Below are 55987 nucleotides of genomic sequence, written 5' to 3' on the forward strand. Positions count from 1 at the left end.
CGTTCTAAGCTGACGGTATGTCAGACAAAGAGTCGTACGAACTGCTCGGCTTCGACAACGTGCTGCTGCCCGTCGGGGACCTCGGCGAGGCCGTCGGGTTCTACGAGCGGGCCGGATTCGCCGTCGGATTCCGGTTCGACGAGGCCGGGATCGCACTGCTGAAGGTCGGCGGCGAGACCCCCGGGATTCTGCTGCGCGTCGAGGACGGGCTGGGGCACCGGACGCCGCTCTGGCCCTCGCCGCGCCTGTGGCTGGAGGTGCCGGACGCGCGGGCCGCGGCGCGGGAGCTGGCCGCCGCCGGAATCCCGCCGCTGGACGAGGTGTTCTCGGTGGCCACCGGCTGGACCGTCGAGATCGCCGACCCCTGGGGGAACGTCCTCGGCTTCACCGACTACACCAAGCGGCGGACCCTGGGCCGCAGAGGCTGAGACGAGGGTCTCCTACCGCCCCCACCCATTGAGTTGAACATGTTCAAAAGCAGGGCTACAGTCACGCCTGTCAGCGTTTTGAACGCGTTCAAGAAGGGGTGGGGCGCATGGACCGCATCGTCATCGCCTATGTCATCTACCTGGTCGTCAGCATCTCGCTGACCGTCTGGGTGGCCCGCACGCTGAGCCACAACGGCCGGGTCTTCCTCGCCGACGTGCTGCACGGCAACGAGAAGCTCGCCGACGCCGTCAACCACCTCCTGGTGGTCGGCTTCTATCTCGTCAACCTCGGCTTCGTGGCCCTGTTCCTGACCGACAACAGCGACGTCAGCGACACCCGGGCCATCTTCGAGGTGCTGTCGGTCAAGCTCGGCGTGGTGCTGCTGGTGCTCGGCGCGATGCACCTGGGCAACGTGTACGTGCTCAACAAGATCCGGCGGCGCGGGATCATGGAGCGCGAGCAGCAGCCTCCGGTGCAGCCGCAGGGCTGGATGCCGCCGACGGTCGGGGCGTGACGGCCATGACGGCCACGGGTGACCGGGACGCCACGGGCGTCCCGGTCCGCCGGCTCACCGTCCTGTACGACGCCGAGTGCGCCCTGTGCACCCATCTGCGCGACTGGCTGGTACGGCAGCCGCAGCTGGTGCCGCTGGAGCTGGTGCCGGCCGGATCCGCCGAGGCCCGCAGGCGCTACCCGGGGCTCGACCACTCCGCCACCCTCGACGAGATCACCGTGATCGGCGACTCCGGCCAGGTCTACCAGGCCTCCCGGGCCTGGATCGTCGTCCTGTGGGCCCTGCGCGAACACCGCCCGCTCGCCCACAAGCTGAGCACCCCGGCCGGGGCCAAGCTGGCCCGGGGTGCGGCGCTGGCGGCCGCGAAGTGGCGGGGTGCGCTGTGGGGCGGTACGCAGCGGGGCGGTGCGCAGTGGGGTGGGCAGTCGTACCGACGCGCGGACGGGTGGGCGTACCACCCGGGCACGGGCTGGAGTTACAACCCGCCGTCCTGTTCAGACGGTGCCTGCCCGACTGGTTAGGCTCCTCCCGTGCCCGCGAAGAACGACGGCCCCGAAGCCGGATCCCCGACCAAGTCCGAGCAGACCCGCGCCCTGATCCTGGAGACCGCCATGCGGATGTTCCAGGAGCGGGGCTACGACAAGACGACCATGCGGGCCATCGCCAAGGAGGCCGGGGTCTCCGTAGGCAACGCCTACTACTACTTCGCGGGCAAGGAGCACCTGATCCAGGGCTTCTACGACCGGATCGCCGCCGAGCACCAGGTGGCGGTCCGGGAGGTCCTGGACCGGGAGACCGACCTGGAGGCGCGGCTCGCGGGCGTGCTGACCGCATGGCTGGACATCGCCAAGCCGTACCACGAGTTCGCGGTGCAGTTCTTCAAGAACGCCGCCGACCCCGACAGCCCGCTCAGCCCGTTCTCACCGGAGAGCGAGCACGCTCGTGAGCAGGCCATCAGCGTCCACCGTGAGGTGCTGGCCGGATCCAAGTCCAAGGTCGCGCCCGAACTCCGGGACGTGCTCCCGGAGTTGATGTGGCTCTCCCAGATGGGCCTCGTCCTGTACTGGGTGTTCGACCGCACCGAGGGACGTGAGCGCAGCTACCGGCTGGCCCGCCGGGGCGCGCGGCTGACCGCCCGCGGGGTCGCCCTGGCCCGCTTCCGGGTGCTGCGCCCCCTGGTGCTCGAAGTCCACGAACTGTTCACGGACTTCCTGCCGGGGATGACGAAGGCACTGCCGGACCCGGGGGCCAGGGCTCGCCGCGACGAGACGGGCTGATCAGATCCACTGCAGACGCCACAGGCGGAAGACGCCCGTGCCGTCCGTGAGGTACTGGCCGCCGCCGACGTCCTCGGTGCTGACCACGTACTCCTTGCGCTGCCACAGCGGGATCAGTGGCACGTCGGTCGCCACGGCCGCCTGGATGTCATGGAAGTCGTTCGCGGCCCGCGGGCGGTCGGCGTACTGCTGGCTGTCCAGGATGAGGTGGTCGACGACCTTGTTGCTGTAACCGGTGGCCATGGTGGAGCCGGTGGCGACGAGCGGGGAGCCGAAGGTGTCCGGGTCGGGGTAGTCGGCCACCCAGCCGACCGCCCACGCGTCCATCTTCCCGGCGGCCCAGCGCTTCTGGAAGTCGGTCCACTCGTAGCCCCGGACGTCCACCTTGAACAGGCCGCCCGCCTCCAGCTGCTTCTTCAGCTCGGCGGCCTCCTTCTCGCCCGCGCCCCGGTTCTTGCCGTAGCCGAAGGTGAAGTGCACCGGCAGGGTCACGCCGGCCTGGGTGAGCAGGTCCCGCGCCTTCTGGGTGCTCTGTGTCGGGTAGTCGTCGAAGAAGGCGGTGGTGTGGCCGGTGATGCCGGTCGGGATCAGCGAGTACAGCGGGTCGACCGTGCCCTCGTACACCTTGGCGGCCAGCTTCTCGCGGTTGACCAGCCAGGCCAGGGCACGGCGCACGCGCACGTCGTGCAGCGGCGAGGCGGCGCGGGTGTTGAGGTAGAGGTTGCGGGTCTCGGCGCTGTCGGACTCGGTGACGCGGTTGTCCGGGTCGCTCGGGTTCAGCCGGGACAGCACGCTCGGCGGCAGCGTCCGGGTGGCGACGTCGACCTGCTTGTCCTGCCAGGCGCTGTTGAGCTGGTCGGAGTCGGTGTAGTAGCGCAGCTCGATCGGGCGGCCGGTGCCGCTCAGATAGCCCTTGTAGTTCCCGTACGGGTCGAGGTCGGCCTTCTCGTCCTTCGTGTACGAGGTCAGCGTGTACGGGCCGGTGCCGTCGACGCCGTCGTCCTTGCGCAGGGCGGTGGCCGGGTACTTGTCCTTGTCGACGATGGCACCTGCGCCCGTGGCGACCTTCAGCGGGAAGGTGGCGTCCGGGGACGACAGATGGAAGGTGACCGTCGTCGCGCTGTCGGCAGTCACCGTGCCGAGCGTGGAGAACAGCGACGCCGGGCCGACGGGGGCGTCGATCTTCTTCACCCGCTCGAAGGAGTACCGGACGTCGTCGGCGGTCATCTTGCGCCCGCTCGGGAAAGTGATGTCGTCACGCAGCCGGCACTGGTACGTCTTCAGCCCGCTGCCCACGAAGTCGCAGCTCTTCGCGGCGTCCGGGACCGGCTCGACACCGCCCGGCTCGAAGGTGAGCAGCGTCTGGAAGACGTTGCTGAACAGGGCCCAGGAACCGGCGTCGTACGCGCCCGCGGGGTCCAGTGAAGTGACGGCGTCGGTCGTACCGACCCTGATCGTCTTGTTCTTGTCCGTTTGCGACGGCAGCAACTGCCAGCCGCCGATTCCCACGACAGCGAGTACGAGCAGCGTCACGAGAATGCGCATGCGAACAGATCGCATGGTGGTGCCCTCCCCAGGCCCTCCAGGGCCCTACCCCTGGCCAGCACATTTTCGCCACTCCCCTAAGCGGCGCGGCTCACCTAATCACAGGACTTTCACCTGGGGGAAGGGCTTTCTGACCAGATGTGCAAGAACTTACCGAGACGTTGTTTCCGCTGGGTTTCACAGCGTCTTCACAGGGGTGGGGTGAGTTTTGGTCACGCTCGCGTCGCGGCGAGTTCGATCACTGTCACGTCCGACGGCGCCCCCACACGCGTCGGCGGACCCCACGCGCCCGCGCCCCGGCTGACGTACAGCTGTGTGTCGCCGTACCGGTCGAGACCGGCCACGGTCGGGTTGGCCGCGGCGGCGATGAGGTTACCGGGCCAGAGCTGGCCGCCGTGGGTGTGGCCGGAGAGCTGGAGGTCGACGTCGTACCGGACGGCCTCGTGGATCTGCACCGGCTGGTGGGCGAGGAGCACGCAGGCGCGGGCCGGGTCCCGGTCCCCGAGCGCCTTGTGGAAGTCCGGGCCCTGGCCCTCGCTCTCGCCCTGGAGGTCGTTCACGCCGGCCAGGTCGAAGTACGGCAGCTCGGTGCGCGCGTTCTCCAGCGGGTGCAGGCCGAGCGTGCGCACCTCGGCGACCCACTGTTCGGCGCCGGAGAAGTACTCGTGGTTGCCGGTCACGAAGAACGCGCCGTGCCGGGCGGTGAGCTGGGCGAGGGGTGCGGCGGCCGGGCCGAGGTCCTTGACGCTGCCGTCCACCAGATCGCCGACGACCGCGATCAGGTCGGGCTGGGTGGCGTTGACGGTGTCGACGACCCGCTGCGCGAAGCCACGGCCCAGGACGGGGCCGAGGTGGATGTCGCTGACGACGGCGATCCGGAAGCCGTGTGCGGCGCGCGGGAGTTTGGCGAGCGGGACGGTGACCCGCTTCACCCGGGGCCCGCGCAGAACGCCGTAGGTGCCGTAGCCGACGGTACCCACGGCTGCGGCGGCTGCGGCTCCGCCGATGACGCGGGAGACGACCAGGCGGCGGGTGGGGTTCTGTGCCGTGGGTTCCTGGGCCGGTTCCGGTGCCGCAGCGGGCGTACTTGGGGGCTCCGCCCCCGCGACCGCCGGGCCGTGCACGCCCGTCGCCAGAAGCTGTCGGCCGGGAAGTGGCTCCACGGGGTGCCGCCGGTCCAGGACGCGTCTCAGCATCGGTCGTACCGTCTCTCCCGCCACCACCGCCAGCAGCAGGTACAGCGCCAGCGCCATCCACAGGAAGCCGGGCCAGGCGAGGGTGCGCTGGAGCCAGAAGGGGGCGCCCGAGCGATCGGCGACCAGGGCCGTGATCATCAGGAGCGGGCCTGCGACGAAGACCACCGTGCCGGCGCGGCGGGCGCGGCCCGGGCCGCGGGTCGTGTCGCGGACCAGACGGCGCCACACGTACCAGTGCCCCAGCACCAGGACGGCCAACGCGACAAGGACGAAGACGATGACCACGCTGCCGAGTTCCCCCGCTATGACATCCGGCGCAGTGCGCGCAGTCCGCGCAACCCGATGACCCCGATGACCGTCCCCAATACGAAGGAGACGACCGCCAGCAGCAGGTGCACCCAGAAGTACGCGGTCGGGTGACCGTCGTCGAAGGCGAGACCGCTGGCGTCCTTGACCAGGTTCTTGACGAAAGTGACCCAGATGACCCAGCTCCACACCCCGAAGGCGAGCAGGAACCAGGAGACCGGGCGGCTGAGCTTCATGACATCAGTATCGCCGTTCGATGTGCGGTTCCGTGTCCGGGGTGGGGTGGGCGACGGGACTTCGCGGCCCGTGCCGGGTACGTTCAGGGCCGTGCCCGCACCGAAGAAGACCGTCAGGCGATCCCTGCTGGTCACCACCGCCACGCTGCTGTCCCTGTCCGTCACCGTGCCCGCCGCGCTCGCGGCCCCGACCCCGTCGACGAGCCCGACGGCCACGCCCCCGGCGCAGATGTCGCAGGTCGGCGGAGCCCGGCTCGGGCTGCCCGGGACGCAGGTGAACCTCGCCGCCGGCGTGCCCGTGCTCCCCAAGGACCTCACCGCCCGCTCCTGGGTCGTCTCCGACGCCGAGTCCGGCGATGTCCTCGCCGCACACAACGCGCACTGGCGGCTGCCCCCGGCGAGCACCCTGAAGATGCTGTTCGCCGACACCGTGCTGCCGAGGTTCCCGAAGACGACCGAGCACAAGGTGGTGCCGAACGACCTGGCCGGCATGGGCGTCGGCTCCAGCGTGGTCGGGATAAAGGAGGGCCACACCTACACCGTCCACGACCTGTGGCTCGGCGTCTTCCTGCGCTCGGGCAACGACGCCGTGCACGTGCTGTCCGCGATGAACGGCGGCATCGCGCGGACCGTCAAGGACATGCAGGACCACGCCGACGAACTGCAGGCCCTGGACACGCACGTGGTCAGCCCGGACGGCTACGACGCGCCGCGGCAGATGTCGTCGGCGTACGACCTGACGCTGTTCGCCCGCTCCGGGCTGCAGAAGAAGGACTTCCGCGACTACTGCTCGACGGTGCGGGCGAAATTCGGGGACGGCGAGATCCAGAACACCAACCGGCTGCTGAGCGGCGACACCGACGTGCCCGTGTACCAGGGCATCGCCGGGGTGAAGAACGGCAACACCACCAACGCGGGCGCCACCTTCACCGGTGTCGCCGAGCGGAACGGCAGGGTGCTGCTGGTCACGGTGATGAACCCGGAGAAGCACGAGCACAACGAGGTCTACAAGGAGACGGCGAAGCTGCTCGACTGGGGCTTCAAGGCGGCGGGCAAGGTCAGCCCGGTGGGCGAGCTGGTCCCGCCGAAGAGCGCCGCGCAGTCCACCCCGAGTCCCGGCGCCACCGCCTCCGCCGGGGCGGCGGGGAAGACCGGCGGGTCCGGCTCGAAGCCGGTGGCGAGCGCCACCGCCACGGGCGGCTCCAGCGGCGTCGGGATCGCCCTGGCCGTCGCCGGCGGGCTGCTGGTGCTGCTCGGCGGCGGGGTGTTCCTGGTCAACCGCCGTTGGCCGCTGCCTGACCTGATGCGCCGTCGGACGCGGTCCTGACGTCCTCGCGTTCGCTCTCCTCGTTCTCCTTGCTCGGCGTCGCCGTCCAGGCGGCGCTGAACAGGAGGAGTTTCGCAGTGAAGTTGATCCACAGCAGCAGCGCCACGGGGACGCCGAACGCGCCGTACATGCTCTTCGCGGCGACCCCCTGGATGTAGCCGCTGAGCAGGAGCTTCAGCAGTTCGAAACCAACCGCCCCGATGAGCGCCGCCACCAGCAGGCGGCTGCGCGGTGGCTCGACGCCGGGCAGCAGGGTCAGGACGTAGAGCAGGACCAGGAAGTCGGCGAGCACGGCGACCGAGAACGCGATGATCCGCAGCAGGATGCCACCCCAGCTCGCCCGGTCGAGGCCGGCCTGGTCGGTGATCCAGCCCACCAGCGCGGAGGCTACGGTGGAGATGGCGAGCGTGGCGACGACGGCTCCGCCGAGACCGACCAGGATGCCCGCGTCCTTGGCCTTGGCCAGGACCAGGTTCTCCTCGCTGTCGGGCAGTTCCCACACCGCGCGCAGGCAGTCGCGCATCTGGCTGACCCAGCCCATCCCGGTGAACAGCAGCACGACACCGGCGATGATTCCGACGGTGCCGGCGTTCTGGACCAGGGCGCCGATGTTCAGCTGGTCGGAGAGGCCGGGGACCTGGTCGGCGATCTTGTTCTGCAGGTCCTTCTGCTGAGACTCGCTGAGCGTGGCGGCGGCGATCGCGGCGGCCAGCGTCAGCAGCGGGAACAGTGACACGAAGCTGATGAAGGTCATCGCGGCGGCCAGCCGCGTCCACTTCACCCGGTCAAGACGCTCGTATGACCGCCATGCGTGCGTGGACATCACCCAGGTGACGACCGGCCCGATACCAGGGAGCTTCTTCAGCCACTCCATGATCGGACTGTGCCCGTTCTGGGTGGCGTCAACACCGCGTTTCTTCAGCAAGACAGACATATGCGGACGATACGGTCGGCTGTCATGAAGGACGCCACCGCTCTGCCCCAGTCCCTGCTCGTCCTCGGCGGCACGTCCGAGATCGCGCTGGCCACCGCCCGCCGGCTGATCGCCCGCCGCGCCCGCACCGTCTGGCTGGCCGGCCGGCCCTCGCCCGCCCTGGACCAGGCCGCCGAGCAGCTGCATGCCCTGGGCGCCGAGGTCCGCACCGTCGCCTTCGACGCCCTCGACCCCGAGTCCCACGAGGAGGTCCTCGGCAAGGTCTTCGCCGAGGGCGACATCGACCTGGTGCTGCTCGCGTTCGGCATCCTCGGCGACCAGGCCCACGACGAGCGGGAGCCCCTGCGCGCGGTCCGGGTCGCCCAGACCAACTACACCGGAGCCGTGTCGGCGGGCCTGACCGCGGCCCGCGCCCTGCAGACCCAGGGCCACGGCTCCCTGGTGGTCCTCTCCGCCGCCGCCGGCGAACGGGCCCGCCGCGCCGACTTCATCTACGGCTCCAGCAAGGCCGGCCTCGACGCCTTCGCCCAGGGCCTCGGCGACGCGCTCTACGGCACCGGCGTGCACGTCATGGTCGTACGCCCCGGATTCGTCCGTACCCGCATGACGGCGGACCTGCCCGCGGCCCCGCTCGCCACCACCCCCGAGGCCGTCGCCACGGCCGTCGAACTGGGCCTGCGCCGCGGCTCGGAGACGGTGTGGGTGCCGGGCGCGCTCAGGCTGGTGATGACGGCTCTGCGGCACACGCCGCGGGCACTGTTCCGACGGCTGCCGATCTAGCGCCCTGGTCCGGCGCCCCAAAGGGGCGCGGGGCCGCATCACATATGCGGCTCCGCCGCGTGGGCGCGACCAGCCACAACGATGCCGCAGACGAGTGACGGCACATCGCGGCACTACCCGCGGAGCGCCCCGCGCTCGACGTCCGCGTGGCACCCCTGCGGAGGCACCACGGATCCGCCGAACGTGTACTCCCGCAGCTTGCGCCACACGTCGTCGGCGCCCTGCTCGTACAGCGCGAACCCGGTGCACGGCCACTCGGCCTCGAAGCCGGCCAGCTCGGCGAAGGCGCGGTCCATCGACTCCTCGTCGATGCCGTGCGCGACCGTGACATGCGGGTGGTACGGGAACTGCAGCTCGCGCGCCACCGGACCCGAGGCGTCCCGCACCCGCTGCTGCAGCCAGGCGCAGGCCTCGGCACCCTGCGCGACACGCACATAGACGACCGGCGACAGGGGCCGGAAGGTGCCGGTCCCGCACAGCCGCATCGGGAACGGCCGGCCGGCCGCCGCGACCTGCGTGAGGTGCGCCTCGACCGCCGAAAGGTCGGTCGCGTCCACCTCGGTCGGCGGCAGCAGGGTGACATGCGTGGGGATGCCGTGAGCCGCGGCGTCGCCGAAGCCCGCGCGCAGCTCCTGGAGCAGGCTGCCGTGAGGCTCCGGGACCGCGATCGACACGCCGATCGTTACGGTCCCCACGTCGTCTCCTGTCGTCGCGTGATGTCTTCCGGCCGTCTTCGCCGCCGTCTTCGTCGCGTCTTCGTCCGGGCCGTCGGCTATCGACTGTACGGCCACGGGTGTCCTGTGGGCAGGCGCAGTGGAAGTGATGTGCAGCGCTCTGCCCGCTCGGAGGTGTGTACGGTCGTGCGCCTCAGCGCCGGTTCGTGCTTCTCAGTGCTTCGCCGGCAGGAAACCCACCCGGTCGTACGCCTGCGCAAGTGTCTCCGCGGCAACCGCGCGCGCCTTCTCCGCACCCTTGGCGAGGATCGAGTCGAGCGTCTCGGAGTCGTCCAGGTACTGCTGGGTGCGCTCCCGGAACGGCGTCACGAACTCGACCATGACGTCGGCGAGGTCCGTCTTGAGCGCGCCGTACATCTTGCCCTCGTAGTCCTGCTCCAGCTCGGCGATCGACTTGCCGGTGAGCGTGGAGTAGATGGTGAGGAGGTTCGACACGCCCGGCTTGTTCTCCGCGTCGTAGCGGATCACGGTGTCGGTGTCGGTGACGGCGCTCTTGACCTTCTTGGCCGTCGCCTTCGGCTCGTCGAGCAGGTTGATCAGGCCCTTCGGCGTGGACGCCGACTTGCTCATCTTGATCGACGGGTCCTGAAGGTCGTAGATCTTCGCCGTCTCCTTGAGGATGTACGGCGACGGGATCGTGAACGTGTCGCCGAACCGGCCGTTGAAACGCTCGGCGAGGTCGCGGGTCAGCTCGATGTGCTGGCGCTGGTCCTCGCCGACCGGCACCTCGTTGGCCTGGTACAGCAGGATGTCCGCGACCTGCAGGATCGGGTACGTGAACAGGCCGACGGAGGCCCGCTCGGCGCCCTGCTTGGCGGACTTGTCCTTGAACTGGGTCATCCGGCTGGCCTCGCCGAAGCCGGTGAGGCAGTTCATGATCCAGGCGAGCTGGGCGTGCTCGGGCACGTGGCTCTGCACGAAGAGGGTGCAGCGGTCGGGGTCCAGACCGGCGGCCAGCAGCTGGGCCGCGGCCAGGCGGGTGTTGGCGCGCAGGTCCTTCGGGTCCTGCGGGACCGTGATCGCGTGCAGGTCGACGACCATGTAGAAGGCGTCGTGGGACTCCTGCAGGGCCACCCACTGGCGGACGGCGCCGAGGTAGTTGCCGAGGTGGAACGAGCCGGCGGTGGGCTGGATGCCGGAGAGCACGCGAGGTTGGTCAGCGGAAGCCATGTTTTTTATTGTCGCAGAGGGATCGGGGGGTTCGGTGCGTGGGGAACTGCGGACCGTGGTGGCTGGTCGCGCCCGCGCGGCGGAGCCGCATATTTGATGCGGCCCCGCGCCCCTGGGGCGTCGCCCCTCAGGGAGTGATCAGCCCAGGTCGACTTCCGGGTACAGCGGGAAGCCTGCCACCAGGTCCGTTGCCCTCTGTGCGATTTCCTGGGACACCTTGTCGTCCAGGACGTGGGCCGCCTTGGACGGGGCTCCCGACTTGGTGGTGCCCGGCTCCGTCGTCGTGAGGACCCTGTCGATCAGGCCCGCGACCTCGTCCATCTCCGCCGTGCCCAGGCCCCGCGTAGTGAGGGCCGGGGTGCCGATGCGGATGCCGGAGGTGTACCAGGCGCCGTTCGGGTCGGCCGGGATGGCGTTGCGGTTGGTGACGATGCCCGAGTCGAGGAGGGCTGTCTCCGCCTGGCGGCCCGTGAGGCCGTACGACGTCTCCACGTCGATCAGGTTGAGGTGGTTGTCCGTGCCGCCGGTGACCAGGGTGGCGCCGCGCTTCATCAGGCCCTCGGCGAGGGCGCGCGAGTTGTCGACGATGCGCTGGGCGTAGTCCTGGAACGAGGGCTGACGGGCCTCGGCGAGGGCGACGGCCTTCGCGGCCATGACGTGCGGGAGCGGGCCGCCGAGCACCATCGGGCAGCCGCGGTCGACCTGGTCCTTCAGGGAGTCGTCGCACAGGACCATGCCGCCGCGCGGGCCGCGCAGGGACTTGTGGGTGGTCGTGGTGACGATCTGGGCGTGCGGGACCGGGTCGAAGTCGCCGGTCAGGACCTTGCCGGCGACCAGACCGGCGAAGTGGGCCATGTCGACCATGAGGGTCGCGCCGACCTCGTCGGCGATCTCGCGCATGATGCGGAAGTTCACCAGACGGGGGTAGGCGGAGTAGCCCGCGACGATGATCAGCGGCTTGAAGTCGCGGGCCTGGGCGCGCAGCGCCTCGTAGTCGATCAGGCCCGTGGCCGGGTCGGTGCCGTAGGAGCGCTGGTCGAACATCTTGCCGGAGATGTTCGGGCGGAAGCCGTGGGTGAGGTGGCCGCCGGCGTCCAGGGACATGCCGAGCATGCGCTGGTTGCCGAAGGCCTGGCGCAGCTCGGCCCAGTCGGCCTCGGAGAGGTCGTTGACCTGGCGGGCGCCGGTCTTCTCCAGGAACGGGGCCTCCACGCGGTCCGCGAGCACGGCCCAGAAGGCGACGAGGTTGGCGTCGATGCCGGAGTGCGGCTGGACGTAGGCGTGCCGGGCGCCGAAGAGCGCCTTGGCGTGCTCGGCGGCCAGGGACTCCACGGTGTCGACGTTGCGGCAGCCGGCGTAGAAGCGGCGGCCGATGGTGCCCTCGGCGTACTTGTCGCTGAACCAGTTGCCCATCGCCAGCAGGGTGGCCGGGGAGGCGTAGTTCTCGGAGGCGATCAGCTTCAGCATCTCGCGCTGGTCGGCCACCTCCTGGCCGATGGCGTCGGCGACGCCCGGCTCGACGGCACGGATGACGTCGAGGGCGGCGCGGAAGGCGGTGGACTCGGTGGAGAGGTGCTGCTTCGGCATGGGGACCTCCGGACGGTGTGCGTACAGCGTTCACGTTCGGCCCAGGCGCACGGCACTGTTTTCCCGCTCGGGCCGCTCCCCGATGGTCCGTCCCATCCCTAGCGCGCCAGTCACGGCCCGCTGATCAGCCTACCGGGCGCGCCGGATCGCGCAGGTCCCGCGTCCACCATGCGAGCGAGGATAAGAAGGGGGTGCATCCGACTCTCTGGCCCTTTGGAGTTCCCGTGAACGCTACGGAGACGCTCATCGCCGCCGCCGACGCCCACAGTGCGCACAACTACCACCCGCTGCCGGTGGTCGTCGCCACCGCGGAGGGGGCCTGGATGACGGATGTCGAGGGGCGGCGCTACCTCGACCTGCTGGCCGGGTACTCGGCATTGAACTTCGGCCACGGCCACCCGCGGCTGGTGGCGGCGGCCCGGGCGCAGCTGGAGCGGGTGACGCTGACGTCGCGGGCGTTCCACCACGACCGGTTCGCCGCGTTCTGCACCGAGCTGGCCGCGCTGTGCGGCATGCAGATGGTGCTGCCGGTGAACACCGGCGTCGAGGCGGTGGAGACCGCGGTGAAGACCGCCCGGAAGTGGGGGTACCGGATCAAGGGGGTGCCCGCCGAGATGGCGAAGATCGTGGTCGCGAGCGGCAACTTCCATGGCCGTACGACGACGGTCATCAGCTTCTCCACCGACCCCGAGGCGCGGGCGGACTTCGGGCCGTACACGCCGGGCTTCCAGATCGTGCCGTACGGCGACCTGACCGCGATGCGGGAGGCGCTCACCGAGAACACGGTCGCGGTGCTGCTCGAACCGATCCAGGGCGAGTCGGGGGTGATCGTCCCGCCGGCCGGCTATCTGCCGGCGGTGCGGGAGCTGACCCGGCAGCGGGACGTGTTGTTCATCGCCGACGAGGTCCAGTCGGGTCTTGGCAGGACCGGGCGGACCTTCGCGTGCGAGAACGAGGGGGTCGCACCGGATGTGTACGTGCTGGGGAAGGCGCTGGGCGGCGGGATCCTGCCGGTGTCGGCGGTGGTGTCGAGCACCGAGGTGCTCGGGGTGTTCGGGCCGGGTGAGCACGGATCGACGTTCGGCGGGAACCCCCTGGCGTGTGCGGTGGCGCTGGAGGTGATCAGGATGCTGCGGACGGGCGAGTACCAGGCGCGGTCCGCCGAGCTCGGCGAGCATCTGCACCGGGAGCTGGGCGCCCTGCTCGGCACCGGCAAGGTGACGGCGGTGCGCGGGCGGGGGCTGTGGGCCGGGGTCGACATCGCGCCGAGCGTCGGGACGGGCCGGCAGGTGTCCGAGCGGCTGATGGACCGGGGTGTCCTGGTGAAGGACACCCACGGTGCGACGATCCGGATCGCGCCGCCGCTGGTGATCAGCAAGGAGGACCTGGACTGGGGTCTCGCCCAGCTGCGGGAGGTCCTGGCGGCCTAGAGGATCACGTGCGGCAGGAAGCGGGCGTACTCGTCGGTGATCAGGCCCGAGGACTCGCGCAGGCCGAGGCCGGCCGGCTCGTCCCGGACGACCCAGGCGCCGAGGACGAGGTGGTTGCCGTCGAAGGCGGGCAGCGGGGCGAGCTGCTGGTAGCAGCAGGGCTCGTCGCGTACGACGGGTTCGGCGCCGGGCTCGTGCACGGTCACGCCCGCGCCTTCCCGTCCGAGCAGCGGCTTGGCGACATAGCCCGTCGGCCCGGCCAGCTCGCGCGGGCCGTCCAGGTAGGCGGGCAGCAGGTTCGGGTGGCCGGGGTACAGCTCCCAGAGGATCGCCAGCAGGGCCTTGTTGCTCAGGAGCATCTTCCAGGCGGGTTCGATCCACAGGGTGCTGCCGGTGCCGCCGCCGTTGTCCAGGGTGTCGAGGACATGCCCTGCGAAGGCGTCGGTGGTGAGCCACTCCCACGGATAGAGCTTGAAGATGCTGCGGATGAAGCGGAGCCCGTTGTCCACGAAGCGGCCGGAGAGGGTGTCCCAGCCGATCTCCTCCATGGAGATCCAGTCGGTGGCGAGGCCGGCCTGTTCGGCGGTCTCCTTCAGGTAGGCGACCGTCATCAGGTCCTCGCCGAGTTCGTCGGCGGAGGAGTGCGCGAAGTGCAGCGGGCTGCCCGGCGGGAGCAGCGCGGCCTGCTCGCGCCAGGCGTCGACCAGGCGTTCGTGCAGGGAGTTCCACTGGTCGGCGCCGGGGAAGCGCTCCTCCATCCAGAACCACTGGGGGGAGGCGGCCTCGACCAGCGAGGTCGGGGTGTCCGCGTTGTACTCAAGCAGCTTGGCCGGGCCCGTGCCGTCGTACCGCAGGTCGAACCGGCCGTAGACGGAGGGGAGTTCGGCGCGGCGCCGCCAGGCCTCGGTGACGGCCTCGGCGACGCGCGGGTCGGTGATGCCGAGGTCGGCGAGGCGGCCCTCGGCCACGATGTGCTCGGCGGCCGCGAGGCACATGCGGTGCAGTTCCTCGACGGTCTCCTCCAGTGCCTCGACCTCGTCCAGGGTGAAGACGTAGTAGGCGCTCTCGTCCCAGTAGGGGCGCAGTGAGCCGTCGGGGTGGCGGGTCAGGGGGTAGACGAGCCCCTGCTCCTCGACGGTCTGCTGCCAGCCGGGGCGGGGGGTGGTCGTACGGCGTTCCATGGGGCGTTTCCTCGTCAGCCGCCGGAGCTGCCGTGGCCGCCGCCGAAGCCGCCACGGTGGACGCCGCCGTGCGAGCCGCCCGAGCTGGAATGCGAGCCGGAGCCCTTGCTCGGCTTGGTGAAGGAGCCGCCGCTCACCCAGGAGCCCTTCTTCTTGCCGCCGTAGTACCAGGCGCCGTTGACGAAGGCCTTGGTGGACTTGCAGTTCTTGTCGGAGACGACCTTGTAGCCCTTGGCGAGCCGGTAGCTGTCGCGGTCGACGCAGCGCTTGTCCGGGGCGGAGGAGCAGGCGGTCAGGGCGGTGGCGAGCAGGCCCATGCCGCCGAGCAGAACGGTTCCTGAGCGAAGGCGTCGTCGTGCGGTGTCCATGCTGGTGTCTCCCCGTTGGCCGGCCTGCCCGTTGGCTGGCCTGTTTTCGGCGGTCAGCCTAGAGAACGGTGAGAGCGGCCTTCGAGGCGGGTTACCGGTTCACCCCTCGCCTAGAGTCACTTCGTGCTCTTTGGAATGGTGTGTGCCCTGGCCGCGGCGGTCTGCTTCGGTACGGCGACGGTGTTGCAGGCGATCGCGGCGCGGGAGGCCGGAACTGGCGGGGGCGGCGAGGCGGCACTGCTGCTGCGGGCGCTCAGGCAGTGGCGGTACTTGGCGGGCCTTGCGCTGGACGGTCTTGGCTTCCTGTTCCAGATCGCCGCGCTGCGCTCGATTCCCATCTACGCGGTCAGCGCGGCACTGGCGTCGAGTCTGGCGGTGACCGCGGTGGTCGCGGCGCGCCTGCTGCGGGTGCGGTTGAGCGGTATGGAGTGGGGCGCGGTGGGCGTGGTCTGCGTCGGGCTCGCGATGCTGGGGGTGGCGTCCGGGCCGGAGGGCGAGCAGGAGGGTTCGGACGTCCTGAAGTGGGCGATGCTCGCGACGGCGGTCGGCATGCTGGTCCTCGCTCTGCTGGGCGGGCGGCTGTCCGGGCGGCTGCGGGCGCTGGTGCTGGGGCTGGGAGCGGGTTTCGGATTCGGGGTCGTGGAGGTGTCGGTCCGCCTGATCGACTCGCTGCGGTTGGCCGATCTGCTCACCAACCCGGCGGCCTACGCCCTCCTGATCGGCGGCGCCGCCGCCTTCATCCTGCTGACCTCCGCCCTGCAGCGCGGCGCGGTGACGACGGCGACGGCCGGCCTGGTGATCGGCGAGACGATCGGCCCGGCGGCGATCGGCGTGATCTGGCTCGGCGACCGGACGCGGGAGGGCTTCACCTGGCTGGCTGTGCTGGGGTTCGCGGTGGCGGTGGCGGGGGCGTTGGCGCTGGCGCGGTTCGGGGAGGCGCCGGTGGCGGAAGAAGCCTGAAGCCGCCTCATCGAACACGCCACTCGCTGGGTGCCCAGGACGAGCCCTGGGCACCAGGGGCAGCATGCTTCTACACCGTCACTCCCCGTCCGCCGCAGGGTCGTTCGTGGTCGACCCCTGCCGCCCTCCCCTGCAACCCCCTGGCCCAGGGCGTCAGGGATTGAGGTCCAGTACGCGGACCGGCTCGCCGATCCAACGGTCGGGGGAGGTCGTAGCGATGATCGCCCCGTCAGGCCGGTCCGGGGTCGGTTGCATCGCGTCGCTCACCGGGCAGCCGCCTGTGCCAGCCGCCGGTCCAGCTCGCTGTCGAGGTCCCGTTCCTCAGCGGGAGTCGGCGCATAGCCGGTCCACTCCTTCAAGGCAGCGCGGGCCTGCTCGGCCCGCCCGGCCCGCTCGGCGGGGGTGAGCAGGGTTTCGGCGAGCCGGGCCAGGTAGGCACGCAGCGACATGCCTTCGCCTGCCGCTATGGCGGCGAGCCGGTCCCGTGCTTCCTCAGGGATACGGACGTTGGCGTCAGGCACCTTCGGGCTCCTCTCCACCCTCCAAGCTACGGGTACGTACCGTAGCCGGTTGCAGCGCTGGCCGGCCGGACTCACCTCAGTCACCCTCAAGGCAACACCCTGCACAACGCCTCCAACGCCCCCGCCCACGCACTGTCCGGCGGCGTCCCGTACCCCACCACCAGCGCGTCCAGCGGCTCGGAGACGGCCTCCGGATGCCGGTGGAAGGCGAGCCCGTGCAGGGCCAGGCCCTGCCAGGTCGCTGCCTGGATCACCGACTGCTCGGTGCCGGGAGGCAGCCGCAGCACGGCGTGCAGGCCGGCCGCGATCCCGGTGACCCGGACGTCCGGCGCGCGATCGGCAACGGCGGCGGCCAACGCATCACGGCGGCGCCGGTAGCGCAGGCGGGAGGAGCGGACGTGGCGGTCGTACGCACCGGACACCATGAACTCGGCCAGCGTCAGCTGGTCCAGCGCTCCGCAGGTGTCGATGCGGCCCTTGGCCGCGGCCGCCTCCTCCACCAGGGACGGCGGCAGCGCCATCCAGCCGAGGCGCAGGCCGGGGGCGAGGGACTTGCTGGCGGTGCCGAGGTAGACGACCCGGTCGGGGTCGAGGCCCTGGAGGGCGCCGACGGGCTGGCGGTCGTAGCGGAACTCGCCGTCGTAGTCGTCCTCCAGGACCAGCCCGCCGGTCCGCCGCGCCCACTCCACGACGGCGGTCCGCCGGTCGGGGTGCAGGGGCATGCCCATCGGGAACTGGTGGGCGGGGGTGACGAGTACGGCACCCTCGTCGCTCAACGCGCCCGGGTCGGTGCCCAGTTCGTCGTAGGGCAGCGCGGGTGTCGCAAGGCCCGCGCTCCTCAGCAGCCCCCAGTGGACGTCGAGCCCGTACGACTCCACCGCGACGGTCCGCACCCCGCGCGCCCGCAGCAGCGCCCCGAGGATGCGCAGGGCGTGCGAGAAGCCCGCGGTGATCATGATCGTGTCGGGGTCGGTGCGGACGCCGCGGGCGCGGGCGAGGTAGCCGGCGAGGGCGGTGCGCAGTTCGGGGCGGCCGCGCGGGTCGCCGTAGCCGAGGGCGTCGAAGGGGGCGGCGGCGAGCGCGCGGCGGGCGGCCTTGAGCCACTCGGTGCGCGGGAAGGCGGCGAGGTCGGGGCTGCCGGGGATGAGGCTGCAGGCGGGGCGGCCGGGTGCGCGGCGCCGGGGTGCGGCAGTGTCGGCCGGCGGGGCGACGGCCCGCTCCGCCACCCTCGTGCCGGAGCCCTGGCGAGCGGTGAGCCAGCCCTCGGCGACCAGGTCGGCGTAGGCCTCGGCGACGGTGTTGCGGGCGATGCCCAGGTCTGCGGCGAGGCTGCGGGAGGACGGCAGCCGGGTGCCGGGGGCGAGGCGGCCGGTGCGGACGGCGTCCCGCAGTGCGTCGGTCAGACCGCGGCGCAGCCCGCTGGAACCGGCCGGTTCCAGGTGCAGGTCGACTCCCAGAGTGGCCCATGAATTCGCCATGGAAATGGACCATACCCCTGGGCATCCTCGCTCCTAGGGTCGAAGACATGAGCACTGCAGAGGAAACCGTCAAGTACGCCACCGAACAGACCCCACGGCTCAGCTGGGCCGAGCACGCGCCCGAGGTCTACAAGGCGATGATCCGCCTGGACACGGCCGCGAAGCAGGGCCTCGACCCGGCGCTGTACGAGCTGGTGAAGATCCGCGCCTCGCAGCTCAACCACTGCGCGTTCTGCCTCGACATGCACACCAAGGACGCGCTCGCCGCCGGCGAGAGCGTGGAGCGGATCGTGCAGCTCAGCGCGTGGGAGGAGTCGCGGCACTTCTACACCGAGAAGGAGCTGGCGGCGCTGGAGCTGACCGAGGCGGTCACCGTCCTGACCGACGGCTTCGTGCCGGACGAGGTGTACGACCGGGTCGCCGCACACTTCGAGGAGGCGGAGCTGGCCCGGCTGATCGCCGCGATCACGGTGATCAACGCGTGGAACCGGTTCGGCGTGACCACCCGGATGACCCCGGGCCACTACCAGCCGGGGCAGTACAGGTGAGCCGTACCCAGCTGCTGGACCGCGAGGTCGGCCTGGCCATGTCGGCGCTGAGCGCGGCCGCCAAGCAGGGGCTCGGCGATCCCGTCCTCGCCGAGCTGGTCATGATCCGAGCCTCACAGATCAACCACTGCGCGTTCTGCCTCGACATGCACCTCCGGGTGGCCCGGAAGGGCGGCGAGTCCGAGGACCGCATCCAGCTGCTGAACGCCTGGGAGGAGGCCGAGGACCAGTACAGCGAGCGGGAGCGGGCCGCGCTGGCGCTGACCGAGGCAGTCACCGTCCTCACCGACGGCTTCGTGCCGGACAAGGTGTACGACACCGCCGCCAAGCACTTCAGTGAGGCCGAACTCGCCCATCTCATCGGCCTGATCACCGTCATCAACGGCTGGAACCGTCTCATGGTCAGCCGCCGTGTTCCGCCAGGGGGCTACCAGCCATGAGCAAGGTGGATGTGTTCCGCAGCCTGCACCGCAAGCGTGCCCAGGGCGATCCGCTGGTCCTGCCCGGCCCCTGGGACGCGGCGAGCGCCCGGGTGTGTGTCGAGGCCGGGTTCCCGGCGCTGGCCACGCCGAGCGCGGGGGTGGCCGCCTCCCTCGGGTACGAGGACGGGGCGACCCCGGCCGACGAGATGTTCGCGGCGGTGGCCCGGATCGTGCGGGCGGTGGACGTGCCGGTCTCGGCGGACGTCGAGGGCGGGTACGGGCTCGCACCGAAGGAGCTGGTCGAGCGGCTGCTGGAGGCGGGCGTCGTCGGGTGCAACCTTGAGGACTCCAACGGGGGTGTCCTCAAGGACCCGCACGAGCACGCCGAGTACCTCGCCGAGGTACGCTCGGCCGCCGCCGACCGGCTCTTCGTCAACGCCCGCGTCGACACCTTCCTCCACGGCGACGGCGATCCCGACCGGGCCATCGAGCGGGCCGCGGCCTACGTGGCCGCGGGTGCGGACTGCGTGTATCCGATCCTCGCTCCGGTGGACGTGCTGCCCCTGCTGCGAGCCGGGATCCAGGGCCCGCTCAACATGTTCGCCCGGCTGGACGGCGAGGGCCCCTCGCCCGCCGTGCTCGGCGAACTCGGGGCCACCCGCGTCACGTTCGGGCCGGGGCTCCAGCGGCGCGCCACCCAGGCGCTCCGCGAGATCGCCGACGGCCTCACGCAGTAGGCCGGGTCAGGACAGCCACTTCTTCCACACGGAGGGATGGCTGTCCACCCACTTCTTCGCCGCCTCCTCGGGCGAGAGCTTCTGGTCGGCGATCATCAGGGAGACCTGGTTCTGGTCCTCGGTCGTCCACCGGAACTTCTTCAGGAAGGCCGCCGCCTCGCCGCCGGACTTGGCGAAGTCCGCGTTGAGGTACTTCTGCAGCGGGGTGTGCGGGTAGGCGCAGGCGACCTTGGCCGCGTCCGCGTCGCAGCCCTCCTTGTACGGCGGCAGCTTCACCTCCGTCATGGGGACCTTCTTGAACAGCCACTGGGGTGCGTACCAGTAGCTCAGGAAGGGCTTCTTCTCCTTGGCGAACTGCTTCATCTGGGTGATCTGGGCCGCCTCGGAACCGGCGAAGACGACCTGGTAGTCCAGCTTCAGGTTGTTCACCAGGGCCTTGTCGTTGGTGACGTAGGACGGGGAGCCGTCCATCAGCTGGCCCTTGCCGCCGCTCTCCGCGGTGCGGAAGAGCGGGGCGTACTTGTTCAGGTTCTTCCAGTCGGTGATGTCCGGGTGCTGCTCGGCCAGGTACGTCGGGACGAACCAGCCGATGTGCCCGGTCACCCCGAGGTCGCCGCCGCGGGCGATCGTCTTCTTGTCGGTGACGTACCGCTTCTCCTGGTCCGGGTGGCCCCAGTCCTCCAGGATGGCGTCGACCCGGCCCTGGCTGAGCGCGTCCCACGCGGGCACCTCGTCCACCTGGACGGTGTCGACGCGGTAGCCCAGCTTGTGTTCGAGGAGGTACTGGGCGACGGCCACGTTGGACTGCGCGCCCACCCAGGACTGCACGGACAGGGTGACCGTCTTCGCGCCCTGGGCGTTCGCGAACGGCGACGCCTGCTTGGTCATGTCGGCGGCGCCGCAGCCGGTGGTCAGTCCCAGAACGGCGACGGCGACGGCGACAGGGACACCGACGGGGACAGTCTTACGGAATCGCATGTCACGCTCCCTTCTTCGCACGGCGTTCGGTCGGCTGGGTCACCCGGTCGAGCATCAGGCCCAGGCAGACGATGGCCGCGCCGGCGACCAGGCCGGTCGCCAGGTCGCCCTGGGCGAGGCCGAAGGCGACGTCGTAACCGAGGGCGCCACCGCCGACCAGGCCGCCGATGATGACGACGGCGAGGACCAGGACCACGCCCTGGTTGGCGGCGAGCAGCAACGACCGCCGGGCGAGCGGGAGCTGGATCTGCCACAGCTGCTGGCGGCCGGTCGCGCCGAGCGAGCGCGCCGACTCCAGCGCGGCCGGGTCGACCTGGCGCAGGCCCTGCGCGGTGATCCGGACGACGGCCGGCAGGGCGTACACGACGGCCGCGGCGACGGCGGGCGCGCGGCCGACGCCGAACAGGGCGACGACCGGGATCAGGTACACGAACTGCGGCATGGTCTGGAAGACGTCCAGGACCGGGCGCAGCGCCCGTTCGACACGGTCGCTGCGGGCGGCCGCGATACCGGTCGCGAAACCGAGGACGAGGGTGACGGCGACGGCGGCGAGCACCTGGGAGAGGGTGTCGAGCGAGGGCTCCCACACCCCGAGCACGCCGATCGCCGCCATGGCGAGGACGGCTGTCAGGGCGGTGCGCCAGGTGCCGATGAGCCAAGCCAGCGCGGCGACGACGAGCAGCACCGCCCACCAGGGCAGCCACTGCAGGCCGCTGCGGACGGGGTCCAGGATCCAGGTGGTGAAGTGGCCCGCCCAGTCGGCGGTGCCGCCGACGACCGGGACGCCGGAGTAGAGGTGGGCGGTCATCCAGTCGACGGCGCGGTTGACCGGTTCGGCGATGTCCAGGCTCCAGGAGGCGGGCCAGTCGAGGGCGCCGAGGAGGCGGGTGGCCAGGGCCACGGCCACGGTGGCGGCGAGGGCGTAGGGCCAGCCGATGGTACGAGGCCGGGGGGTGCCGTCTCCTGCGGCTGCGCTGCCGTCTCCCGCGGCTCCCGCGGCGGCGGTGACGCGGTCCAGGACCACCGCCAGCAGCACGATCGGGATGCCGGCCGCGAGGGCCGCGCCCACGTCGACGGAGGCGAGGGCCTGGTAGACACGGTCGCCGAGGCCGCCGGCGCCGATGACGGAGGCGATGACGGCCATGGACAGCGCCATCATGATCGTCTGGTTCAGGCCGAGCAGGAGTTCCTTGCGGGCCAGCGGGATACGGGCGGTCAGCAGCCGCTGGCGGGCGGTGGCGCCGAGCGACTCCACGGCCTCCAGGACTTCGGGGTCGGCGCCGCGCAGGCCCAGCGCGGTGAGGCGGGCCATCGGCGGGGCGGCGTAGACGACGGTGGCGAGGACGGCCGCGGGGACGCCGATGCCGAAGACCAGGACGACGGGGAGGAGGTACGCGAACGCCGGGAGCACCTGCATGGTGTCCAGGACCGGGCGCAGGGCGCGGTCCAGGCGGTCGGAGAGGCCCGCGGCGAGGCCGAGCAGGGCGCCCACGGCCACGGAGGCGAGTACGGCGACCACCATCAGCGCGAGGGTCTGCATGGTGGGCACCCACATGCCGAGCGCGCCGCAGGCCAGGAACGCGATCGCCGTGCCGGCGGCCAGACGGACGCCGCCGAGGCGCCAGGCCACGAGGGCGCCGAACGCGGTGACGCCTGCCCAGCCTGCGGCGAGCAGGGTGAGGTAGACGGCGCGTACGGCCAGTACGACGGCGTTGCTGACGTAGCCGAAGAAGTAGAGGAACAGGGGGTGGCTGTCACGGTTGTCGATGACCCAGTCGCTGGCGGTGGCCAGGGGCTTGGAGAGGTCGACGGTGAGCGCGTGCGGCCAGGCGTTGCTTCCCCAGTGGCTGTTGACCAGGGGTACGAGGATCGCGGCGATGCCGGCCAGGGCGAGGAGCTTGGCCGCGGCGCGGTTTCTCAGGAAGCCGGGGATTGCTGTGTTCGCCGTGGGGACGGTGAGCGTTGCCATCAGACGTCCTCCGGGCTGGTGCGGGGCCGGGGCGGGGTCGCTTGCCGGCGCTTGCCGGGTGCCGCCGTCTGTGGGACGGGCGCCGCCCCAGCGGCACGACTGCCCGCAGCTATGTCGGCGTTGCTGCCCGAGGCGACCGCAGCATCGCCGCCCGCAGACACGCCGGCCACCACGTCCAGCAGCTGCTCGTGGCCGACGACCCCCAGGCACTTCCCCGCGTCCATCACCCGGGCCGGTGCGCCCGCGCGGGCCACTGCCTCGATGGCCTCGGCGACCGGGGCGTCGGGGGTGACCGCGGGGCCGGTCCCGGTCTCCTGCGGGTGGGCGGGGCGCATGGCCGTGCGGCAGGTGACGACCTGCTCGCGCGGCACGTCGCGGACGAACTCGCGGACGTAGTCGTCGGCCGGGGAGGAGACGATCTCCTCCGGGGTGCCGAGCTGGACCACGCGGCCGTCGCGCATCAGGGCGATACGGTCGCCGAGCTTGAGCGCCTCGCTGAGGTCGTGGGTGATGAAGACCATCGTGCGGCCCTCCTCGCGGTGCAGCCGGACCACTTCGTCCTGCATGTCGCGGCGGATGAGGGGGTCCAGGGCGCTGAAGGGCTCGTCGAACAGCAGCACCTCGGGGTCGACGGCGAGCGCGCGGGCGAGTCCGACGCGCTGGCGCTGGCCGCCGGACAGCTGGCCGGGGCGGCGCTTCTCCATGCCCTCCAGGCCGACCTTGGCGACGAACTCGGCGGCCCGCTTGCGCCGTTCGGACTTTCCGACGCCCTGGATCTCCAGGCCGTAGGCCACGTTGTCCAGGACCGTGCGGTGCGGGAGCAGGCCGAAGTGCTGGAAGACCATCGCGGCGCGGTGCCGGCGCAGTTCGCGCAGGCGGGCCTTGTCCATGGCGCGTACGTCCTCGCCGTCGATGGCGATGGTGCCCGCAGTCGGCTCGATCAGCCGGGTCAGGCAGCGCACCAGGGTGGACTTGCCGGAGCCGGACAGGCCCATGACGACGAAGACCTCGCCCTTGCGCACGTCGAAGGAGACGTCCCGGACGGCGGCCGTGCAGCCGGTGCGGGAGCGCAGCTCTGCGGGGGCCAGCGTGCTGAGTTCCGGGTCGGCCGGAACACGGTCGGCCTTGGGGCCGAAGACCTTCCAGAGGCCGTTCACCGAGAACACGGGCGACTGAGTGGTCGTACTCATCACGCACCACCTCCGATCAGGTCGACGGCTTTCTCCCCGACCATGAGCACCCCGATCATCGGGTTGACGGCGGTCATGGTCGGGAAGACGGAGGCGTCGGCGATGCGGATGCCGTCGAGGCCGCGGATCCTCAGCTCGGGGTCCACCACGGCGAGTTCGTCGTCGACGCCGCCCATCTTGCAGGTGCCGGCGGGGTGGTACACGGTGTGGGCGACCTTGCGGGCGTACTCGCTCAGCTCGGCGTCGTCCACGATCTCCGGGCCCGGGCAGACCTCGCGCTTGAGCCAGCCGGCGAGCGGCTCGGCCTTGGCGATCTCGCGGGCGATGCGGATGCCGTCGACCAGGGTGCGGGCGTCGTAGTCGTCCTCGTCGGTGAAGTACCGGAAGTCCAGGGCCGGCTTCACGGACGGGTCGGCGCTGGTCAGGTAGAGGCGGCCGCGGCTCTTCGGCTTGGGGATGTTGGGGGTCATCGAGACGCCGTACTGCGGGCGCTCGTAGCCGAGGCGCTCCGGGTTGTCCGTGAACGGGATCTGGTAGAAGTGGAACATCAGGTCCGGGCCCGCGTGTTCGGGGTCCCGGCGCACGAACAGGCCCGCGTCGGAGTCCATCGCGGAGTTCTCCGGGATCGGTCCGTGGGTCTCCCAGACGATGACCGACTCGGGGTGGTCGAGCAGGTTCTCGCCGACGCCCGGCAGGTCGTGCACGACGGGGATGCCGAGCGCCTCCAGGTCCTCGCGGGGGCCGATGCCCGAGTGCATCAGCAGGCGGGGCGAGTCGACGGCGCCCGCGCACAGCAGAACCTCGCCCCGGGCCCGTATCAGCAGCTCCTCGCCGTCCTTGGTGCGCACGTGGACGCCCTCGGCGCGGGTGCCGTTCAGCTCCAGCCTGTGCGCCCAGGTCTCCAGGAAGAGGTGGAGGTTCGGGCGCTCGTCCATCACCGGGTGCAGGTACGCCACCGAGGCGGAGGAGCGCTTGTTGTTCTCGGGGTGGTAGGCGAGGTCGAAGAAGCCGGCGCCCTCGGTGAACGGTTTCTTGTTGAAGCCCTCGACGCGGGGCACGTCGAGCGCCTTCTGGGCGGCTTCCACGAAGTCGCGGGCGATGGCGTTCCGGTCCTTCTCGTCCACGGAGACGATGTTGTTGAGGAGGCGGGCGTAGTAGGCCTCCATGGGGACGGCGCCCCAGCCCTTGGCGCCGGCCGCCTCCCACTCGTCCCAGTCGGACGGGAGCGGCTTGAAGGAGATCAGGGTGTTGTGGGAGGAGCAGCCGCCGAGGACGCGGGCCCGGCTGTGCCGGATGTGGGAGTTGCCGCGGGGCTGTTCGGTGGTCGGGTAGTCGTAGTCGAGGTCGCCGCCGAGCAGGCCCAGCCAGCGGCGCAGGGTCAGCACGTCGTCGCGGCCGACGTCGCTGGGGCCGCCCTCGATGACGGCGACGGTGACGTCGGGGTTCTCGGTGAGGCGGGAGGCGATGACGGAGCCCGCGGTGCCGCCGCCGATGACGACGTAGTCGTAGAGGTGAGGGGTGTGGGACATGGGGGTGTTACTCCAAAAGACTTGCTGTGTACGGCAGTTGGCGCTCAGCCGGCGAACCAGCGCACCGGCTTCGGCGCGAGGTTCTGGTAGACGTGCTTGGTCTCGCGGTACTCGGCGAGTCCGGCGGGGCCCAGCTCGCGGCCGACGCCGCTCTTTCCGAAGCCGCCCCACTCCGCCTGCGGGAGGTAGGGGTGGAAGTCGTTGATCCAGACGGTGCCGTGGCGCAGCCGGCCGGCGACGCGGCGGGCGCGTCCGGCGTCGGTGGTCCAGACGGCGCCCGCGAGGCCGTACTCGGTGTCGTTGGCGAGGGCGACCGCCTCGTCCTCGGTGCGGAAGGTCTCGACGGTGAGGACCGGGCCGAAGACCTCCTCGCGTACGACCTTCATCTCCCGGTGGCACTGGTCGAGGACCGTCGGCTCGTAGAAGTAGCCGGTGGCGGGCCGTTCGGCGGACGGTTCGGGACGCCTGCCGCCCGAGCGCAGCACCGCGCCCTCCTCCAGTGCCGACTGCACGTACGCCTCGACCTTGGCGCGCTGCTGCTCGGAGACCAGCGGTCCGCACTCGGCGCCCTCGGCCGTGCCCCGGCCGAGGCGGATCCGGGCGGCCCGCCGGGCGAGTTCGGCGACGAACCGTTCCCGCACGCTCTCCTCGATGATCAGCCGGGCGCCGGCCGAGCAGACCTGGCCGCTGTGGATGAAGGCGGCGTTGAGGGCCTGGTCGACGGCGGTGTCGAAGCCCTCCTCGGTGGCACAGGCGTCGGCGAAGACCACGTTGGGGTTCTTGCCGCCGAGTTCGAGGGCGACCTTCTTGACGGTCGGGGCGGCCGCCTGGGCGACCTTGGTGCCGCTGACCAGGCCGCCGGTGAAGGAGACCAGGTCGACGTCGGGGTGCTCGGCGAGGCGGGCGCCGACGGTGTGGCCGGGTCCGGTGACCAGGTTGGCGACTCCGGCGGGCAGGCCGGCCTCGGTCAGCAGGTCGATCAGTGCGATGGTGGTCATCGGGGTGATCTCGCTGGGCTTGATCACGAAGGTGTTGCCGGCGGCGAGCGCCGGGGCGATCTTCCAGCTGGCCTGGAGCAGCGGGTAGTTCCAGGGGGTGATGAGCGCGCACACGCCGACGGGCTCGTGCACGACGACGCTGTGGATGTCGGGAGAGCCCGCGTCGACGACCCGGCCAGGGGCCTCGCCGGCGACCAGGTCGGCGAAGTAGCGGAAGGCGTCGGCGACACAGTCGATGTCGATGCGGCCCTCCTCGGCGGTCTTGCCCGCGTCCCTGCTCTCCAGCAGGCCGAGTTCCTCGCGGTCGCGTACGAGGAGGTCGGCGACGCGGCGCAGCAGGGCGGCGCGCTCGCCGACGGGGGTGCCGGGCCAGGGGCCGTGGTCGAACGCCTGCCGGGCCGCCGCCACCGCGCGCTCCGCGTCCTTCTCGTCACCCTCCGCGACCACGGCGAACGGCCGGGCGTCTGCGGGGTCGAGGATCTCGCGCGTTGCGCCGGAGCCGGCCTCCAGCCACTCGCCGCCCGCGTGGATGGTCGCCCGGGCCTGTCGTTCCGCTGTGTCCGCCATGATCGGTATTGCCTTCCGTTCCTGTTCAGTGCCCCTGTGTCACAGTCGTGTCACAGTCAGGGACCGTGACCGTCTGCCCCACCCCTCCGATCGCATGCGCAATCAGTGGCCGAAAGTGCGCCGCGTCACTGAAAATGCGGGCGAAAAGGGACAAAAGTAGGGTGGGCACACCGGCTTGGGGTGATCACGGAGGTGCCGCAATGACCGGACGGCCGCTGATCTGTGCGGCGGTGAGCGCGACCTTGCTGCTCTCCCCCGCCCTGGTGACGGCGGCCGCGGCGGACGACACCGGCGATCCGAGCGCCCGCCGGCTCGCCCGGGAGGCGCGGGACCATCTGCTCCACACCCAGTCGCTCCACATGACGTGGACGGACCGGACCGCGGCCGCGAAGAAGGGGGAGCCGGCGTCGATGGACCTGTCCCTGGACCGGGACGGCAACTGCGTCGGCACCGTGCGGATGGGCGCGCACGGCGGCAGCATCACGATCGTCAAACACGGCGACGAGGTGTGGCTGAAGGGCGACAGCACGTACTGGAAGACCGAGCTTCCGGACAGCGAGGGCACCGCGGCGGCCGAACTCCTCAAGGACCGCTACCTCCACGGCAGCACGCACGACCGTGCGCTCAAGGAGTGGGAGGACGTCTGCGACCTGGACGCCTTCCAGCGGAAGCTGACACCCGACTCGCAGCATCGCAAGCCGCTGACGCGGGGCGACAGGACCACGGTCGAGGGCATACCGGTGATCCCGCTGAAGGGCGAGGACGACGGCAGGCGGGTCACCCTCTACGTCACCGCGGACTCGCCTCACGTGCTGGTCGAGGGCACCAGCAAGGGCGACGGCACCGACCTGACGATGACGTTCTCGGACTACGGCGAGCCCGTGCCGTCCGCCACCCCCTCCGCGAAGGAGTCGGTGGACGTGTCCCAACTGAGTCCTTTGACCAAAGTCTGGTTCCAGAAGCGGCTAGTCGTCACCGGCTGACCGCCGCATCAACTCCCGTACGCAGTCGCGCAGCCAGGCGTGAGCCGGGTCGGCGTCGTGGCGGGGGTGCCAGGCCAGCCCCACCGGGAGCGGCGGGAGGGCGAGCGGCACCTCGAAGGTGACCAGGCCGAGGGCGGCGGCCGGCGGGCACCCCCAGGAGCTGACCAGCCCGACCAGGTCGGTCTCGCGCAGCACGAAGAGCGAGGACGGGTAGGTGCCGACGCTGCCCACCACCCGGCGTTCCAGGCCGAGTTCGGCCAGCGCCTCGTCGACCGGCCCGTGCAGTCTGCCGCGCCGGGAGACATTGAGGTGATCGGCCTCGGTGGCGAACCGCTCGGGCGTCAACTCGCCGGTGAGCAGCGGGTGTCCGGCCCGTACGACACCCAGCATACGGTCCTCGTACACCGTCTCGACATGCACCTCGGGCGCGGTCGCGTCGATCACGCCGATCTCCAGATCGGCGGTGCCCTGGCGCAGGACCGGGGCGTCCACGTGGCTCTCCGACAGGAAGCGGAGGCGGATGCCGGGCGCCTCCTCGGCGGCACGGGCGAACAGGGTGGCGCCGTGCGTGGCGGCGAGCGCGTCGTGGCCGATGATCGTGAAGGTGCGGGTGACGGTGCGCAGGTCGGCGTCCCGGCCGGGCCGGAACAGCGCGCGGGCCCGCTCCACCACGGCGCTCACCTCGGCCCGTACGGCCAGTGCGTGCGGCGTCGGCACCATCCGGCGCCCGGCCCGCACGAGGACCGGGTCGCCGAGGGCCTTGCGGATCCGGCCGAGGGTGCGGCTCATCGCCGGTTCGGACAGGTGCAGCCGGCGGGCGGCACCCTGCACGCTCTGCTCCTCCAGCAGCACGTCCAGCGCGAGGAGCAGGTTCAGGTCCAGATCCGTGGATTGCGTCATACGCAAGTATCCCTTGCAAAGGTTGCACTGGAAAGCAGGCCAGGAGCGACCCTACGGTGGCAGGGCATCCCACACCCACCACCCAGCTCCCGGGAGGAGCCGTACCCACGCACGCCCTGAAACGCCCCGTCCTGCTCGCGCTGTGCGCCTGCGTCCTGGTCGCGCAGAGCATGGTCGCCGCCATCAACCTCCTGATCCCGCAACTGAGTTCGTCCGCCCTGCACCCCTCGCACAGCGAGCTCCTGTGGACGGTCGACGCGTACGTCATCGTCTTCGCCGGGCTTCTCGTCCCGGCCGGTGCGCTCGGTGACCGGTACGGCCGCAAGGGCGCGCTGCTCGTCGGGCTCGGCCTGTTCGCGGCGGGCGCCGCCACCGGAGCGCTGGCGACCGGTCCGGCCGTGCTGATCGCGGGGCGGGGTCTGTCCGGCGCCGGTGCGGCCCTGATCACCCCGGCCACCCTGTCGATCCTCATGCAGCTGTCCGCGCCCGAGCACCGGGCCCGCTCGATGGCCGCCTGGACCCTGTCGATCGGCCTGGGCGGCGCGGCGGGCAACCTGGGCGGCGGCCTGGCCGGCCAGTTCCTGTCCTGGCGTGCCCTGTTCGCGGCCATGGTCCCGCTCGCCGCGGTGCTCGCCGCCGCCGTCGCCGTCACCACCCCGCGCACCGCACGCTCCACCGGCAGCAACCCCGACCCCCTCGGCACCCTGCTGCTCACCGCAGGCCTGGTCGCGGTCCTGTTCGGCATCATCGAGGGCCCGAGCTACGGCTGGACCTCCGCCCGCATCCTCGGCGCCTTCGCCGCGGGCGCCGTGCTGATCGCCACGTTCACCCTGCACGCCCTGCGCTCGGCGGCCCCGCTGTTCGACCCGCGGGTCTTCTCCTCCTCGCGTCTGCGCGCCGCCTCCCTCGGTACGGCCACCGGCTTCTTCGGCCTGTTCGCCCTCTTCTTCGTCAACTCGCAGTACCTGCAGGACGTGAAGGGCTTCGGTGCGGCGCTCACCGGAGTCGCGATCCTGCCGCTGCCCGTCGGGATGGCGGTCGCCCAGAAGCTGGCCGCCCGCTGGGCGGGCCACCCCCGCGCGGTCATCGGCACCGGCCTCGCCCTCATCGGCCTGGGCCTCCTCGGCGTCTCCACGGCCGACGCGCACACCCCCTACTGGGCGTACGCCGGCTGGCTGCTGGTCGTCTCGGCCGGCACTGGCCTGTCCATGCCCGCCCTGACCCTCGGCGTCGTCACCTCACTCCCCGCCCACCAGGCGGGCCTCGGCTCCGGCCTGGGCACCACCGCCCGCGAGACCGGCGCCGCCCTCGGCGTCGCCGTCTCCGGAACCGTCCTGTCCGCCCACCCCGACCTCATCCACGGCATGGGCCCGGCCCTGCGCACGGTAGCCCTGGTGGTCCTGGCGGCAACGGCCCTGGTGACCACGACCTACGGCACCCGCCCCGCCTCCGACCCGGCTCCGAAGACCCCCACGAACCGCGAGCCGGCACTGCCCCACCACTCTTGAGCCGCTGCCCCGTCGGCAGAAAGCACTCGCGAACCGCGATGGCCGAGCCACCCACACCCACCCCTCGCAGCCGCCGACGGCGAATCCGCCCCACAGGGGCCACCCGCACCCGACGACGAAGGCAGCACAGGTGGTGCGGGTGGGAACCCAGACCCGGCCGAAGGCCGGGTGCCCCACAACGCACCCGCACCCGCAAAGCCGCCCAACCCCCTACGCGCAAGACACACCCGTCGGGCAGAACGAATCCAGCGCCGCCACAAGCGGAGCCCGTACCCGGCCGTCGGACAGGCGCTCCGGACCACTGGAGCGGATCGCGTACAGCGTCCCGTCGGGTGCGCGGAAGCGGTGGTCGACGACCCGGCGGGCGCCCTTGTCCGGATCGTCGTAGCGGTACGACAGCTCGGCCCAGGAGTCCGAGGAACTGCGGGTGAGGGCCTGGTAGCCGGGCTCGTGGGAGTAGCCGTAGCCCGGGTCGTTCTCGGCGAGGTCCAGGGACTCGGTCACGGTGGACTCGGCCAGCTCGAAGATCTGCAACTGGCGGCCGTCGGACGGGGAGTCGTAGAACACCACGGTCGCCTTCTCCCCCTGCTTCTGCCGCCGGGTCCAGCCCTCGGGGACGGCGAGGGTGTAGCCGACGGGGTCGTGGACAAGGCGGTAGCCGGCGGGGAGTTGCCGCGATGCGGGTGGCGGCGTCGAGGCCGGTGTCCGCGGCGTCGTGGAGGCCGAGGCGGTGACCGTGACGCCGGCGGCCGGAGCGGAGGCCGACGGGGTGCCGCTGCCGGCGCGGTCCCGGCCGAGGTACCAGACGCCGAAGCCGGAGCCGGCGCCGACCAGCGCCATGGCGAGGACCAGGGCGACCAGCCGGCCGCCGTGCACACGGCGAGGCGCGGGGGCGTATGACGGGGAAGCAACCGGGCCGCCGGTATAGGCGGGGGCGGCGGCCCAGGGCTGCGGCGCAGGCGGCGGCGCCGGGGCCGTGCTGGTCTCCGCGAACGCCCAGGGCGGAGGTGGCGGGAGCGCAGCCGACTGGGTCTGGGCCGAAGCCCACGGCGGCGGGGTCGGCGGCTCGTCGGCGGTCCAGGCCGCCCGGCCTCTCTCCTCGCCGGATCCGCGCTCGGCCCCGGGCCCGTGCTCCGGACCGGAACCCTCCCCGCCGTAACCCTCCGGACCGGAACCCTCCTTGCCGTTCCATCCGCTCCAGCCGCTCATCACGAACCCCCCGAATCACCCTTCCCTGCCCTGCTTTTGACAGTAACGGCGAAAACGGGCGCGGGCCCCGCTCCGGACGAAACCGGAACAGGGCCCGCACAGGCTCGCGGCAAATCCGCCGGAGGCAGCCTCAGATGAGGCCCAGGGAGCGGACCGCGTCGCGCTCCTCGGTGAGCTCCTGGACGGAGGCGTCGATGCGGGCGCGGGAGAACTCGTTGATGTCCAGGCCCTGGACGATCTCGTACTTGCCGTCCTTGGTGGTGACCGGGAAGGAGGAGATCAGGCCCTCCGGGACGCCGTAGGAACCGTCCGACGGGATACCCATGGAGGTCCAGTTGCCCTCGGCGGTGCCGTTGACCCAGGTGTAGATGTGGTCGATGGCGGCGTTGGCGGCGGACGCGGCGGAGGACGCGCCACGGGCCTCGATGATCGCGGCACCGCGCTTGGCGACGGTCGGGATGAAGTCCTCGGCCAGCCACTTCTCGTCGTTCACGACCTCGGCGGCGTTCTTGCCGGCGACCGTGGCGTGGAAGATGTCCGGGTACTGGGTGGCGGAGTGGTTGCCCCAGATGGTCAGGCGCTTGATGTCGGCGACCGTCACGCCCGTCTTCTTCGCGAGCTGGGTCAGCGCGCGGTTGTGGTCCAGGCGGGTCATCGCGGTGAAGCGCTCGGCCGGGACGTCCGGCGCGGAGGCCTGCGCGATGAGCGCGTTGGTGTTGGCCGGGTTGCCGACGACGAGGACCTTGATGTCGTCCGCGGCGTGGTCGTTGATGGCCTTGCCCTGCGGCTTGAAGATGCCGCCGTTGGCCTCCAGCAGGTCACCGCGCTCCATGCCCTTGGTGCGGGGGCGGGCGCCGACCAGGAGGGCTACGTTGGCGCCGTCGAAGGCGACGTTCGGGTCGTCCGTGATGTCGATGCCCTGAAGGAGCGGGAACGCGCAGTCGTCCAGCTCCATGGCCGTGCCCTCGGCGGCCTTGAGCGCCGGGGTGATCTCCAGGAGGCGCAGCTTGACCGGCACGTCCGCGCCGAGCAGCTGGCCGGAGGCGATGCGGAAGAGCAGGGCGTAACCGATCTGGCCGGCCGCGCCGGTGACGGTGACGTTCACGGGAGTGCGGGTCATGGCGTTCTCCGTATGACAGCTGGCGGTGGGGCGTCACTGCCCCGGCGGATGATCGATCTCTTGGCGTCAAGAGAATCCAGCGGTCAGGCTATCGCGCATCCGGCATGCGAGATGTCCTGGGCCGTGTGGCTCAGCCCACAAGTCGGACTCGTGATTCAGGAAAGGGGCGGCCGCCCCTTCCGGGAGAGGAGGGAAGGGCGGCCGCCGTGGGGGGTACCGGCTGGCCGGACTCCCGTGGGGGTACCGTTCGCGTGCCCAGGATCCGGCGGCCCATGCGTGCGTCCCCGGAATTCCACCCGAATTGGTCCGCCCCACACTTCCGGGGCCGCCGGACGGGCCCTCGTGCCCTGCCCGGCGGGCCCTCGCGCCCTACGGACAGTCCTAGTTCGTGCACCCCTTCCGCCCGGAGGCGAGGGTCGCGCAGGCCTTGGCCTCGGCCGCGTCCTTCACGGCGACCATCGGCGTGTAGGCGATGGCGTCGCCCACGTCGGTGATGTCACCCGTCTGGCGGAGCTTGCCCACGGAGAGCTGGACCTGGTCGCCCTGGGCGGCGCCGGTGATCCGTCCCCAGGCGGCGCCGCAGGTCTTGCTGTAGCGGACCTCCAGGGTGGTGGTGCCGACGGTGGCGGTCTTGGCGGTGGTCACCAGGTCGCCGCTGCAGCCCATCGCCTCCGCGTCCTTGCCGTTGCAGGCGGCGCCACTGCACTTGACCCCGGCGGGCAGGCTGGGGTTGCTGCTGGCCGTCGGGGACGGCGACTTGGCGGCACCCTCGTGCTTGGCGCCCTTGCCCGGGTTGATGAAGAAGTAGACGGCCGCGACGACGACGAGAACACCGACGACACCCGCGAGGAACATCGTCAGCCGCCCCTTGCGCCCGGCCGCCCCCTTGGCGGGGGTGCCGCCGCCGGGCCGCGCCCCCTGTGGCTGCCCGTCGTACGGGTTCGGGGCGCCCGGGGTCCGGCCCGGACCCTCCGGCGAGGTGGCGGGACGCGCATCGGAACCGGCACCGGCAGCAGCTGGCGCATCGGGCCGGCGGCTCGCCTTCGACGGACCCTCATAGCCCGCCAGCCCCCAGGAGTTGACCTCGGGGGCCGCACCGCGGTCCGCGTTCTCCCGCTCGTCGGCGTCCGACGCCGTCGGCTGCGGCGGGATCGTCGGTGAGACGCCCGCCGGGCCGGCGATGCCCGGGGACACGGTGGTGCCCGGGGACACGGTGGTGCCCGAGGACACGGCGGTGCCGGTGCCTCTGTTGGCCGTCTTGGTGCCGCTCGCGCCCTCGGCCTCGGCCGCTCCGAACTCCCCGAGGGCGGCGCGTGCCTGGGCGATACGAATCTGCTCCATGGTCCGGTCGTGCCGCATCTCCGCGCGGCTCCAGGCACGTTCGGCCAGCTCCCACATGGTGGTGAGATGGACCGGGTTGGTGCCGGTGACCTCGGCGAGCGCGACGACCGCGCCCTTGGGCGCGAGCAGTCGGCCGCCCAGGTAACGCTCCCAGGACGTCTTGCTGTAGCCGGTCCGGTCGGCCAGCGCCGCGATGCTCAGACCGCTGCGGTCCACGAGGCGCCGCACCTGGCTGGTGAACTCCTTGATCTGCGGATCCAGCTCGTCCGGCAAGGCTTTCCATCGAGGCATTGCTTCCCCCCTCATTCCCCCCGGTTGGTGCTGATGGTTCCCCGCGCCGTTCCCCGCACGTGACCCTCGCGCCGGTCCGGTCCCCCGGCGCGGCCCCCTCTGACTACCCACAGGGATGCGCTGACTAAGGATCCCAGTTCCAGGAGTGGGGGCGCACAGGAGCATCGCTCCCGCCGGTTGTGCACCGTCGCACGCCGACCGCCCCACAGTCCACCGGACCGTCCCGATTGGACACCTTGGACACGTTAGCCCGGTTCCGTGGAGCTCTCGTGACATGTCTCCGAACTGTCAATACATCGACACGGCGGGCACACATGTGGCAGTGCGCGGACACCGTAGCGGAACGGTCACTTCCGTGCCACAGCGCACGGACAGCCGTTGAACAGGCAGTTCATGGAGGGAAGGCTGGATCCCGACGGCGGTTCGTCCTTGCTCGGGGGAGGGGACGGGCCGCCGTTGCGCCCGCGCCCCCAAGAGAGGCGCGGGCCTGCGGCCGTACCGGAGCCGCTACTTGACCGTGAAGTGCAGGATGTCCTTCAGGAACGACAGCTTCAGCAGCGGGTCGGGCTGGATCATCAACGCCAGCAGGACGATCACCAGACCCAGGACGCCGTAGGTGGCGACGTCCGTGAAGCGGGAGCGCACGGCGAGCATGCCGACGTCCGGCAGCAGCCAGCGCAGCACCGCGCCGCCCAGCAGCGCGACGCCGACGAGCAGCGTCCCCGGGCGGAGCGTGTCCAGCGTGATCACCAGCAGGCCGATGGCCACCAGACCGACGACGGCGAGCATCGGCCACTGCCGGGCGGGCGCCGGAGCGTTGCCGGGCGCGGCCCGGCCGCCGCCCTCCGGGCGCGCGGTGTCCCTGGTGAACCGCGGGAAGCGACGCGTGGCCCGCTTCGGGTCCCCGCCGGCGTCGGAGGCGGCCGGCCCGGTGCTGGAGTGGGTGTCCTCAGCCGGCACTGCGCTCCGCCGCCTCGACCACGTTGACCAGCAGCTGCGCCCGGGTCATCGGGCCCACACCGCCCGGGTTCGGGGAGATCCAGGCAGCCACCTCGGCCACGTCCGGGTGGACGTCACCGACGATCTTGCCTTCGGCGTTGCGGGAGACGCCGACGTCCAGGACGGCCGCGCCCGGCTTGACGTCCTCGGCGCGGATCAGGTGCGGGACACCGGCCGCGGCGATGATGATGTCGGCCCGCTTGAGGTGGGCGGACAGATCACGGGTGCCGGTGTGGCACTGGGTCACGGTGGCGTTCTCGCTGCGCCGGGTGAGCAGCAGCGGCATCGGGCGGCCGATGGTCACGCCCCGGCCGACCACCACGACCTCGGCGCCCTTGATCTCCACGCCGTGGCGGCGCAGCAGGGTCAGGATGCCGTTGGGGGTGCAGGGCAGCGGCGCCGACTCGTTCAGGACGAGACGGCCGAGGTTCATCGGGTGCAGGCCGTCGGCGTCCTTGGCCGGGTCCATCATCTCCAGGATGCGGTTCTCGTCGATGCCCTTGGGCAGCGGGAGTTGGACGATGTAGCCGGTGCAGGCCGGGTCCTCGTTCAGCTCCCGGACGACCGCCTCGATCTCCTCCTGGGTGGCCGTGGCGGGCAGCTTGCGCTGGATGGAGGCGAGGCCGACCTGGGCGCAGTCGCGGTGCTTGCCGGCGACGTACTTCTGGCTGCCGGGGTCGTCCCCGACCAGGATCGTGCCGAGGCCGGGCGTGACGCCCTTCTCCTTCAGCGCCGCCACGCGGGCGGTCAGATCGGACTTGATCGCGGCTGCGGTGGCCTTGCCATCGAGAATCTGGGCGGTCATGACACCATCCTCGCGGATGACCCGGTCCCGGTTCCAATCCGGGGCCGCCTGGGCCGGTTCCCCGCGTCCCCCCGCTTGATCGATGATGTTGCACTTGCACAACACCTTGCGAATCCGGCTGGACAACAATCGGCCTTTCCTACAACCATGAGCGGCGCAGTATCGCGGTCCGGTTGGGGGGCAAGCCGCTCATATCCTGACGTTCCTCCGTTCCTTCCGCGTAGTCCCCGCAGTGTCAACGGAGGAAATCCGCCATGAGTTTCGGCTCGCCCAACCCGTACGGTCAGCCGCAGGATCCGCAGCAGCAGCCCTACGGCTACCCGCAGCAGCAGCCCGGCTACCCGCAGGCCCCGCAGGGCGTCCCGCAGCAGCAGGGTTACGGCTACCCGCAGGCGCCCCAGGGCGGCTACCCGGGCTACCCGCAGCAGGGCGGCTACGGCATGCAGCCGACGTACGCGAACTGGGGACAGCGCTTCCTGGCCCGGCTGCTCGACAGCCTGCTGTACGCGGTGCCCTACGGCATCGCGGTCGCGGGTGCCAAGAACGCCCCGATCCTCTCCATCATCGGCTTCATCGCCCTGATCGGCCTGTTCGTGTGGCAGATCATCATGGAGGGCAAGACCGGCCAGACCGTCGGCAAGAAGGCGCTGGGCATCCGCACGCTCAAGGAGGAGACGGGGCAGCCGCTCGGCGGCGGCATGGCGTTCGTGCGCCAGCTGGCCCACATCCTGGACGGCCTGCCCTGCTACCTCGGCTACCTGTGGCCGGCCTGGGACGCCAAGCGCCAGACGTTCGCCGACAAGGTCTGCGGCTCGATCGTCATCCGCTCCAACTGAGCTGAGCGCCATCCGCTCGTGCTGAGCTGAGCACCTGAACGGAAAGCGGCCTCCGGCCCCCTGCGAAGGGAGCCGGAGGCCGCTTTGCGTGGCCCTGCGGGATCAGTGGAAGAAGTGGCGCGTGCCGGTGAAGTACATGGTGACGCCCGCCTTCTTCGCGGCCTCCACGACCAGCTCGTCACGGACCGAACCGCCCGGCTGGACCACGGCCTTGACGCCCGCCGCGGTCAGGACCTCCAGGCCGTCCGGGAACGGGAAGAACGCGTCCGAAGCGGCGTACGAGCCCTGGGCGCGCTCGGCACCGGCCCGCTCGACCGCCAGCTTCGCGGAGTCGACCCGGTTGACCTGGCCCATGCCCACGCCGACCGAGGCGCCGTCCTTGGCGAGCAGGATCGCGTTGGACTTCACCGCGCGGCAGGCCCGCCAGGCGAAGGCCAGCTCGGCCAGTTCGTCGGCGGAGAGCGCCGCACCGGTCGCCAGCGTCCAGTTGGCCGGGTCGTCGCCCTCGGCCTGGAGCCGGTCGGTCTCCTGCAGCAGCACGCCGCCGTCGATCGGCTTGACCTCGACCGGGTTGGCCGGGCCGGTCGGGGCCTTCAGGACCCGGATGTTCTTCTTCTTGGTGAGGGCCTCCAGGGCCCCGTCCTCGTAGCCGGGCGCGACGATGACCTCGGTGAAGATCTCCGCGACCTGCTCGGCCATCTCCTTGCTGACCGGGCGGTTCACGGCGATGACGCCGCCGAACGCGGACAGCGGGTCACAGGCGTGCGCCTTGCGGTGCGCCTCGGCGACGTCCGCGCCCACCGCGATGCCGCAGGGGTTGGCGTGCTTGATGATCGCGACACACGGCTCGTCGTGGTCGTACGCGGCACGGCGGGCGGCGTCCGTGTCCGTGTAGTTGTTGTACGACATCTCCTTGCCGTGCAGCTGCTCGGCCTGGGCCAGACCGGCGCCGGCGGCGTCGACGTACAGGGCGGCGGGCTGGTGCGGGTTCTCGCCGTAGCGCAGGGTGTTCTCGCGCTCCCAGGTGGCGCCCAGGAAGTCGGGGAACGGAGAGTCGTCGACGGGCGCGTATGCGGACGCGAACCAGGAGGCCACGGCCACGTCGTAGGCGGCCGTGTGCTGGAAGGCCTCGGCGGCCAGCCGCTTGCGGGTGGCGAGGTCGAAGCCGCCGGCCGCGACCGCGGCGAGGACGTCGGCGTACCGCTCCGGGCTGGTGACCACGGCGACGGAGGGGTGGTTCTTGGCGGCGGCACGGACCATCGACGGGCCGCCGATGTCGATCTGCTCCACGCACTCGTCGGGCGAGGCGCCGGAGGCGACGGTCTCCCGGAACGGGTAGAGGTTCACCACGACCAGGTCGAACGGCTCGACACCCAGCTCGGCGAGCTGCTCGCGGTGGCTGTCCAGACGCAGGTCGGCGAGGATGCCCGCGTGCACCCTGGGGTGCAGGGTCTTGACCCGGCCGTCCAGGCACTCGGGGAAGCCGGTCAGCTCCTCGACCTTGGTCACGGGGACACCGGCGGCGGCGATACGGCCGGCCGTGGACCCGGTGGAGACGAGCTCGACACCTGCCTCGTGCAGCCCGCGCGCGAGGTCTTCGAGCCCGGTCTTGTCGTAGACGCTGACGAGCGCCCGGCGAATGGGCCGCTTGGTGCTCTCGGCGGTGGCGGTCACTGGATAACTACCTTTCGTCCCTCAATGCGATAGCCGTTGCGGGCGAGCCGCCCCACGACCTCGACGAGCAGCCTTCGCTCGACTTCCTTGATGCGCTCGTGCAGCGCGCTCTCGTCGTCCTCGTCCCGGACCTCGACCACGCCCTGCGCGATGATCGGCCCGGTGTCGACGCCGTCGTCGACGAAGTGGACGGTGCAGCCGGTGACCTTGACGCCGTACGCGAGCGCGTCCCGCGCGCCGTGGGCCCCGGGAAAACTGGGCAGCAGGGCGGGGTGCGTGTTGACGAACCGCCCGCCGAACCGCGCGAGGAATTCCTTCCCGACGATCTTCATGAACCCGGCGGAGACCACGAGGTCGGGTTCGTGCGCGGCCACGGCCTCGGCCAGGGCGGCGTCCCACTCCTCGCGCGTCCCGAAGTCCTTCACCCGGCACACGAAGGTCGGCAGCCCGGCCCGCTCGGCTCGGGCGAGCCCCTCGATGCCGCTCCGGTCGGCCCCGACGGCGACGATCCGCGCGCCGTACGACTCGGCTCCGGTGCGCTCGATCTCGTCCAGGAGCGCCTGGAGGTTGGTGCCGGATCCGGAGACCAGCACGACAAGGCGCTTGACCGCTCGGCCAGCGGGGGTGGCGGCCACGGTGGGGCCCTTTCTCGGGGAAGCGTTGTGTCCGGCCGGCGTTTGTACAGTCGTACGAATGCTTCGCGCCCCCGGATACGGGGAAGTCTACGAAGCGGCCGGCCGTCAGCAACGATACCGGCACTCCGGAAGGCCCCCTCGGGACGGGGGCGTGGCCGGAAGGTAGCGTTCGGTAGGAATCACGAAGGAGCAGCCTCGGGAACGCGGTCGTCGTGCGGTGCGTTTCACGGGGTGGAAGCTCACGTCGGACCGCCGTATTCGCCTAGGGGAAGACGTTCTTTTGATGCCCGATCGCAGCCTGCGACTCCTCACGTTCCCCCCGCGCCCGGCCCAGGGAGGCGAGCGTGGCGCCGTGCTGCTGCGGGAGCGGCCGGCCTCGCCGCCCCAGGCGCCCCAGGGCGGGCGGGACGGCGACGGACGCGGCGGCGAGCAGCAGGACGACAACCCGTTCGCGCCGCCGCCGGAGGGCACCCCCGACAAGCCGTGGCAGCCGCGCCACCCCGAGGGCTCCGGGGGCACCCAGTGGAGCGACCGCCAGCCCGGCCGCTCCCCCGGCGGCTTCGGCGAGCGGCCCGGCCGCGGCCCCGAGGGCCCGGGCGGCCCGGCCGGCCCCGGCATGCGCTGGGACCCGACGGACCCGGCCCAGCGCCGCGCGCGCTACGCACTCCTGTCCGGCATATGGGCCGTCTTCTTCGCCCTCTACAGCTGGCTCTACGTGGCCCTGCTACTGGGCGCGCTGGCCCTGTACTGGGGCATCAGCGCCCTGCGCGCCAAGCCCCGCCCCGCCGACCCCAACACCCCGGCGCCCACCCCCCCGGGCCCCCGTCCGCAGACCACGGCGGCGATCGGCGGCCTGGTCACGGCCTCCCTGGCCCTCGCCGTGGTGGCCACGACCTTCACGGTCCAGCTGGTCTACCGCGACTACTACACCTGCGTCGGCGACGCCCTGACCCACGAGGCCAAGCAGTCCTGCGAGCGACTACTGCCCGAGAACGAGAACCTGCGGAACGTGCTGAGGGTCGGGAACGAGTAGGCCCTCCGGGGGTTTGGCGGGGGGCTTTCCCGGTCGGGGTTCTGCGGGCGGCTTCGGAGCGGGGCTTGGCGGGCGGCTACCGAGCCAGGGCTCAGGCAGTGGCTTTCCCAGCCGGGGGTTCGGCGGGTGACTTCCGAGCGGGGGCTTGGCGGGCGGCTTCCGAGCCAGGGCTTGGCGGACGGCTTTCCCGGTCGGGTTCGGCAGGCGGCTTCCGAGCGGGGCTCAGCCGGCGGCTTCCCCAGTCGGGGGCTCGGCGGGCCGCTCCCGAGCGGGGGCTTGGCGGGCGGCTTCTGAGCCAGGGCTCAGCGGGCGGCTTTCCCGGTCGGGTTCGGCAGGCGGCTTCCGAGCGGGGCTCAGCCGGCGGCTTCCCCAGTCGGGGGCTCGGCGGGCCGCTCCCGAGCGGGGGCTCGGCGCGCGGCTCCCGAGCCAAGGCACAGGCAGTGCCTTTCCCAGCCGGGTTCGGCAGGCGGCTCCCGAGCGGGGGCTCGGCGCGCGGCCCCCGAGCGAGGACTCAGCGGGCGGCTTTCCCAGTCGGGGGTTCGGCAAGCGGTTCCTTGCGGGGGCGGGCAGCTTTCCCAGTGGTTCGGCGGGTGGCCTCCTTGCGGGGGCTTGGCGGGTGGCTTTCCAAGCCGGGGTTCTGTGTGCGGCTTCCGAGCCAGGGCTCAGCGGGCGGATTCCCCAGCCGGGTCCCGGCAGGCGGCTCCCTGGCGGGGGCTCAGCGGGTGGATTCCGTGTCGGGGGGTTCGGTGGGCCGGTGATGGGCGCCCGTGGGGGACGGGGGCTCCGGTACGGGTGAAGGGGCGGCCGGCGCAGGCGACGGATCCAGTGCGGGTGAGCGGTCGAACAGCGGCGGCAAAGGCTCCGGCATGGGTGCGGGGGCGGCCGGCGCGGGCGACGGGTCCGGTGCGGGTGAGTGGTCGGCCGGCGGCGGCAAGGGCTCCGGCATGGGTGCGGGGGCGGTCGGCGGGGGTGACGGTTCTTGCAGGGGTGGCCAGCTGGGTGTGGCGGGCTGGTCGGTGGGGGAGTCGGGGGAGTCCATGGGTGTCGAGGCTGCTCGCAGGGCTGCCCAGCGGGTGGCTCGGGCCACGTCGTCGTGCCAGGCCGAGGGGAACGGGTCGGCGGCGGGCAGGACGTCGTACCTCTCGTCCTCGTCGGGCTGAGTGAGGGGGGACGGGGGATCTTCCTGGTGGTCGCGGGTCTTCGGCGCCTTCCCGGCCTTGGTCGTCCTTCCCCGCGTCTCCTTCGCGGCGGCCTTTGAAGAACCCTTTGCGGACTCCTCGGCCACCTCCTTCAGAGCTTCCTTCACAGACTCCTTGGCCGTCGCCTTCGCTTCCTCCCCCGCCGCCCTCTTCCCCGTGTCCGTCGGCCGCTTGCGCCCCGGCTCCGTCCCCTGCGCCGGAATCGTGCCCCGCGTCCGCCGCGCAGCCCACAGCCGCCACGCCTGTACCGGCAGTGCCACAGGCATCCCCGCCGCCGTCAGCCAGAGCACGGCCGCTCCCCCGCTCTGCCACCACAGCGGGCCGAAGCGGGCCAGCGCGGCCACGCCCAGCGGGCCGCCGGCCAGGAGGGCGAGAAGGGCGAGGATCGCCCCGCAGAGGAGCGCCGACAGCACGAGCACTCCGGCGGTCCGTCCGACCCGCCAGGGCGCCCTCGGCTCCCCCTGCGCCGCAGGCTCCACGCGCCCCGCGGCCCCCCGCCCCACGAACCAGGCGACCGTCACCCCGGCCGCCACCGGCACCACTCCCGCCGTCCAGTTCAGCGGCGTTCCGGCGCCCGCGTCCGGTACCGCCGCGAGCAGCGGGAACGGGGGCAGCAGCGGGGCGGGGTCCGAGGCGAGCGGGTGCACGAGGTGCCCGGTGCCGAGGGCGAAGCCGGGGCCGAGGGCGTAGGACGCCGACCACACCGCCGCGTTGGGGATCAGCGCGATGCCGAGCAGCAGGACGGCGAACCGGCCGGTCCAGCCCTCCGTCAGCTGCAGAAAGGACGCCCGGGCGGCCGCGCCGTGCAGGACCAGCGAGACGCCGAGCAGCAGCGACCCGCCCCCGAAGAGCACCGTCGTTCCGGCCAGGGCGGCCCGTACGGCCGTACCCAGCCGCGCCCGCACGTCCGACCCGAACAGCAGCCGCCGCACCGGCCGCGGCAGCATCAGCAGCACACCGAGCACGGGCTCGCGCGGGCGGCCGTACGCCGACCACACCCCGGCCCCCGCCGCGCTCGCCGCGACGAGCGGCAGACATGCCGTCACCCCGCCCCACACGGGACGCAGTTCGCCGCCCGAGCAGTACAGCGCGGCCGCGGCACCGACGCCGAGGTAGCCGAGGACCACCCCCGTCCACACCGTGTGCGCCGGGACGGGTGGCGGGGCGTCGGGTTCGGCGGACGCGTCCGTCGCGTCCCGCGCCGCCCGGTACAGCAGCCACACCGGCAGTGCGAGCAGCAGCAGCGGGGTCACGCCGACCGGCTGGGGCGCGCCGGAGAGCGTGTCGGTGCGGACCAGTTCGACACCGTGCCCCAGCAGCCACAGCGCGGCGGCGATGTGCAGCGCGCCGGCCGGGCCGCTGTCGGGGTACGGCGAGCTGACCCACAGCGCCAGGACGAGCACGGCGAGCGAGCCGAGCCCGAGCCCGGCGGCGACCGCACCGCCCAGCAGGCTCGCGCCCAGCCCGGGCGAGCGGTCGCGCATCCGGTGCAGCAGCAGCGACAACGACGGTCGGCGAGCGGTCATCAGCGTCACGCCCGCCATGCTCCCAACGACACGCGCTTTCCCGTCGTAACAGCCGATCCCCCGATGTGTCGCTCAATATATGTTTATGTACTTTTTCGTACGAAGGGGTGAGGTACTGTGACGGAGATCCCCGCCGGCTCGCTGCCACCACCGAAGGAACGCCGACAGCTGCGCGAGTCCCGCTCGCTGACGCAGGCTCAGGTCGCCACACACGTAGGCGTCAGCCGGGCCACGGTCCGCTCCTGGGAGAGCGGGCGCAGCACCCCGAGCGGCCAGGAGGGCGAGGCGTACGCCCGCCTGCTGACCGGTGACGCACTGACTCCCACTCAGACCTTCGACGCGCTCTACGCGTTCTGCGCCCCCGCCCTCGTACGCCAGACGTACCTGCTCACCGGGCGCCGGGAGCTGGCCAGAGAGGCCGTGGAGCGGGCCTTCCAACTCGCCTGGCAGCGCTGGCCCGAGGTGGCCCGGGACCGGGACCCGGGCGGCTGGGTCCGGGCGATGGCCTACGAGTACGCCCTCTCCCCCTGGCACTCCTTCCGCCCGCGCTACCGGTCCCCCGAACCCCCGCCCGCCGACCCGGCCGACCGGGCACTGCTGCACGCGCTGCTCAAGCTCCCGCCGTCGTACCGGCGCACGCTCGTCCTGTACGACGGTGTCGGCCTCGACCTGCCGGAGACGGCGGCGGAGACGGAGGCGAGCACCCCGGCCGCCGCCGGCAGGCTGACCCGCGCCCGGGCGGCCGTGGCCGAACTCGTCCCGGAACTGGCCGACCCCGCCGCACTGCACCGACGGCTCCTGGAACTGGCCTCGAGAGAGCACCTGCGCGCCGCCAAGCCGCCCAAGGTGCGCACGGTCGGCGAACGCCGGAACGTGTTCTGGACACGGGCGGCCATCGCCTTCACGGTCGCGATCATCGGCTCGACGGCCCTGACCCTGCGCACGGCGCCCACCCACTACGAGCCACCGATCGCCCCGGCCCAGGCGGTACAGGGGGTTCCGCCGCTGCCGGCCATGGGTCCGCTGTCATGGGAGGAACAGGCTCTGCGAGCGAAGCTGCACCGGGCGGAGTCCAACGGCCCGGAGCGCCTCGCGCCGACGCCACGTTGAGCCGCGTGGCCGCACCCGGCGCGGCGAGCGAAAACGCAGGCAGGCCCGCCCCGGCGAACGGGGCGGGCCTGCCTGCGTGCAGCCGAGAGGCTCAGGCGCTGAGGATCTCCCGGGCCAGCTTCGCCGTCTCGGTCGGGGTCTTGCCGACCTTGACGCCCGCGGCCTCGAGGGCCTCCTTCTTCGCCTGGGCGGTGCCGGACGAACCGGAGACGATGGCGCCGGCGTGGCCCATGGTCTTGCCCTCGGGCGCGGTGAAGCCCGCGACGTAGCCGACGACCGGCTTGGTCACGTTCTCCTTGATGAACGCGGCCGCGCGCTCCTCGGCGTCGCCACCGATCTCACCGATCATGACGATCAGGTCGGTGTCGGGGTCGTCCTGGAACGCGGCCAGGGCGTCGATGTGCGTGGTGCCGATGATCGGGTCGCCACCGATGCCGACGGCCGTCGAGAAGCCGATGTCACGCAGCTCGTACATCATCTGGTACGTCAGCGTGCCGGACTTCGAGACCAGGCCGATGCGGCCCGGCTTCGTGATGTCGCCCGGGATGATGCCGACGTTCGACTGGCCCGGGGTGATGATGCCGGGGCAGTTCGGGCCGATGATGCGGGTCTTGTTGCCCTTCTTGCCGGCGTACGCCCAGAAGGCGGCCGTGTCGTGCACGGCGATGCCCTCGGTGATCACGACGGCCAGCGGGATCTCGGCGTCGATGGCCTCGACGACCGCGTCCTTGGTGAACTTCTCCGGCACGAAGATGACGGAGACGTTGGCGCCGGTCTTCTCGATGGCCTCGGCGACCGTGCCGAACACGGGTACCTCGGTGCCGTCGAAGTCCACGGTCGTACCCGCCTTGCGCGGGTTCACGCCACCGACGACGTGCGTGCCGTCGCCGAGCATGAGCTTGGTGTGCTTCATGCCCGTCGAGCCGGTCATGCCCTGGACGATGACCTTGCTGTCCTTGTTGAGCCAGATAGCCATGGTGTCTTGATGTCCTCGTCCTCGGTGCTTACTTGGCGGCGGCCAGCTCGGCGGCCTTGTCGGCCGCGCCGTCCATGGTGTCGACGCGCTGCACCAGCGGGTGGTCGGCGTCGGAGAGGATCTTGCGGCCCAGCTCGGCGTTGTTGCCGTCGAGACGGACGACGAGCGGCTTGGTGACCGCCTCGCCCTTGTCCTCCAGGAGCTTCAGGGCCTGGACGATGCCGTTGGCGACCTCGTCACACGCGGTGATGCCACCGAAGACGTTGACGAACACGGACTTGACGTCCGGGTCGCCCAGGATGATCTCCAGGCCGTTCGCCATGACCTGGGCGGAGGCGCCACCGCCGATGTCCAGGAAGTTGGCGGGCTTGACGCCACCGTGGTTCTCACCAGCGTAGGCGACGACGTCCAGGGTGCTCATGACGAGACCCGCGCCGTTGCCGATGATGCCGACCTCGCCGTCGAGCTTGACGTAGTTGAGGCCCTTCGCCTTGGCGGCGGCCTCGAGCGGGTTGGCCGCGTCCTTGTCGTGCAGTTCCTCGTACTCGGGGTGGCGGAACTCGGCGTTCTCGTCGAGCGACACCTTGCCGTCGAGGGCGATGACCTCGCCGGAGGCGACCTTCGCGAGCGGGTTGACCTCGACCAGGAGGGCGTCCGACTTGATGAAGGTGTCCCACAGCTTGACGAGGACGTTCGCCACCTTGTCGGCGACCTCGGCCGGGAACTTGGCGGCCGCGACGATCTCGCGGGCCTTGGCCTCGTCCACGCCGTCGATCGGATCGATCGCGGTCTTGGCGACGGCCTCCGGACGGGTGGCCGCCACCTCCTCGATCTCCATGCCGCCCTCGACGGAGGCGATGGAGAGGAAGGTGCGGTTGGCACGGTCGAGGAGGAAGGAGACGTAGTACTCCTCGACGATCTCCGGAGCGGTCTCGGCGATCATGACCTTGTGGACCGTGTGGCCCTTGATGTCCATGCCGAGAATGTCCGTCGCCCGGGCGACGGCCTCGTCCGCGGAGGCGGCCAGCTTGACGCCACCGGCCTTGCCGCGACCACCGACCTTCACCTGCGCCTTGACGACGGACTTGCCGCCCAGCCGCTCGGTGATCTCGCGCGCCGCCTCAGGCGTGTCGATGACTTCACCGGCCAGCACCGGTACATCGTGCTTGGCGAAGAGGTCCCTCGCCTGGTACTCGAACAGGTCCACGCGCTTCCGTCCCTATCAGTGATCTCGCGGTTCGTTGGATGCGTGGGCGTGCCGCGAAGGGCAACGTGACGTCCGCTGTCACTAGGGAAGCGCACACGGTGTCCGAGCGCGCGGCATGTCCGTCTCGCAGGTTATCGCCGCTTGCCTGGGCTCCCTAAATCGAGGGTCACACGTGAGCGGTGATACCTGTCACATGATGCCGGGATTGCTGACACGGCGTGCCGCGATCGGGGTGATGTGCGAGGCCTCACCGGGCTGGGGTTGACCCGGTGAGGCCTCTGGACGGGCCCCGAGAGGCCCGGGGCGGTTGATCCCCACCCCAATGAGGACCACCCGCCCCGCACCGCGGGGGTACGGCCGGACGGGCCGTCGGTGTTCGGCCGTCCGGGTGCCCGGCCCCCCACGGAGCCTGCGTGGGCGCTCAGCCCTACTGCACGCCGTGGCCGTGCGCCAGACCCTGGACGTAACCCGGGGTGACGGAGTGGGCGACGCCCTCGGCCCCTGCGGCGGCGTGCCCAGCCAGTGGACCACCGGTGACCTGCGCGGTCCCGGCGAGGTCCTGCGCGAACGGCCCGACCTGCTGTGTGAGGGGCGCGGTCGCGCCGACGACACCGCCCGCGTAGGGGCCGGCCTCGCCCGCCACGCCGTACGCCAGCCCGCTCGCGCTGCCGCCGACACCGTCCACGACCGGCGACACGGTCCCCGTGATCATGTCTACGGCCGGCTGCACGGCACCGGTGACTCCCGCCGCGAACGGCGGCACCTGTCCGGTCACTCCCTCCGCGAAGGCACCGGTCTGTCCGGTGACCCCGTGGGCGAGCGGCGGTACGGCGCCCACGACACCGCCGGCGAAGGGGTGCACGTCGCCCACCACGCCGTAAGCGAGCGTCCCCGCGTCCGCCACGGCCTGCCCGGCGACCGGCACGACCCCGTGCACGGCGGTCCCGGCAACGGGCGGCAGCACGGTGTCCACGGCGTCGTGGGACACCTGGCCGACCAGCCCGGTGGCGTACGGCGGCACGTCCGCGAGGACCCCGCCGGCGAGGGGCAGCGTGTCGGCGAGGGCGCCGGTGGCGACGCCGTGCACGTCGGTCACGGCGCCCGTACCGACCCCGTGCACCTCGCCCACGGTGCCGGTGGCAACGCCGTGAACGCCTGCCACGGCGCCCGTACCGACCCCGTGCACGCCGGCGACGGCACCCGTACCGAGCCCGTCCACGCCGTACACGGCGTCCGTCGCGACTCCGTGCACCTGGGTCACGGCGTCCGTGGCGGTGCGGTACACGCCCCCGACAGCGCTCGTGGCGGTGCCCTGCGCGCTGGTCACCGCGTACCCGGCGGTGCCCTGCACGCCCGCGACCGCGTACCCGGCGGTGGGCAGGACGCCCGACACCGTGCCGGTGGCGGTCCCCTGGACGCCCGTCACGGCGCCCGAGGCGGTGCCGTGGACGCCGCCGACCGCATGCCCTGCGGTCGGCAGGACGCCCGCCACCGCCTCGTCGGCGACCGGCAGCACCCCGGCCACGGCGGCGGAGGCCACCGGCGGGACGGTGGCGGCGGTCGTCTCGTCCACGACGGGCGCGACGGTGCCCGGCACCGCCCGCACCGTGCCGACGACCCGCTGCTCCACACCGGCGACCGTGCCGGTGACGTGCGCGGGCACGGCGGCGACGGAGGCCTCGGCGGCGCCGGTCACCCGCGCCGCCTCGCCGTCCGCGAGGGCGGCCGCACCGGCGGTACGGCCCTGCGCCCCGGCCACGGTCTGCTGTGCCGTCGTCCGCACGGCGCCCTGGACCCCCGCGGTCCGCAGGCGCGCGGCGGCCTGGGTGGCCTGCAGCTTGGTCTGGGCGGCCGCCAGGGCCTGCTCCACCTCGGGAGCGAAGGAGGCGAGGGGGCCGAAGAGGTAGTCGATCTCGTCCTGCGGGGTGGGAGCCGAGGGCGTGTCGGGCGTGGCGGGCGCGGACAGGTGGGTGGCCGTGTGGGTCGCCGCGGCGGCCTCGGTGGTGGCGCGGGCGCCCGCCGCCTGCACGTGCGCCTCGGTCTGTGCCTGGGTGGCGCGGGCGGCCCGGGCGCCCTGGATGGCCTGGCCGCCCCTGATCTTCTCGGCGGTCGGGACCTTCGCGTCGACGTAGCGGCGGGCCTGGTCGGCAGTGCCGGTGACGGTCCGGGCCGGCTGCTGTGCCTTGGCCGCGGTGCCGGCGACGGCGGTGGTGGCCGTGCCGGTCACGCCGGAGACGGTGTCGTGGACGTCGGTGAGGACGCCGTCGACGGTGTCGGCGAGGGTGCCGGTGGTGCTCTCGGTGTCGGGTACGGAGACCGCAGGGGTGGACAGCTCGTCGGCGCTGGCCACGGCCGAGCCGAGGGCCCAGGCGCCGGTGACTCCGGCGGCGATCACGATGGAGCGGCGGATGTTCTTGTTCATGCGTGCGTCAAGTCCTTCGGAAACGGCTAGGGGGTTCCGTCCGGAGGGCGCCGGGGAGGCCGGCGGGTCCGGCGGAGTGGGCAGACCTGTTCCGCCCCCGCGCGACAGGTCCGTGGCGGGGAGGTCGGCCCTTGGCCTAGCCGGGGAAGACCGGGATGTCCCGGTGCCGTTCCCGGGTCCCGGGCGCGTCGACGCGCGCGGTGGTGCCGGGCAGGAGCCGCAGGGGCGCCCGGCCGTCGCGGGTGACGGCGTACGCGTCACCGTGGCGGGATGCGGTGCCGTCGGCCGCCTGCTTGCCGAGCACGCCGCCCGGGTCTCCGGTGGGCGCGGGCTGGGCGGGGGCGTCGACGGCCGCGGCGGCGCGGTGCACGGGGATGTGCGCCAGGGCCTGGGGGGCTTGCGCCGGGAGCGCGAAGTCCGGTCCGTACGTGGCGGCCTGCCGCGGTGCGGAGACGGCGGTACGAGCCTCGGTGCGGGCCCGGTCGCCCTTGCCCGCCGCCGGTACCGCGCTGTCGTGCCGGTCCGCCCCGGGTTCCGGGGCGACCGGCTCGGGCAGCGCGTGCACGGGCGGCACGGAGACCTCCGGGACCTCCGGAAGCTTCGGCAGCGGCACGGAGGGCGCGGCGGGCAGCGCGGGCGCCTGGGCCCGCCTCTCTTCGAGGGCCTGGGAGGTCGTCTGCACGACCTTCCGTACGGGGGTGACGACCCGTTCGGTGACGGTTCGCACCGTGTCCTCGTGCCCGGTCACCGGAACCACCGAGGTCGCCGGAGTCACCGGCGTCCGCTCGGCCGCATGGGCCTGCTCGCCACAGAGGAACCCGAGCAGGAACAAACCGCCGACCAGCAGTGCCAGTTGCAGCGCACGCCGCCCGGCCGCCGTACGCAGCACGCGCACAGCGGTACCGAACACAGTGGCTGGCAGGGTCAAAAGGAGAGACTTCCGGTCGGCGCGGCGGGGGTGGCGGCAGCTTCGATCCTCGCACGGTCGGCCCGAGGTAGCGCAACCCCCCTATTACCGATGGGTAGTCATGTCCCTTTTCCTGCCCGCCGTCACGCGGTGTCCGGTATGGGCAGCGGGCGCTTCTCGATCGCCGCCGCCATCACCTCCGGGAACAGGTCGGGCGTGCAGGCGAAGGCGGGTGCGCCGAGCGCCCCGAGCGCGGCCGCGTGCTCACGGTCGTAGGCGGGCGCCCCCTCGTCCGACAGCGCGAGCAGGGCCACGAACTGCACCCCGGACGCCTTCATCGCCGCGACCCGCTTGAGCATCTCATTGCGGATGCCGCCCTCGTAGAGGTCACTGATCAGCACGACCACCGTCTCGGCGGGCCGGGTGATCTGCGACTGGCAGTAGGCGAGCGCCCGGTTGATGTCCGTGCCGCCGCCGAGCTGGGTGCCGAAGAGGACGTCGACCGGGTCGTCCAGCTGGTCGGTGAGGTCCACGACCGCCGTGTCGAACACGACCAGCCGGGTGTCGATCGACCGCATGGAGGCGAGCACCGCCCCGAACACCGACGCGTAGACCACGGACGCCGCCATCGAGCCCGACTGGTCGATGCAGAGGATGACCTCCTTCTTCACCGACTGCGCGGCCCGCCCGTACCCGATGAGCCGCTCCGGCACGATCGTGCGGTACTCGGGCAGGTAGTGCTTGAGGTTGGCCGCGATGGTGCGGTTCCAGTCGATGTCGTGGTGGCGCGGCCGGCTGATGCGCGCGCTGCGGTCCAGGGCGCCGGTGAGGGTGGCCCGGGTGCGGGTGGCGAGGCGCTTCTCCAGGTCCTCGACCACCTTGCGCACGACCGCCCGTGCCGTCTCCTTCGTCGTCTCCGGCATTGCCTTGTTGAGCGAGAGCAGCGTGCCGACCAGGTGCACGTCGGCCTCCACCGCCTCCAGCATCTCCGGCTCCAGCAGCAGGGCGGCCAGCCCGAGCCGGTCGATGGCGTCGCGCTGCATGACCTGGACGACGGAGGAGGGGAAGTAGGTGCGGATGTCCCCGAGCCAGCGCGCCACGGACGGCGCCGAGGCACCGAGCCCCGCCGAACGGTCCCGCCCTGTCTGCGGCTTGTCCCCCTTGCCGTACAGCGCGGTGAGCGTGCCGTCCATCGCCGCGTCCCGGCCGGACAGGGCGCATCCGGTGCCGTCGGCCTGGTCGCCGCCGAGCACCAGCCGCCAGCGCCGCAGCCGTTCGCGCGCAGGGTCGGCGTACTCGCCCGGTGCCCCGGCCGCCATCGGTTCGGTTGTCGTCGGTTCGGCTGTCGTCGGTTCGGTTGTCATGTGCCCACCCCCGCAAGGCTGTTGTCGTGAGGTGCCGTGTGCTCCTGCTCCTCGGCCAGACCGAGCAGCAGCCGCACCACCGGCAGCACGGCGTCCGCGCGCTCGGTGTCCGGTTCGGCGGCGAAGCCGGGCGGTCCGGCCGCCGGGGCCGTCGGGCCGGTGGTCCCTCCGGGCCCGCGCCGCACCAGTTCGCCGAGGGTTCTGCGCACTCCGGACTCGTACGCCGAGAACGTCCGCCGCAGCAGCGGCAGTACGTCCGTGAAGGCCTCCGCCGGCACCCCGGTCAGCCAGTCATCGACCAGGCCGAGCAGCCGCTCGTCGTGCACCAGCAGCATGCCGCCCCCGCCGCCGACGAAGCCCTCGATCCAGGCGGCCGCGTCGGCGGGCGGTGTTCCCGGCGAGAGCACCAGGCCCATCAGCCGGGCCGCCTCCTCGGGCCGCAGTTCGCCGTCGTCCAGCAGCAGCCGGACGGCCCGCCCCCGTACGACACCGGGCACGGTGTCCCGCAGGGCCAGGGTCCGCAGCACGGAGCGCCAGCGGCCGCGCAGGTCCCCCTGGCCGGCGTCCGGGGTGCCGGTCAGGGTCTCCGCCAGGAGTCCCACGGCGCCGTGCACGGCGTCGACATGGCCGCGCATCTCCTCCGCCGCGTCCGCGTCCAGGGCGGTGCAGGCCGGCGGGAGGCCGACGAAGACCCGCTCGGCGAGGCCCGCCGCGACACCGGCCAGCGCGCCGGTGTCGGTGCCGCGCACATCGCCGTAGCGCAGCGAGCGGACCAGGGCGGGCAGCGCCTGGGCGAGGTGGCCGACGTCCGAGTCGAGGGCCGCCCGGTCGGCGAGCACCCGCATCACCACCGGCAGCGCGTCCGGCAGCCCGGCCAGCAGGCAGTGCTCGGCGAGCGCGGTGACCTCCGCGAGGGCTCCCGCGGTGGTCGCCTCCGTCTCCGCCCTGGCCGTGGCCGCGGCGAGCACGGTCGTCCCCCACACCCCCGCCTCGGCGACCCGCACCGACAGCTCCGGCTCCCAGCGCAGCCGCCAGGTCTCCCGGAAGGTGCCCGTACTCCCCCGAGACTCGGCCGGCTCGCCCCAGCCGACGCCGAGCAGCCGCAGGCGGTGCAGCAGCCTGCTGCGGCCGGCGTCGGTCTCCCCCCGCAGGTCCAGCTCCAGCTCGCGCTCCAGCGCCTCCGGCTTGAGCCGCAGCCGGCGCTGCTCCCGGGCCAGGTCGCGCTGCAACGGCACTGCGGGCGCCGACTCCGGCACCTCCCCCAGCACGTCCCCGACCACCAGCCGGTCGTGCACCAGCGCCAGCGGTACGTCCGAGCCGTCGCACATCACCGCGCGCACGGCGTCGGTGGTCTCGCTCAGGCCGGGCAGCGGACGGCCGCGCATGGCCGCGAGCGTCCCGGCGAGCCGCACCGCCTCGATGACGTGCGCGGAGGAGACGATCCGGTCCTCCTCACGCAGCAGCCCCGCTACCTTGGTCAGCCACCGCTCGACCGGCCGGTCCGGGGCCCGGAACAGATGCCCGTACCAGCCCGGCGAGTCGATCCCGGCGCCGTACCCGCTCGACCGGGCCAGCCTGCGGTGCGTCCACGGCACCCAGGTCAGGTCGGCCTTGACCTTGGGCAGCCCCTTGAGCAGCGCCCGGTCCGCGGTGACGGCGGTCTTCTCCCGCAGTGCGGGCACGTGCCACGCCCCGCACACCACGGTCACCGCTTCCCCGAACTCCTTGCGGGCGGCTCGCAGTTGGAGCCTCATGTGAGCCTCCCGCACCAGGTCGCGGGGGCGCCCGCCGTCGCCGTAGCGCTCCCGCAGCGCCGTCATGGCCTCCTCCAGCGCGGCGAACGGCGCGAAGGGGTCCGACTGCCCCGGGCCCCGGTGCTCGACGACGTCCTCCCACCAGCGCTCGGGATCGTCGTACCCGGCGGCCTCGGCGAGCACGGCGAGGGGGTCGACACGCAGGTCCCGCACAGCACCCGGGTCGCCCTCGGTGTCCGCGTCGTCCTCACCGCCCTCGCCGCACTTGTCGTCCCCGTCGCCGCCGTCGCCCTTGTCGCCCCCGTCACCCTTGTCGTCCTCGTCGGACAGCGCCTCCGGCTCGGGCTCCCAGGCCAGCGTGTGTGTGGCGGGCAGGTCGATGAAGCGGGCCGGGACGCCCTGTTCGAGGGCCCAGCGGATCGCCACCCACTCGGGGCTGAACTCGGCCAGCGGCCAGAACGCCGAGCGGCCGGGCTCGTCCACGGCGTGGCCGAGCAGGGCGACCGGCGGCCGCATGTCCGGGTCGGCGGCGAGCGGGATCAGCGCGTCGGCCTCCGGCGGCCCCTCGATCAGGACGACACCGGGCCGGGCGGCCTCCAGGGCGGCCCGCACCGCACGCGCGGAGCCGGGCCCGTGGTGCCGCACACCGAGCAGCAGCGGCCCGGAGGCACGGGCCCTGCCCCACGTGGAGTCGTCGCTCACACGCTCACCTCCCGGCAGGCCCGGTAGAAGTCCTTCCAGCCGTCGCGCTCGCGGACGACCGTCTCCAGGTACTCCTGCCAGATGACACGGTCGGCCGCCGGGTCACGGACGACGGCGCCGAGGATGCCGGCGGCGACGTCGCCCGGGCGCAGCACGCCGTCACCGAAGTGGGCAGCAAGTGCGAGGCCGTTGGTGACGACGGAGATCGCCTCGGCGGTGGACAGTGTGCCGCTCGGCGACTTCAGCTTCGTCCGGCCGTCGGCGGTCATCCCGTCGCGCAGCTCACGGAAGACCGTCACGACCCGGTGGATCTCCTCGATGCCGTCGGGCACGGCCGGCAGATCGAGGGAGCGGCCGATCTGCTCGACGCGGCGCGTGACGATGTCGACCTCGGCGTCGGCGCTCTCCGGAAGCGGCAGCACCACGGTGTTGAAGCGTCGGCGCAGCGCGCTGGAGAGGTCGTTGACGCCCCGGTCGCGGTCGTTGGCGGTGGCGATGAGGTTGAAGCCGCGGACCGCCTGCATCTCCTGGCCCAGCTCCGGGATCGGCAGGGTCTTCTCGGACAGGATCGTGATCAGCGTGTCCTGCACGTCGGCCGGGATGCGGGTCAGCTCCTCCACCCGGGCCGTCATGCCCTCGGCCATGGCCCGCATGACGGGGCTGGGCACCAGGGCGTCGCGGCTGGGGCCGTGCGCGAGCAACTGCGCGTAGTTCCAGCCGTAGCGGATCGCCTCCTCCGGCGTGCCCGCCGTGCCCTGCACGAGCAGGGTCGAGTCGCCGCTGACCGCGGCCGCCAGGTGCTCCGACACCCAGGTCTTGGCCGTGCCGGGCACGCCGAGCAGCAGCAGCGCGCGGTCGGTGGCGAGAGTGGTGACGGCGACCTCGACGATACGGCGCGGGCCCACGTACTTCGGTGTGATCACGGTGCCGTCCGGCAGGGTGCCTCCGAGCAGATACGTCGCCACCGCCCACGGCGACAGTTTCCAGCGCTCCGGGCGCGGGCGGTCGTCCTGCGCGGCCAGCGCCGCGAGTTCGGCGGCGAAGGCGTGCTCGGCGTGCGGTCGCAACGCCTGCGAACCCTTGCTCCCGCTCGCTTCGACGGACGTCGGTTCCACGGACACAGTCATGGCTGAGGCCCCCTCCAGCTCGGCCGGTTCGGATCTGGCATCCACCGTGCACCACGCCACTGACAATCGCTCCGACCTGCGCAAACGCGCTCGCAGGGTCGATTGTCAGTGGCGGGATCTACCGTCGGTGGCATGACTGAGCAGGGGGTGCGCTGGACCGCGGAGCAGGTGCTGACACTGGCGCCTGACGCCGCGTCACGCAAGGCGGGAAGCAAGCTGGGCACGGCCGGACCGTGGTCCGAGTCGGGCAGCGGAGAGGGGACGGTGTGGGGGCTGTGCAAGGGCAGTGGCAGCAGGCCGTACCAGACGGTGGTGGACCTCGCGGACGTCGCCGGGCCCGCGTACAAGTGCAGTTGCCCGAGCCGGAAGTTCCCGTGCAAGCACGCGCTCGGGCTGCTGCTGCTGTGGGCGGAGGGGGACGGCGGGGTGCCGGCGGTGGCCGAGCCGCCGGAGTGGGCCGAGCAGTGGCTCTCGGGCAGACGTAAGCGCGCGGAGAGCAAACGGACGGAGAGCGGCGGGAGTTCCGCGCCCGGGTCCGCCGACCCGGAGGCGGCGCGGCGCCGGGCGGAGCGCCGGGCCGAGCGGGTCACGGCGGGCGCGACGGAGCTGGAGCAGCGCCTCGCGGACCTGCTGCGCGGCGGCCTGGCCTCGGCCGAACAGGCGGGGTACGGGATGTGGGACGAGACGGCGGCCCGCATGGTCGACGCGCAGGCCGCCGGACTGGCGTCCCGAGTGCGGGAGTTGGGGGCGGTGCCCGCCTCCGGTCCGGGCTGGCCGGCGCGCCTGCTGGAGGAGTGCGCTCTGCTGCATCTCCTCGACCAGGGCTGGCTGGGCCGCGACCGGCTGCCGGACGCCCTCGCGGACACGGTCCGCTATCGGCTCGGCCTGCCCGCTTCGGCGGACGGCCCGCCGGTGCGCGATCGCTGGCTGGTCCTCGCCCAGTACGACACGGTCGACCCGAAACTGACGACGCGCCGGATCTGGCTCCACGGCGCCGAGTCGGGCCACACCCGGCTGCTCCTCTCCTACGGCGCGGCCGGCCGGGCGCCGGAACTGTCACTGCCGGTCGGTCTGGCGCTGGAGGCCGACCTGTCCGTGTTCCCCGGCGCCGGACAGCTGCGGGCGGCCCTGGGCGAGCAGCACGCCCCGCCCGCGCCCGTCGCCCTGCGCCCGCCGGGCGTGAGCACGGCCCAGGCGGCGGCCCGCTACGGCGACGCCCTGCGCGAGGACCCCTGGCTGGAGTCGGTCCCGGTCACGCTGGACCGCGTCATACCGACGCCGGACACCCAGCCGGACTCCTGGCAACTGGCCGACGCAGAAGCGGACTCGGCGCTCCCGCTCACCCCGTCCGCCCGCTCCCGCCCGGGCCTGTGGCGCCTGGTCGCCCTCTCCGGCGGCGCCCCCGTCAAGGTCTTCGGCGAGTGCGGCCATCGCGGCTTCACCCCGCT

General features: G+C 72.2%; 49 protein-coding genes and 1 riboswitch (1 of these 50 running past the window's edge). Of the genes, 17 read left to right on the forward strand and 32 right to left on the reverse strand.

Going from position 1 to position 55987, the window contains the following annotated elements:
- Positions 1–17: 17 nt before the first annotated feature.
- The 4 genes from ACFYZZ_RS38670 to ACFYZZ_RS38685 all read left to right on the forward strand — a co-directional run bounded on the left by ACFYZZ_RS38670 (position 18) and on the right by ACFYZZ_RS38685 (position 2220).
- Positions 18–428 (forward strand): VOC family protein, encoded by a 411-nt coding sequence (locus tag ACFYZZ_RS38670; RefSeq protein WP_386578444.1) that lies wholly within the window; start codon positions 18–20, stop codon positions 426–428.
- Between the two features lie 107 nt (positions 429–535).
- Positions 536–943 (forward strand): hypothetical protein, encoded by a 408-nt coding sequence (locus ACFYZZ_RS38675; protein WP_389186697.1) that lies wholly within the window; start codon positions 536–538, stop codon positions 941–943.
- Positions 944–948: 5 nt separating this feature from the next.
- Complete coding sequence (locus ACFYZZ_RS38680; RefSeq protein ID WP_389187028.1) at positions 949–1464, forward strand: thiol-disulfide oxidoreductase DCC family protein; 516 nt, start codon at positions 949–951, stop codon at positions 1462–1464.
- Positions 1465–1473: 9 nt separating this feature from the next.
- Entirely contained in the window at positions 1474–2220 is a 747-nt protein-coding gene (locus ACFYZZ_RS38685; protein ID WP_386578441.1) for a TetR/AcrR family transcriptional regulator, read from the forward strand.
- Here the strand turns inward: ACFYZZ_RS38685 and ACFYZZ_RS38690 are convergent, their stop codons facing one another.
- The 3 genes from ACFYZZ_RS38690 to ACFYZZ_RS38700 all read right to left on the reverse strand — a co-directional run bounded on the left by ACFYZZ_RS38690 (position 2221) and on the right by ACFYZZ_RS38700 (position 5503).
- Positions 2221–3780, reverse strand: coding sequence for an ABC transporter substrate-binding protein (locus ACFYZZ_RS38690; RefSeq protein WP_389186700.1), 1560 nt, complete (start codon positions 3778–3780; stop codon positions 2221–2223).
- 197 nt (positions 3781–3977) lie between these two features.
- The gene (locus tag ACFYZZ_RS38695; protein WP_389186703.1) at positions 3978–5246 is read right to left on the reverse strand and encodes a metallophosphoesterase; all 1269 of its coding nucleotides are present in this window, start codon (positions 5244–5246) and stop codon (positions 3978–3980) included.
- Positions 5247–5263: 17 nt separating this feature from the next.
- Positions 5264–5503, reverse strand: coding sequence for an SCO4848 family membrane protein (locus ACFYZZ_RS38700; protein ID WP_386578437.1), 240 nt, complete (start codon positions 5501–5503; stop codon positions 5264–5266).
- A 91-nt stretch (positions 5504–5594) separates the two neighbouring features.
- On the opposite strand from ACFYZZ_RS38700, the gene ACFYZZ_RS38705 reads away from it, so the two are divergent.
- A complete protein-coding gene (locus ACFYZZ_RS38705; protein WP_389186706.1) occupies positions 5595–6830 on the forward strand; it encodes a D-alanyl-D-alanine carboxypeptidase family protein in 1236 nt (411 codons plus the stop codon).
- Here ACFYZZ_RS38705 and ACFYZZ_RS38710 read toward each other — a convergent pair.
- Positions 6778–7704 (reverse strand): YihY/virulence factor BrkB family protein, encoded by a 927-nt coding sequence (locus ACFYZZ_RS38710; protein ID WP_389187031.1) that lies wholly within the window; start codon positions 7702–7704, stop codon positions 6778–6780. The genes ACFYZZ_RS38705 and ACFYZZ_RS38710 overlap by 53 nt on opposite strands.
- Positions 7705–7788: 84 nt before the next feature.
- Here ACFYZZ_RS38710 and ACFYZZ_RS38715 point away from each other — a divergent pair, with 84 nt between their 5' ends.
- Positions 7789–8544, forward strand: coding sequence for a decaprenylphospho-beta-D-erythro-pentofuranosid-2-ulose 2-reductase (locus ACFYZZ_RS38715; RefSeq protein WP_389186709.1), 756 nt, complete (start codon positions 7789–7791; stop codon positions 8542–8544).
- A 113-nt stretch (positions 8545–8657) separates the two neighbouring features.
- Here the strand turns inward: ACFYZZ_RS38715 and ACFYZZ_RS38720 are convergent, their stop codons facing one another.
- The 3 genes from ACFYZZ_RS38720 to ACFYZZ_RS38730 all read right to left on the reverse strand — a co-directional run bounded on the left by ACFYZZ_RS38720 (position 8658) and on the right by ACFYZZ_RS38730 (position 12035).
- Positions 8658–9239 carry a 2'-5' RNA ligase family protein gene (locus ACFYZZ_RS38720; RefSeq protein WP_389186711.1) on the reverse strand — a complete coding sequence of 194 codons (582 nt, stop codon included), beginning with the start codon at positions 9237–9239 and terminating at the stop codon, positions 8658–8660.
- Between the two features lie 192 nt (positions 9240–9431).
- Entirely contained in the window at positions 9432–10448 is a 1017-nt protein-coding gene (trpS, locus tag ACFYZZ_RS38725; RefSeq protein WP_389186714.1) for a tryptophan--tRNA ligase, read from the reverse strand.
- 138 nt (positions 10449–10586) lie between these two features.
- On the reverse strand, positions 10587–12035 hold the full coding sequence (locus tag ACFYZZ_RS38730) for a glycine hydroxymethyltransferase (protein ID WP_389186716.1): 1449 nt from the start codon (positions 12033–12035) through the stop codon (positions 10587–10589).
- Between the two features lie 32 nt (positions 12036–12067).
- Positions 12068–12159: riboswitch (ZMP/ZTP riboswitch) on the reverse strand.
- Between the two features lie 100 nt (positions 12160–12259).
- Between ACFYZZ_RS38730 and rocD the strand changes: the two genes are divergently transcribed.
- Positions 12260–13465 (forward strand): ornithine--oxo-acid transaminase, encoded by a 1206-nt coding sequence (gene rocD / locus ACFYZZ_RS38735; RefSeq protein ID WP_389186719.1) that lies wholly within the window; start codon positions 12260–12262, stop codon positions 13463–13465.
- On the opposite strand, the gene ACFYZZ_RS38740 is transcribed toward rocD, so the two are convergent.
- A complete protein-coding gene (locus ACFYZZ_RS38740) occupies positions 13462–14646 on the reverse strand; it encodes a glutathionylspermidine synthase family protein (RefSeq protein ID WP_389186722.1) in 1185 nt (394 codons plus the stop codon). The genes rocD and ACFYZZ_RS38740 overlap by 4 nt on opposite strands.
- 14 nt (positions 14647–14660) lie before the next feature.
- The gene (locus ACFYZZ_RS38745; protein ID WP_389186724.1) at positions 14661–15014 is read right to left on the reverse strand and encodes a hypothetical protein; all 354 of its coding nucleotides are present in this window, start codon (positions 15012–15014) and stop codon (positions 14661–14663) included.
- Positions 15015–15149: 135 nt separating this feature from the next.
- On the opposite strand from ACFYZZ_RS38745, the gene ACFYZZ_RS38750 reads away from it, so the two are divergent.
- Positions 15150–15974 carry a DMT family transporter gene (locus ACFYZZ_RS38750; protein WP_389187034.1) on the forward strand — a complete coding sequence of 275 codons (825 nt, stop codon included), beginning with the start codon at positions 15150–15152 and terminating at the stop codon, positions 15972–15974.
- A gap of 263 nt (positions 15975–16237) precedes the next feature.
- On the opposite strand, the gene ACFYZZ_RS38755 is transcribed toward ACFYZZ_RS38750, so the two are convergent.
- Together ACFYZZ_RS38755 and ACFYZZ_RS38760 are read right to left on the reverse strand one after the other, a co-directional pair.
- Entirely contained in the window at positions 16238–16495 is a 258-nt protein-coding gene (locus tag ACFYZZ_RS38755) for a hypothetical protein (RefSeq protein WP_389186726.1), read from the reverse strand.
- Positions 16496–16581: 86 nt separating this feature from the next.
- Positions 16582–17973 (reverse strand): PLP-dependent aminotransferase family protein, encoded by a 1392-nt coding sequence (locus ACFYZZ_RS38760; protein ID WP_389186729.1) that lies wholly within the window; start codon positions 17971–17973, stop codon positions 16582–16584.
- A gap of 47 nt (positions 17974–18020) precedes the next feature.
- On the opposite strand from ACFYZZ_RS38760, the gene ACFYZZ_RS38765 reads away from it, so the two are divergent.
- The 3 genes from ACFYZZ_RS38765 to ACFYZZ_RS38775 are packed head-to-tail and all read left to right on the forward strand — an operon-like array spanning position 18021 to position 19680.
- Positions 18021–18521, forward strand: a complete 501-nt coding sequence (locus tag ACFYZZ_RS38765) for a carboxymuconolactone decarboxylase family protein (protein WP_389186732.1) — start codon at positions 18021–18023, stop codon at positions 18519–18521.
- Positions 18518–18961: a carboxymuconolactone decarboxylase family protein gene (locus ACFYZZ_RS38770; protein WP_389186735.1), complete on the forward strand. Its 444-nt coding sequence runs from the start codon at positions 18518–18520 to the stop codon at positions 18959–18961. The genes ACFYZZ_RS38765 and ACFYZZ_RS38770 overlap by 4 nt, the downstream gene beginning before the upstream one ends.
- Positions 18958–19680, forward strand: coding sequence for an isocitrate lyase/phosphoenolpyruvate mutase family protein (locus ACFYZZ_RS38775; RefSeq protein WP_389186738.1), 723 nt, complete (start codon positions 18958–18960; stop codon positions 19678–19680). The genes ACFYZZ_RS38770 and ACFYZZ_RS38775 overlap by 4 nt, the downstream gene beginning before the upstream one ends.
- Before the next feature lie 6 nt (positions 19681–19686).
- Here the strand turns inward: ACFYZZ_RS38775 and ACFYZZ_RS38780 are convergent, their stop codons facing one another.
- The 5 genes from ACFYZZ_RS38780 to ACFYZZ_RS38800 are packed head-to-tail and all read right to left on the reverse strand — an operon-like array spanning position 19687 to position 26911.
- On the reverse strand, positions 19687–20658 hold the full coding sequence (locus ACFYZZ_RS38780) for an ABC transporter substrate-binding protein (protein WP_389186740.1): 972 nt from the start codon (positions 20656–20658) through the stop codon (positions 19687–19689).
- Between the two features lies 1 nt (position 20659).
- Positions 20660–22627, reverse strand: coding sequence for an ABC transporter permease (locus ACFYZZ_RS38785; RefSeq protein WP_389186743.1), 1968 nt, complete (start codon positions 22625–22627; stop codon positions 20660–20662).
- The gene (locus ACFYZZ_RS38790) at positions 22627–23817 is read right to left on the reverse strand and encodes a glycine betaine/L-proline ABC transporter ATP-binding protein (RefSeq protein WP_389186746.1); all 1191 of its coding nucleotides are present in this window, start codon (positions 23815–23817) and stop codon (positions 22627–22629) included. The genes ACFYZZ_RS38785 and ACFYZZ_RS38790 overlap by 1 nt, the downstream gene beginning before the upstream one ends.
- Positions 23817–25346, reverse strand: coding sequence for a GMC family oxidoreductase (locus tag ACFYZZ_RS38795; RefSeq protein WP_389186748.1), 1530 nt, complete (start codon positions 25344–25346; stop codon positions 23817–23819). The genes ACFYZZ_RS38790 and ACFYZZ_RS38795 overlap by 1 nt, the downstream gene beginning before the upstream one ends.
- Before the next feature lie 44 nt (positions 25347–25390).
- On the reverse strand, positions 25391–26911 hold the full coding sequence (locus tag ACFYZZ_RS38800; protein WP_389186751.1) for an aldehyde dehydrogenase family protein: 1521 nt from the start codon (positions 26909–26911) through the stop codon (positions 25391–25393).
- A gap of 200 nt (positions 26912–27111) precedes the next feature.
- Between ACFYZZ_RS38800 and ACFYZZ_RS38805 the strand changes: the two genes are divergently transcribed.
- Entirely contained in the window at positions 27112–27894 is a 783-nt protein-coding gene (locus tag ACFYZZ_RS38805; protein WP_389186754.1) for a hypothetical protein, read from the forward strand.
- On the opposite strand, the gene ACFYZZ_RS38810 is transcribed toward ACFYZZ_RS38805, so the two are convergent.
- Positions 27877–28794 (reverse strand): LysR family transcriptional regulator, encoded by a 918-nt coding sequence (locus ACFYZZ_RS38810; protein WP_389186757.1) that lies wholly within the window; start codon positions 28792–28794, stop codon positions 27877–27879. The two genes, ACFYZZ_RS38805 and ACFYZZ_RS38810, sit on opposite strands and share 18 nt — an antisense overlap.
- Positions 28795–28850: 56 nt before the next feature.
- On the opposite strand from ACFYZZ_RS38810, the gene ACFYZZ_RS38815 reads away from it, so the two are divergent.
- Positions 28851–30302, forward strand: a complete 1452-nt coding sequence (locus tag ACFYZZ_RS38815) for an MFS transporter (protein ID WP_389186760.1) — start codon at positions 28851–28853, stop codon at positions 30300–30302.
- 210 nt (positions 30303–30512) lie between these two features.
- On the opposite strand, the gene ACFYZZ_RS38820 is transcribed toward ACFYZZ_RS38815, so the two are convergent.
- The 5 genes from ACFYZZ_RS38820 to ACFYZZ_RS38840 form a co-directional block, all read right to left on the reverse strand.
- Positions 30513–31511: a hypothetical protein gene (locus ACFYZZ_RS38820; protein WP_389186763.1), complete on the reverse strand. Its 999-nt coding sequence runs from the start codon at positions 31509–31511 to the stop codon at positions 30513–30515.
- A 130-nt stretch (positions 31512–31641) separates the two neighbouring features.
- Complete coding sequence (locus ACFYZZ_RS38825) at positions 31642–32631, reverse strand: malate dehydrogenase (protein WP_389186766.1); 990 nt, start codon at positions 32629–32631, stop codon at positions 31642–31644.
- A gap of 381 nt (positions 32632–33012) precedes the next feature.
- Positions 33013–34263 (reverse strand): DUF2690 domain-containing protein, encoded by a 1251-nt coding sequence (locus tag ACFYZZ_RS38830; RefSeq protein ID WP_389186769.1) that lies wholly within the window; start codon positions 34261–34263, stop codon positions 33013–33015.
- 507 nt (positions 34264–34770) lie between these two features.
- On the reverse strand, positions 34771–35223 hold the full coding sequence (locus tag ACFYZZ_RS38835; protein WP_389186772.1) for a DUF3017 domain-containing protein: 453 nt from the start codon (positions 35221–35223) through the stop codon (positions 34771–34773).
- Positions 35213–36067: a bifunctional methylenetetrahydrofolate dehydrogenase/methenyltetrahydrofolate cyclohydrolase gene (locus tag ACFYZZ_RS38840; protein WP_386578404.1), complete on the reverse strand. Its 855-nt coding sequence runs from the start codon at positions 36065–36067 to the stop codon at positions 35213–35215. Before ACFYZZ_RS38840 ends, ACFYZZ_RS38835 begins: the two co-directional genes overlap by 11 nt.
- A 254-nt stretch (positions 36068–36321) precedes the next feature.
- Between ACFYZZ_RS38840 and ACFYZZ_RS38845 the strand changes: the two genes are divergently transcribed.
- Positions 36322–36903: an RDD family protein gene (locus ACFYZZ_RS38845; RefSeq protein WP_389186775.1), complete on the forward strand. Its 582-nt coding sequence runs from the start codon at positions 36322–36324 to the stop codon at positions 36901–36903.
- Between the two features lie 102 nt (positions 36904–37005).
- On the opposite strand, the gene purH is transcribed toward ACFYZZ_RS38845, so the two are convergent.
- Together purH and purN are read right to left on the reverse strand one after the other, a co-directional pair.
- On the reverse strand, positions 37006–38577 hold the full coding sequence (gene purH, locus ACFYZZ_RS38850; protein ID WP_389186778.1) for a bifunctional phosphoribosylaminoimidazolecarboxamide formyltransferase/IMP cyclohydrolase: 1572 nt from the start codon (positions 38575–38577) through the stop codon (positions 37006–37008).
- Positions 38574–39212 (reverse strand): phosphoribosylglycinamide formyltransferase, encoded by a 639-nt coding sequence (gene purN, locus ACFYZZ_RS38855; RefSeq protein ID WP_389186780.1) that lies wholly within the window; start codon positions 39210–39212, stop codon positions 38574–38576. The genes purH and purN overlap by 4 nt, the downstream gene beginning before the upstream one ends.
- Positions 39213–39495: 283 nt before the next feature.
- Between purN and ACFYZZ_RS38860 the strand changes: the two genes are divergently transcribed.
- Complete coding sequence (locus ACFYZZ_RS38860) at positions 39496–40245, forward strand: hypothetical protein (protein ID WP_389186783.1); 750 nt, start codon at positions 39496–39498, stop codon at positions 40243–40245.
- A gap of 715 nt (positions 40246–40960) precedes the next feature.
- On the opposite strand, the gene ACFYZZ_RS38865 is transcribed toward ACFYZZ_RS38860, so the two are convergent.
- A complete protein-coding gene (locus tag ACFYZZ_RS38865; RefSeq protein ID WP_389186786.1) occupies positions 40961–42988 on the reverse strand; it encodes a DUF6350 family protein in 2028 nt (675 codons plus the stop codon).
- Positions 42989–43087: 99 nt separating this feature from the next.
- On the opposite strand from ACFYZZ_RS38865, the gene ACFYZZ_RS38870 reads away from it, so the two are divergent.
- Positions 43088–44080, forward strand: a complete 993-nt coding sequence (locus tag ACFYZZ_RS38870) for a helix-turn-helix domain-containing protein (RefSeq protein ID WP_389186788.1) — start codon at positions 43088–43090, stop codon at positions 44078–44080.
- Positions 44081–44171: 91 nt separating this feature from the next.
- On the opposite strand, the gene sucD is transcribed toward ACFYZZ_RS38870, so the two are convergent.
- The 7 genes from sucD to ACFYZZ_RS38905 all read right to left on the reverse strand — a co-directional run bounded on the left by sucD (position 44172) and on the right by ACFYZZ_RS38905 (position 54539).
- Entirely contained in the window at positions 44172–45056 is an 885-nt protein-coding gene (gene sucD / locus ACFYZZ_RS38875) for a succinate--CoA ligase subunit alpha (protein ID WP_386578397.1), read from the reverse strand.
- A 28-nt stretch (positions 45057–45084) separates the two neighbouring features.
- Complete coding sequence (gene sucC, locus ACFYZZ_RS38880; protein ID WP_389186792.1) at positions 45085–46263, reverse strand: ADP-forming succinate--CoA ligase subunit beta; 1179 nt, start codon at positions 46261–46263, stop codon at positions 45085–45087.
- Positions 46264–46690: 427 nt separating this feature from the next.
- On the reverse strand, positions 46691–48685 hold the full coding sequence (locus ACFYZZ_RS38885) for a hypothetical protein (protein WP_389186795.1): 1995 nt from the start codon (positions 48683–48685) through the stop codon (positions 46691–46693).
- A gap of 136 nt (positions 48686–48821) precedes the next feature.
- Positions 48822–49574 carry a hypothetical protein gene (locus ACFYZZ_RS38890; protein ID WP_389186798.1) on the reverse strand — a complete coding sequence of 251 codons (753 nt, stop codon included), beginning with the start codon at positions 49572–49574 and terminating at the stop codon, positions 48822–48824.
- 161 nt (positions 49575–49735) lie between these two features.
- A complete protein-coding gene (locus ACFYZZ_RS38895; protein ID WP_389187037.1) occupies positions 49736–50911 on the reverse strand; it encodes a VWA domain-containing protein in 1176 nt (391 codons plus the stop codon).
- Between the two features lie 41 nt (positions 50912–50952).
- Positions 50953–53412, reverse strand: coding sequence for a DUF5682 family protein (locus tag ACFYZZ_RS38900; protein WP_389186801.1), 2460 nt, complete (start codon positions 53410–53412; stop codon positions 50953–50955).
- Positions 53409–54539 carry an AAA family ATPase gene (locus tag ACFYZZ_RS38905; RefSeq protein WP_389186804.1) on the reverse strand — a complete coding sequence of 377 codons (1131 nt, stop codon included), beginning with the start codon at positions 54537–54539 and terminating at the stop codon, positions 53409–53411. Before ACFYZZ_RS38905 ends, ACFYZZ_RS38900 begins: the two co-directional genes overlap by 4 nt.
- A gap of 132 nt (positions 54540–54671) precedes the next feature.
- Between ACFYZZ_RS38905 and ACFYZZ_RS38910 the strand changes: the two genes are divergently transcribed.
- A protein-coding gene (locus ACFYZZ_RS38910; protein WP_389186807.1) for an SWIM zinc finger domain-containing protein crosses the window boundary here: on the forward strand, positions 54672–55987 show its 5' portion. 46 nt of this gene lie beyond the right edge of the window; only the first 1316 of its 1362 coding nucleotides appear in the window; the start codon lies at positions 54672–54674; the stop codon falls past the right edge of the window.

The organism is Streptomyces sp. NPDC001816, from assembly GCF_042892235.1.
Classification (GTDB): domain Bacteria; phylum Actinomycetota; class Actinomycetes; order Streptomycetales; family Streptomycetaceae; genus Streptomyces.

What these genes read in the sequence shown, in the direction of transcription:
- ACFYZZ_RS38715 (WP_389186709.1), top strand. Translation starts at nt 7,789, where the DNA reads ATGAAGGACGCCACCGCTCTGCCCCAGTCCCTGCTCGTCCTCGGCGGC.
- ACFYZZ_RS38795 (WP_389186748.1), bottom strand. Translation starts at nt 25,346, where the DNA reads ATGTCCCACACCCCTCACCTCTACGACTACGTCGTCATCGGCGGCGGC.
- ACFYZZ_RS38790 (WP_389186746.1), bottom strand. Translation starts at nt 23,817, where the DNA reads ATGAGTACGACCACTCAGTCGCCCGTGTTCTCGGTGAACGGCCTCTGG.
- ACFYZZ_RS38745 (WP_389186724.1), bottom strand. Translation starts at nt 15,014, where the DNA reads ATGGACACCGCACGACGACGCCTTCGCTCAGGAACCGTTCTGCTCGGC.
- ACFYZZ_RS38785 (WP_389186743.1), bottom strand. Translation starts at nt 22,627, where the DNA reads ATGGCAACGCTCACCGTCCCCACGGCGAACACAGCAATCCCCGGCTTC.
- ACFYZZ_RS38845 (WP_389186775.1), top strand. Translation starts at nt 36,322, where the DNA reads ATGAGTTTCGGCTCGCCCAACCCGTACGGTCAGCCGCAGGATCCGCAG.
- ACFYZZ_RS38895 (WP_389187037.1), bottom strand. Translation starts at nt 50,911, where the DNA reads ATGGCGGCCGGGGCACCGGGCGAGTACGCCGACCCTGCGCGCGAACGG.
- ACFYZZ_RS38865 (WP_389186786.1), bottom strand. Translation starts at nt 42,988, where the DNA reads ATGGCGGGCGTGACGCTGATGACCGCTCGCCGACCGTCGTTGTCGCTG.
- ACFYZZ_RS38690 (WP_389186700.1), bottom strand. Translation starts at nt 3,780, where the DNA reads ATGCGATCTGTTCGCATGCGCATTCTCGTGACGCTGCTCGTACTCGCT.
- ACFYZZ_RS38800 (WP_389186751.1), bottom strand. Translation starts at nt 26,911, where the DNA reads ATGGCGGACACAGCGGAACGACAGGCCCGGGCGACCATCCACGCGGGC.
- ACFYZZ_RS38905 (WP_389186804.1), bottom strand. Translation starts at nt 54,539, where the DNA reads ATGACTGTGTCCGTGGAACCGACGTCCGTCGAAGCGAGCGGGAGCAAG.
- ACFYZZ_RS38675 (WP_389186697.1), top strand. Translation starts at nt 536, where the DNA reads ATGGACCGCATCGTCATCGCCTATGTCATCTACCTGGTCGTCAGCATC.
- ACFYZZ_RS38830 (WP_389186769.1), bottom strand. Translation starts at nt 34,263, where the DNA reads ATGCCTCGATGGAAAGCCTTGCCGGACGAGCTGGATCCGCAGATCAAG.
- ACFYZZ_RS38700 (WP_386578437.1), bottom strand. Translation starts at nt 5,503, where the DNA reads ATGAAGCTCAGCCGCCCGGTCTCCTGGTTCCTGCTCGCCTTCGGGGTG.
- ACFYZZ_RS38780 (WP_389186740.1), bottom strand. Translation starts at nt 20,658, where the DNA reads ATGCGATTCCGTAAGACTGTCCCCGTCGGTGTCCCTGTCGCCGTCGCC.
- ACFYZZ_RS38760 (WP_389186729.1), bottom strand. Translation starts at nt 17,973, where the DNA reads ATGGCGAATTCATGGGCCACTCTGGGAGTCGACCTGCACCTGGAACCG.
- trpS (WP_389186714.1), bottom strand. Translation starts at nt 10,448, where the DNA reads ATGGCTTCCGCTGACCAACCTCGCGTGCTCTCCGGCATCCAGCCCACC.
- ACFYZZ_RS38810 (WP_389186757.1), bottom strand. Translation starts at nt 28,794, where the DNA reads ATGACGCAATCCACGGATCTGGACCTGAACCTGCTCCTCGCGCTGGAC.
- sucD (WP_386578397.1), bottom strand. Translation starts at nt 45,056, where the DNA reads ATGGCTATCTGGCTCAACAAGGACAGCAAGGTCATCGTCCAGGGCATG.
- ACFYZZ_RS38860 (WP_389186783.1), top strand. Translation starts at nt 39,496, where the DNA reads ATGCCCGATCGCAGCCTGCGACTCCTCACGTTCCCCCCGCGCCCGGCC.
- ACFYZZ_RS38680 (WP_389187028.1), top strand. Translation starts at nt 949, where the DNA reads ATGACGGCCACGGGTGACCGGGACGCCACGGGCGTCCCGGTCCGCCGG.
- ACFYZZ_RS38750 (WP_389187034.1), top strand. Translation starts at nt 15,150, where the DNA reads ATGGTGTGTGCCCTGGCCGCGGCGGTCTGCTTCGGTACGGCGACGGTG.
- ACFYZZ_RS38710 (WP_389187031.1), bottom strand. Translation starts at nt 7,704, where the DNA reads ATGGAGTGGCTGAAGAAGCTCCCTGGTATCGGGCCGGTCGTCACCTGG.
- ACFYZZ_RS38775 (WP_389186738.1), top strand. Translation starts at nt 18,958, where the DNA reads ATGAGCAAGGTGGATGTGTTCCGCAGCCTGCACCGCAAGCGTGCCCAG.
- ACFYZZ_RS38825 (WP_389186766.1), bottom strand. Translation starts at nt 32,631, where the DNA reads ATGACCCGCACTCCCGTGAACGTCACCGTCACCGGCGCGGCCGGCCAG.
- ACFYZZ_RS38840 (WP_386578404.1), bottom strand. Translation starts at nt 36,067, where the DNA reads ATGACCGCCCAGATTCTCGATGGCAAGGCCACCGCAGCCGCGATCAAG.
- ACFYZZ_RS38740 (WP_389186722.1), bottom strand. Translation starts at nt 14,646, where the DNA reads ATGGAACGCCGTACGACCACCCCCCGCCCCGGCTGGCAGCAGACCGTC.
- ACFYZZ_RS38805 (WP_389186754.1), top strand. Translation starts at nt 27,112, where the DNA reads ATGACCGGACGGCCGCTGATCTGTGCGGCGGTGAGCGCGACCTTGCTG.
- ACFYZZ_RS38885 (WP_389186795.1), bottom strand. Translation starts at nt 48,685, where the DNA reads ATGAACAAGAACATCCGCCGCTCCATCGTGATCGCCGCCGGAGTCACC.
- ACFYZZ_RS38765 (WP_389186732.1), top strand. Translation starts at nt 18,021, where the DNA reads ATGAGCACTGCAGAGGAAACCGTCAAGTACGCCACCGAACAGACCCCA.
- ACFYZZ_RS38730 (WP_389186716.1), bottom strand. Translation starts at nt 12,035, where the DNA reads ATGCCGAAGCAGCACCTCTCCACCGAGTCCACCGCCTTCCGCGCCGCC.
- ACFYZZ_RS38670 (WP_386578444.1), top strand. Translation starts at nt 18, where the DNA reads ATGTCAGACAAAGAGTCGTACGAACTGCTCGGCTTCGACAACGTGCTG.
- ACFYZZ_RS38820 (WP_389186763.1), bottom strand. Translation starts at nt 31,511, where the DNA reads ATGAGCGGCTGGAGCGGATGGAACGGCAAGGAGGGTTCCGGTCCGGAG.